The following is a 57,671-nucleotide window of genomic DNA, read 5'->3' as shown; positions in this document are numbered from 1 at the left end:
TTAAGTTCGTCCAGCAAATGTTTTTGCCGGCTAGTATTATTGCGGGGCTTCTGGCTTTACTGTTTGGGCCGAATGGTTTAGGGCTTTTGCCGTTTTCAGATCAAATTAAAGTCTATCCGGCAATCTTGATAGCAGTCATCTTTGGAACATTGCCGTTACTGTCACCACGGATTGACTGGAATGCGATTAAGACAAGAGTCGGAAGCATGTGGTCGTACTCTCAAATTGCTATGGTATTAATGTGGGGTGGAGGATTGTTATTCGCGCTCCTACTGATTAATCCATTTTGGGATGTACATGATGGTTTCGGTTTGTTACTTGCAGCTGGCTTCGTAGGAGGACACGGAACTGCGGCGGCTATTGGTGCGACGTTTGAGCAAAATGGCTGGGAAGAAGCGACTTCGTTAGCTATGACATCTGCCACTGTAGGGATTATGAGTGCCATTCTAATAGGGATTGTCTTCATTAAATGGGGTTCATCGAAGGGACATACGAAATTCCTCGCTTCGTTCAAAGATTTGCCGGACGAGCTTAGAACGGGATTAATCCCACCTGAATCGAGAACGAAGTCTGAAACGGATACGGTATCGTCAATTTCGATTGATCCATATGTTTTTCACCTATCTATCATTACGATTATCGCCATGGGCGGTTATTATTTAAGTCAATTAGGCGCGATGCTATTGCCAAGCGTTGTTATACCGGCATTTTCACTGGCATTTCTTGTTGGATTATTCGTGAAGAAGATATTGAATTCTACGAATACAGATAAATATGTCAGTAAGGATGTTGTGTCAAGAATTAGTGGAAGTGCGACGGATATTCTCGTTGCATTCGGAATTGGTTCAATCAGTATTGCAGTTGTACTTGATTACGCTGTTCCATTACTATTGCTGTTTGTGTTTGGTCTCGTGTATGCGTTCTTATTTTTCGCAGTCTTTTCGAAGAAGTTTTTCCCGGAATACTGGTTTGAAAAAGGGATATTCACATGGGGCTGGACAACAGGAACAGTCGCTATGGGTATGGCGCTTCTTAGAATCGTCGATCCAAAATCGGAAAGTAAGACGCTGGATGATTACAGCTTGGCCTATATACCAATTGCGCCGGTTGAAATTATGCTCGTGACATTTGCTCCGATGCTCGTATTAAGTTCACAAGGATTTGTTTTTGTTGCGATCACATTTGCATTCGCATTCGTTATTTATCTAATGGCGATTAAAAATAAATGGTTAAATAGAAAAGCATAATGAAACAGGGCCTCGCCGTCGAATGTGACAGCAGTGGGGCCCTGTTTTTTTTCGTGGAATGTAAGTGAAATGTTTGCGAAAAAGAACCTCATGACTTTAGCCGTGGTAGCGGTCAGTACTGTATGAATTTCGTAATGCAGTTATTCAATGGCTTAATTTGTTACTATGTCGCCCATGAAAAAAGTGGGGCTCATAAACTACTAAATTATTTCGGGATTATACCGATAATAAGATCTAATGGCACGTCTATTTATTTACTAATAGTAACCAGTGAAAAACTTGATCACACACTTGGTGCTACGTGTATAGTTGCGCTTTTGGATCGCTTTGTATTGAATGACTTCTAGCCACACTAGGCTCCCTCAGTAAATCTGTCAAGAATAGTTAGCCGAAAGCGGGCCGAAAATAGTACAGTGAAAATGAAGGTTATCAAGCCCTTCTCATCAGTATTATATGCAAATAAGTGGTTAATCAACAGATGTGATATAATGGTATTAGCTAAGCGTCATATGAATTTGATTGAAAATCATATATATAAGAGGTGTATTCGTGTTTGTTTCTTCATTAAGTAATCAGCAATCTTTCTCCATGCAAGTCCGTGATGCAAGCAGTACGTCGGATGATGCGTGGCGTAAGGTATTTGGCAAAGAGGCAGCTGCTGTAAATCCGTTGGCGGCAGTCAACCACGGTCGTAATGGCTTGATTCTCGAATCAATTCGAACGAATGATTGGTCTAATTATCATGATTTCCAAGCGAAACAACAACCTGCTTGGTACGATAAAGTAAATGGCGAATTTAAACAGAATAAGATGTATTATAGCAATCTGATTGATGTGCAAAACCGTTCTTTGAAAGAGGCAATTCAGTCTGGCGATGAAACAGAAATTGCGAAAGGCAAAGCACACTTGAATGAGTTAATTTCCGACTTCAAGAAAGCACCTGGTGAAGTGCCACATGTCATCGCATTCATTACAGACCCAGCACTTGCGGCAGAGCATGGTATTGGAAAACCATCAAATGATTGGTATAACTCACCTTATAATAATCCGCTTGTCGCATCACAAGGGAGATTTGAAGAACAGAATTGGTACGACAATCCGTATTTCATCGACAACCCTAAAGAACTGACATTTGCAATGGAATCGGTGAAGGAATTCAGACCCGAAATCGCTAAAATTGCAGCCCAAATCAATAAAGGCGCATATCAACGAAATGCCGCATCGACTTCATTCACAGCGAGGGCTACACAATCGATTGCGAAAGCGGAAATTGAAAAGACTGTAAAAGAAGTAGTGCAGAATCTAGTCAGTCCACCAACTGAACAAATGAGGCAAGCGCCATCGACAGAAACCGCACAACAGTCAGTAAAACCTGTTGTAAATGAAGCGATTGTCAAGCAAGCAGAGCAGATTATCCAGCAGTTCAGTGCATCGACGATTATTGAACAATTATTTAAACAAAAAGAGCAGTTGGAAATGAAAACAGCGCAGGACTTTTTACTCGATCAGTTAGCAAAGAATGCCGAACAGCAGAAATATCAAGAAGTGTGAGCCTTGCCGCTCACACTTTTTGTATGTTAGGATAACATATACATCAAATAAAGGAGGAGAACCTACTATGAAAAAATCATTATTGTTCGCAGCATTGTTAGGATCAGCTCTTTTACTTGGTGCTTGCGGGGATTCGGATAAGAAAGATGAACCGAAAACTGAAGAAGAGAAGAAAATTGAGGCAGTTGAAAATAACCTTAAAGAACAAGGAGCCGTCGATAAATCAGAAACGGTAAAATCAGAAGACGACTTGAAAGAAGAGTTCAGTAAAGAAGAGGGCGTTACCTCAGTTAGTATTATTGTGACAGAAGATAGCGGTGGCTTTGTTCTAACTGATTTTGATGTTGCAGAAGATATGAAAGAAGAAAAGGCGGGGGAACTTGCCGGAATGTTCGCTAAAAAATTAAAAGCAAAATATCCGGATTATCAAATCGATGTTCAAGCTCGTAAAAATGGAGAAGCATTTGCACAAAAGGCAATAGAATAACGAATCAGCCTCCTTGTAAATAGGAGGTTTTTCTATGCTGTTCTATGGTATTATAGATGGATGACTGCACAGACTAAGTATGTGAGAGGGAGGATATTTGTAAATGTTACACAAGAGAAAAATGAATGGTCCAATGAAAACTGGACTAATTATCGTCATTCTTTCGCTGTTTGGCTTTGGTATATTAAATGCCAGCGCGAATCCAATCAGTCCAAGTTTTACGGACGTACATAATGATTTTTGGGCTAAAGATGAAGTAACACAACTTGTCGATTTGAAAATTATTAACGGTTATCCGGACAAGCAGTTCAGGCCGAGTTTAGAGGTATCACGGGCGCAGGCGGCTAACTTAATAACGAACGCACTTGAGTTGCCGTTTTCATCCTACAAACCGATATTTAAAGATGTCAGCGCAAAGTCTTCCCATTTGAAAGGTGCAATGGCTACATATGAAGCCGGCATTTTCTTAGGGAAAGAAGACGGGACATTTGGCGTCGGTGACTCTTTGACGCGTGAACAGATGGCGACTGTCATCGTTCGGGCTTTCAAATTGCAGGATACAGGAGAAGAAATCACATTCAAGGATGATTCTAAAATCAGTGAATCTCATAAACTGGGCGTGAAAGTACTAGCGCAGCACGGCATCACTACGGGTAAAGAAGATGGTACATTCGATCCGAAAACAGCTGTAAACCGTGCGACATATGTCGTTTTCCTACATAGGGCGATGCTGCAAAATAAGCTAATTGAGAAATTGCCTGTAACCGTATTTACGGAGCCAAATACGTACGGTACATTTACTCCAGTCCGACATGAGCAACAATTTGTCGAAGTACCACTTTCAACTTCTAGCAAAACATATTTACGTTCAAATTATATCATGCAATTTGCGGGAGAAAAAACAGTCCAACATGCGCATGCTACAGATTTAATTTACACATACCGCATAAGTGGTTTTCCGTCCGTTACGGTGAAAATGACGAAAAGGGAACTGCCTAACGGGGATTACTTTTTATTCAACGAACTGAGGAATCCTCAGAACAAACCAATTACTATTGACGTCATCCAGACGGAAGAGGGATTATCGAAAGCAGTGCTTCATGAGTATAGCCGATTCCCGATTAAGAAAAGTGTCGATGAAACATTTGGCTTTGACTTAATGACATACCCGACTGGTATTTTCGAAAAAATACAAACAGACGGTAAAGTATCTCAGCGGATGATTGGGAAGTCATACCAGTCAACTGAACTAAACCAGAAATATCCTACAGGCGCGGAAAGCCATACGAGGGAATTACATCAGGAGAGTGAAGCTTTTAGCGGCGTTATGCTTGGAGAAACGCAACTTTCCGTATATAGATTACAGTCAAGAGGCTTCGATGTCGTCGACCAATGGCTTTTGGCTTCTAAAGAACGATTGTTTGAAGACCGAAAGCAAATGGACACTTGGATGCTTGAATCTGCAGTTAATTATAAAAAACGAAATAAATGGTACACAGCCGAGGGCCCATACAATAAGATGGCGGTAACGGTTGAACCAATGCCGAAGTCGGGCAGAGGGTATGGTCGCAATCTTCTTCTTGTGAAAGAAGACCGGGTTATGGCTCTTTATGCCGAAACTGGCGTACGGTATTATGAAAACCTTCTCTATAATTCATTTGCCAATTTGGATGTATTCAGAGGGAAATCGACGTACTGGGAAACCGAAGTAACAAGCACATATCTGAAAAGCTTGTACGGTATAACGGCTCCGTTCGTTGATACCAGGTTCAACGAACAAATTGCGTTATTTATGTATAATGGAGGCAAGGCGTTTGAACATACGGACTACAACGTCGGCCTGAAAAACTATGCCAATCTGCTTGTATCGCAAAAGGAGAAAGGGAATATCATCAAAGTAGACAACGAGTCCTACTATATTTCCGACTACTTCCCTGCGGCGCAAAAAGTGAAAACACATACGTCCATGAACCATGCTCTTGGCGGAATGAACGTTCTTTTATTGGCATATCAAGAGTTAAAGAATCCTGAATACTTAGCTACAGCAACGAGTATCCAAACAGCGATCGAAAAGGAAAAGAATAAGTGGATCCGTCCTGACGGTGACATTTGGTATAAAATTTCGCCTGAACGTGAATTTTCCGGGCGTGATTATGTGCATTTAACGTTGGAAGATTTGATCAATTCTTATGAAATGTGGTCGGCGGTCGATGAATCGAAGTTGCCTGTTTTTGAAGAAATGATTCGTTCCAAAGCGGGTTATTTGGACAAGAATGGCTTAGGGTATACGACGAAAATTAAAAAAGGCCTTGAGCGTATCAACATGTTGGATCTACTCCCGGCGGGCAGTGAACATACGGATGCTCTATGAGGTAAAGTGAATGAAATGTGAAATCCTCTGCACTGGAATTATTCAGTGCAGGGGATTTTTTTGATGGGGTTAAAGGGGGAATAGCCCTTACAGTTTTATCATTAGCCCTTACAGTTAGGCGACTTGCCATTAGAGTTCCGCCATGCCCTTACAGTTTTATCGTTAGCCCTTACAGTTCAGAGAGAAGCCCTCACAGTTAGGTGACTAGCCATTAGAGTTCCGCAAACTTCCCCGACAAACCTGATATTAACCATTAAACGCCCAATTTCATCAACAAAAAAGTCCTGCCCCCTCAAACCTGAGTGGGCAGGACTAATCATTTTTTACTCCATTATACGCTCGATAAGGTCTGAACGAATCCAGCCGTAGTCTGAAGGGGGATTGCTATCAGCAATTACCTTATACCATTTAAAACCGTCGCTACCGACTGTTTCGTCGACAATAACAACTGGATAGCCGAATGCGGCATTGGTGCCCGGGTCTTTTGGTTTGTAAGAGAATAGTTTAGCACTTAGTGCATCAGGGCTTGTCCGTACATTGACACCTACAGGACCGTCGTAAATGATGCGTCCTAGATCCGCTTGTTTGTAATCCTTCTTGCCAAGGAATGTATCGATTCGCCACATATGTCCGGCGATTTTACTCCCCCAGTTTGGATCTGAAGCGTACCTTACGTTGAACCCGACAGTTTTATTACCTGGAACTGCTCCGTATGAATATCCGCCTAGTGGGTTCGCATAATTTTTGTTCATGTATTCGTTAATAAATGCATTGATACTATTTTCAGGGCGTTCGTACATTGCACCTTTATCAGGACTTGAATCAAATACTTGAATGCCGAAAATGTTATTTTTCGTTAGTGCATTTTCGCTTATCCCGTAATCACTTTCGTGGATGGCTGTCGCAAGAATGAACAGTGCGTTGATTCGATGTGTTTCTTCAATTGCTTTTAGATAGTTACCAAGACCAATCAACTTCGATTTAGTTGGAGCATCTTTGTAACGGGCAGCCCCCATACGCTGACGATCTTTCAAAATCTCAGTGATAAAGTAATCTAGTTCCGCACCACTATATGAAGATGGTTGGCGCACGGATTGGAACTGGAAGTAAGGGTAGTGCGTAATCGTAGTAGTCGAATTCATTTCTTTAAAATGGACACCATCGAGACTAGTATAGCTTTTTCCAATTCCCATTGACGGGGAAGCAGTTCCGATTGAGTATTCAGGGAGCACTTTTTTCGAGATATTATCGTAGGTGTAATGATACAATACACCGTCTTGTCCTACTTTATAGTAGTCAGATGCCGTGACAAGTTCAGTCGGAACAAGATCAACTTCGGTGTGTTTCGCGTAGAAAGTCAATCCGCCCAGTTCAAGAATAACGTGTTCAGAGCTACTACCTATATAGTTGATTTCACGGCCTTGTTGAATATAGGTCACTATGTTGCGAAAAGAAGAATCTTTATATAGGGTAGTGGTTTTATTCGAATTATTCGAACCGAAAGCTTTACCCGCTTTTATTTTTATTACTTTACTATCCTTGATAATCGCTTGAACGGATGAAGATGCATTGTAAGCAACCAATGCATCTTCATATGTTTTATACAGCGCAGTTGTCGGACGAAGTTGTCCGCCTGAAATTGTACTTACTTTGTATACTTCAGGATCAACATTAGGAATTTCCACAGGGGGAATTCCAGGAATACTTGGCTCGCTAGGTTCCGTAGGTTCAGTTGGTTTCAACACTTCTGCTGCAGCGAACAATCTGAATAGGAATGCCGAAGCGTGTGCAATCGTTGCATTATCTTTTGGGTTGAAATAAACACCATCTTTCCGGTGATCCCCTCGAATAATGTTTAAATTAACAGCAGCCGAGACTGCGTCTATAAAGTTTGCAGAAATCTTTTTTGAGTCTTTGAAGCTTAAATTCGTTGTCTGTACAGGAAGATTCATATAACGCATCGCTTTATACATCATCCCTGCCATCTGTTGACGTGTAATCTTGTCGCTAGCTTTGAATGTGCCATCCGGATAACCCGAAAGAATACCTGCGCCAGCCGCGTTTTGGATTTCAATTGTAAGACCGGTGTTTGACTTCAAGTCTTTGAATCTGTATTTCGTGGAAACGGGTAAATCGAGAGCACGTGCGATGTACGAAGCAAATTCGCCTCTCGTAACGGCCCTATTGGGATTGTAATTCCCTTTTGCGTCTGCCCGAATGACGTCTTTCGCGATCCAGTAATTCAAGTCGCTTTCCATCTGATGACCGTTAATGTCACTCGCTTGTGCTTGTATCTGGAAGAAAGGGGAGAACATGAGCAGTGTGAGTAAAGTGAAAGTAATTAATTTTTTCACGTAAAAACCTCCTTCTATAATCTCCTTAATACTAGCAGATTTTTACCAGAATAATAAGGTCCAACTTGCATAAGAAGGATTTGTAATAAATATGAAACTAAAGAACAAGCCACAACGTCCTATAAGATGCTATAATTACGGAGGACTTTGTTCATTATTATGAGACGATCTAGTCGTAGAAAGGGAAAAAATTTCATGACAACTATAAAAGAGAATTTAAAAGATAAAGAAACAGTGTATTTCATTGCTGCATTGGCAGTCATCGGCGTAGGATTGATGCTTCCATCTTCTATTGCACTTGTTCTAACTTCCCTGTTCTTTGCGTTATTCGCATTTTTAAGGCCGCAGCAAAGCCTACTTTTCCTCGTAGTCTATGTCAGTATTCGTCCATTTCTTGTAGAAGTGAATCCGGGACTTAAGCTAATTGGGGATCTCATCACGTTCATCGCATTTGCAAAAGTAATCATTGCGGGAAGAAAAGATTGGAAGTCTTTGTTTACGTTCAAATGGTTTGAATGGGCATTTTTTGCATTCCTATTGTTCGGGGCTGCAAGTGGATTGGTTCAAGGTGTTTTACCTTCCGCGGTCATTTTCCAACTACGGACATTTATTATTATGTATTTGCTTTACTACACTGTTTCAAGAATGCTGTTACCGCAAGGATGGTTCCAACGGCTTGCATGGGTAACCGTTTGGACAAGCCTAATTGTTTCAGTCCACGGCATTATTGAAAAACTATCCATGAGGCAGTTCCTTTTGCCAGATGTATGGAAATATAAAACGTTATCGGCAACGAACTTTGTAAGAATCTATGGATTGCCAGGAAATCCAAATTCACTGGCGTTATTGCTACTGTTCGGAATTATTGCCGTCTTGTTCCTTCAATCAATCTATAAAACCGAGAAATATAAATGGTTCCTAACCATTAACCTTGTCTTGTTCCTTGGTGTATTTATCCTCACCTATTCAAGAGGGACTTGGATATCAGCATTTATTCTTGGTGCGATTTTCATTGTACTATCGAAAAACTGGCATATAATGAAACGACTTATTCTTGCAGTCATAGCCTCGATCTTACTGATTTATTACCCTGTTAATCTCGGCGTACAGTACTTCAAAGAGCTTGGTCTTAATGAACCAGACACTGGACCAGGAAGCATTGCTGAACGTTTCGGTGAGACGTTAGATCCAAAAAACTTGGCGCTTATGACTGAAAGTGGTCGTTTCTTCTATATTAATAAAGGGTTTGAAGTATTCAAAGACAATCCGGTTGCAGGGGCTGGATTCGGTTCATTCGGCGGATCTGCAACATTGTCATATGGATCGCCAATCTACAAGTTTTACGGAATCCGTTCAGACATCTACGGCGGCAAGTATTTCTACTCGGATAATCAGTACATTCAAGTAATTGCTGAAACGGGTGTTGTAGGCGTTGGCTTATTTGCAGCGTTTCTTCTAGCTATGTTTGCGATGTTCTGGAAAGAACGAAAAACAGTGTTTGGTAAATTCATGATTGCCTTCTGGTTCGCGACAGGATTCTCCGGATTCTACTATAATATTTGGGAACTTAAATTTTATACGATGTTCTATTTTATCATCTTTGGTGTATTTGCATCTTATACGAGTCAATATAAGAAGTTTAAGATTAAAGACTTATAACAGCGCACGTCTGTTAAGTAGATATTTACTTGTATGGAAACTAGGGAAAAGAGCTTGAAAACCTTCATTTTCACTAGTACATTTTCGGCCCGCTTACGGCTAACTATTCATGACAGATTTACCGGGGCCCCCAGTGTGGCTAGCAATGACTTAGTCATAGCTAGCCACACTTTTTTCGGTAATCCTGTTACGAATAGTCGCCTGCCGCGTACCTACAATGTTTTAGTGAATAATGCGGTTGCTTCGGAAGAAAAGAATAGATGATTTTTTATGAAGCGTGTAAGTGCCCGAAGATGCAATTTCGGGCACTTTTGCACGTTTTATAATGTGTTCCTTTCTTATTTTTAGCGAAGAGTATGTATTAAATCATGTGATACCTACTAGAAAGTGACACTTCTTTACTATATAAAAAGAGAAAACCCTAAAGAAAGCATCAGCCGCCAAAATTGCATCTTTGGCGGCTTTTATCCAGTTGAGAAGACAGCTATTCTTTCGTCACAAAAGGCTTTAGCACTTCGTGTATCTGTGTTGTTGGAGTGCGACGGATGAAGGACCGCCATACGATTACCGAAAAAAAGTGTGTAGGGATGCGACTATGTCGCATCCCTACACATAAAGACATCTCGGTAATTTTATAGAAGTCATTCAATCCAGAGCGATGCAAATATACTATACACGTAGCGTCTCCGATTTTCTTAGTGTCTAGCTCCAGGCGCCAGCCGCTTGGGTCATAAGTCAGCCCGGCTGCGTGGCAAAGAACGCCACTTCGCCGGTCCGTCTTATGCCTGTCGCGTCTACACGGCGCCTTCCGCTTGGGCCTACAGGATGTAGGTCATGCAGCCATTGCCACAGGACGTGGCGAACTTAGGCTGCATTCCTTGTAATTTCCTTCTTATGGATTATGGTAATATAGCGAATCCTTTGGTAAGCTGTATATTCATAGGAAGGGAGAGTGTCGTTTTATCACTAGTAAAGTAGCTTCAATTAAACGTTTCAGTAAACAATTTGCAATAACAGCGGTAGCAGCCACGCTTCTTTGGACTGTACCAGCAAGTGCCTCGGCCAATCAGAATGCGGTGAAGAGTTATCCGGTATCATCGGGTGTAACTTATTCTCAATATACGCAATCGGCAACAAAATACATAAATCATCTATCTGTCAATTTAGGAGATCCATATACGAAATTACAAGTTGGTCTTCCTGCACCGCTTGCAAAAACGCAAGCGACGACAGTACTTGCAAATCGAGATTCAAAAGATGGTAATCGTGTCGTTGGGGCAATTAATGCTTCATTTTTCGACATGAATAACGGCTTGCCGATGTATTTAATTTCCCAAGGGAACGATATTGTTAATGGTGGAGTCATCTCTAATTCGACAAGCAATTATGTAAGCCAACCGATTGCATTTGGCGTGACGAAAGATGGACTTGCTGAAATCGATCAGTTTAACTTTGGAGTTCGTATCGATTACAAAGGAACGAATCATCTATTGACGGGGATAAATCGTCAACGACAAGATGATGAAACAATCATTTTTACACCACAGAATATTGATAAATACACAAATTCTAATCAGTTTGGAATTGAGATAGTCGTAGATACAGGACAGCCAATCACCACTACTCAATACGGCCAAAAACTGACGGGGAAAGTTGTGCAAGTACGCGGTTATGGATCGAAAGAGAAAATAGAAATCCCTAAAACCGGTTTCGTTCTCTCAGTCCATGGTGCAAAAGGTCTTGAGAAATTCAAAAATATGCAAGTGGGCGAAGATGTATCCCTTGCACTCTCTATCGATGATAAATGGATGGACTCCGAGTTCATGCTAGCAAGCGGTCCGATGCTTTTGAAAGATGGCAAGCCAAACATTACAATGAATACATCTAATTGGCGGGCCAGTACTTTGACGGCGCGTACAGCAATTGCGATTAGTAAAGACAAAAAACAAGTGCATCTTGTAACAGTCGACAATCTTAAGGGCTATAGCAATGGGATGTCGCTTACACAATTCGCAAATTATTTAGCAGCACAAGGCTATGATCGGGCACTCAATTTTGATGGTGGTGGTTCAACCGCGATGGGCGTACGAAATCATGGCAGCAATACGGTCGTGTTGGCAAACCGAACGACAAATTCTGCGGAACGTAAAGTATCTGCAATTATGGAAGCAATTAGTACAGCACCTGTAAGCGATCCTGCACAACTTAGCGTCTCGCGCAATCAAGTTGGCACGATGCTTGTAGGCGCAACAACATCTCTGACAGTGAATTACTTACTGGATGCCTATTATAATCCATTAAAAGTGGACAACAGTCAGATTCAAGTAACAGCAGAAAAAGGTAGCGTTGCTGGTTCAGGACTTACGTTCAGTGCCGTGAAAGCTGGGGAAGACCGGGTTTCCGTACAATATGGAAATGCGTCGCAATCATTCCCTGTAACAGTCGTCGATGCACCGGCTAAGTTAACAATTGTACCTTCTACAACAAAAGTGAAACCAGGTGCGAGCGTGACTTACAAAGCAAATGCAACGGATGCACTAGGAAAGCCAATCATTTATTCTCCGGAACAAGTGAAGTGGAGCGTCACGGGTGATATCGGAACGATTTCATCATCTGGGGCCTTCAAAGCTGTTAATAAAGCAGGCAAGGGATCAGTAAACGTAACACTCGGATCGAAAACAACAAGCATTCCTATCGTTTTGTCCGATGATACACCTGCGTTTTCTGATATACCTTCTACTTACGCGTACTATACAGAAATAAGTTACCTGAAAGACCTTGGCTATATTCAAGGAGACTTGGATGGTAAATTCAACCCTGGAAATACATTGTCTCGTGAACATGCAGCGGTCATTTTAAGCCGGGTGTTCAACTTGGATACTTCTATTGCTAGTACACAACAGTTTAAAGACGTACCTAAGTCATACCGTTATTACAATGAAATCAATGCCATTGCAAGCGCGAATCTAGTAGGCGGTAAGGGTGACGGAACATTCGACCCTGCTGGCCAGTTGACACGTGCCCAAATGGCAGCGATCCTAGTAAAAGCGTACAAACTAGAGGGTGAGTCGTCTAAGAAATTCAAAGACGTTCCTACAAGCCACTGGGCTTATAAACAAGTTCATATTTTAGCAGAAAGCGGCATTACAACAGGGAATGAAAAAGGCAATTTCGAGCCGAATAAACCTGTTAACCGCGCGCAATTCAGCGCATTCTTATACCGCAGTATTAATAAATAAGAAAAGCGAGAGCGCCTGTTCAGCTCCGGAAAGCGCTGGAGGGCCTTAAGAGAAAGGCGCCCTTTGCCTTTAACTTAAGGACTGAAGCGACTCGAGGGGCTAGGCGCTCGAGCTAGACAGTAAGAAAAGCGCAAGATACTAGACACCCTATGTACAGGTGCTTTTGGACCGCTTTGGACTGAACGACTACTATACAATTATCGGAATTTCTTGCTGCGTAGGATGCGACAAAGTCGCACCCTACGCAGCTTTGTCGTTAATCGTATGGTGGTCGTTCGTCCGTCGCTCCCCAAAAATACAGCTACACTTAATGCTAAAGCTTTTGGGAATGAGCGAATAACCACTTACCTATTCATAAAGGAGCAGCCAAAGATGCAATTTTGGCTGCTTACTCATTCTTTATGGTTTTTGCTTTTTTTATTTTAAGGAAGTATTAATTTCTACAGGATATCACATGATGCCAAGCGTGCCCTTGGTTAAAAGTAAGTAAGGAACGCATTGTAGAAAGTGCAAGCGTGCCCGAAATTGTATCTTCGGGCACTAATAACTACTGTGGAAAGTCATCTATTCTTATTTCCCAAGCAAGTGCATTTTTCACTTGAACGTTGTAGGTACGCGACAGGCAACTAATCGCAACAGGATAACCGAAAAGAGTGTGGCAAGAAGTGACGAAGTCACTTCTTGCCACACTTGTCCCTCGGTAAAACTGTAGTGATTATTTTAGCCGAAAGCGAGCCGGAAATGTACTAGGGAAAATGTACAATTTTATGCTTTTCTTACATGTTCTTTATGTAAGAAGGCGGTTAATAAACAGACGTGTTCTATTTTCATGGAGTAGCATAGCTATGTTATAATAAAATCATCATGTAGTAGAGGAAGTCGGCTAATGAAAATAGGTATTGTAGGCAATTATGGCAACGATAATAACGGGGACGAAGCTATTTTACTCAGCATTATTAAACAAGTGACGTCAACGTTCAAGATAGGCAGTACTGATTTAACTGTATTTAGTAATAATCCTAAACAAACAGCAGAACGGTATGGCGTAACTAGTTTTCCACTGTATTATAAAAATGGAAATGCAGTAAAGACATTTTTTAAAACATACCAAAATAATAAGCGAATCGTTAAGACGTTTGATTTGCTGATTATAGGCGGCGGCGGAATCTTAATGGATTTATATAAAAGGGAAGCGCCGTTGTTTGGGTCATATGCAATGATGGCTAAAAACTCGAAGACGCCTTATGTTGTTTACGGATGCGGCGCAGGTCCGTTAAGCAGCAGTTTAGGAAAATGGTTTATCCGTTATATGGCTAAACATGCGGACAGTATTTCGGTACGCGATCCCGAATCTGTTGAACTATTGAAGTCAATCGGTGTAAAAGAACAAGTTCTGACTATCGGCGATCCAGCGTTTTCCTTGCGTCAACCTGGCCTGGAGAAATCAGCCACGCCAACAAAAATCGGTATTACGGCTGTCCCCTATTATAATGCAGGTTATTGGCCAGAAGGGAATCCTGCTATCTATAACGATTATGTAGAAGGCATGGCGAAAAACCTGGACAATCTAGCTGCGAAACACGATGTTGAACTGACATTTTTCGCGACAAAATTCCCGCAAGATGCAGATGTTACAAAAGACATCCAACAAAAAATGACACATAAAGACAAGACGACAATCATCGATGATAATCTTCTGCCAACTATGATTCTCGATGTGACAGCACAACAAGATATCATTATCGGTACGAGGCTCCATTCCTTGATTTTGGCGACATGTACTGAAACCCCCGTCATGGCAATTTCTTATCATCATAAAGTGAATGATTTCATGAAACTCGCCGACTTAGAAAAGTATGCATTTCCAATCGGGGACATCAACAAGCAACACACACTGTTCCTGGATGCATTTAATGAAATGAATGGAAATTGGCAAGGAACATTAGAAGACACAAAAAAACTTTCAATCAAATTGTACGATGAATCGATGAATGGAACAAAGCAGTTTGTAGCAGCAATAAAGAAAAAGTGAAAACAATAAAACAGCCGCAAAAGTGAACGCTACTTTTGTGGCTGTTTTCTATTTTGTGTTGTAGAGCGATCATATAACCTCGCACACCGAGCATATCCGCTGTCCGAGCGATCATTTAACCCTGCACACCGAGCATATCCGCTGTCCGAGCGATCATATAACCTCGCACACCAAGCATATCCGCTGTCCAAGCGATCACATACCTGAGCATATCCACTTGACCAGCTTCAATTCTAATCTCAAAACCCAAGCGCCTTCCTAACATCAGCCATATACGTCTGGCCAACAGGCAACTCTGTACCATCTCTTAATGTTAGAACTAGATTAGAAGTAATGTCTCTGGAAATGCGATGGATAAATGGAATATTAACAATGTAAGAGCGATGGATACGCAGAAACGTCTTTGGTAGTCGTAATTGCAATTCTTTTAGCGTATAGCTGGTACAAAATTGTTCACTTGCAACATAAAACCAAGTTTTCTTTTGCAAGCTCTCTATATAAGCAATCTCTTCAATTGCGACTGGGCTCCATTCATCCTCTTGTTTTCCAGTGAGGAAGCGAAACGGTTCATGTCGCAGTACATGATAATTCGGCGGCAAGATAACGATAAGCGCACCAGCTTCGCCTTGGAGGTCGATCGGATAACCAATTCCATAATAGGGGATTCCGAACAATGAGTTATCCATGATTTTATCAACCTTGAGTCGATGGTTAATGACTTTATCCGCAATGCTACCAGGCATGACAGGCTGCCCTTCTTTTAAGCGGATATCATGAATACCTTCCACGTAATAGATGTAGGTATCACCCACCGCAATTGCAATAGCAGCATCTTTCGGTACCCAATCTTCCAATATAGAAGCATATTGCTGTAACACTTCTCTCTCAATCTCCATATTCACCATCCTCACATCTGTATCCCCCTTTTTATCTATGAAACTCTACTGGCAAACTATTTCGTCATCTACAAACCGCTTTCATCCTAAAATAACAACCTTTTGTCGGAAAGTACAGACAGCTTTGCGTCTCCTGTTATATATTACTGTATAACAACTCCGGCTGTTATGAAACAGTACAAAAGAATTAATTTCACAACTAGCTGAACATAAAAAAACTGGAAGGTGTGACTGTAGATATGACTAGACAAGAGCAGATTGAACAATTGGAGAAAAGCTGGGCGGAGGATAGCAGATGGAAAGGAATTGAACGTCCTTACACTGCTGAAGATGTTGTGAAACTTCGTGGATCCGTTTTGATTGAACAAACACTGGCAACAAAAGGTGCGACTCGCTTATGGAGTTCATTGCATGAAGAGGATTTCATCAATGCCCTTGGCGCTCTAACAGGCAATCAGGCAGTTCAACAAGTAAAAGCTGGACTTCAAGCAATCTATCTTAGTGGGTGGCAAGTGGCGGCGGATGCAAATCTTTCGGGCCAAATGTATCCTGACCAAAGTTTGTATCCAGCAAATAGTGTTCCTTCTGTCGTCAAACGTATCAACCAAGCACTTCAACGGGCTGACCAAATCGATCACGCTGAAGGACGAACAGATGGTTTCGACTGGTTCGCACCCATTATTGCAGACGCTGAAGCAGGTTTCGGTGGACCCCTTAACGTATTCGAATTAATGAAAGGCATGATAGAGGCTGGAGCAGCAGGCGTTCACCTTGAAGATCAACTTGCATCCGAAAAGAAATGTGGACACTTGGGCGGTAAAGTATTGTTGCCGACACAAAATGCGATCCGTAACTTAGTGGCAGCAAGACTTGCGGCTGACGTTTTAGGCGTACCGACTGTTCTTATCTCACGTACAGATGCAGATGCAGCAGATATGGTCACAAGCGATATTGATCCGGTAGACGCTGAATTCCTTACGGGGGAGCGCACACCTGAAGGATTCTACCGTACAAAACCTGGTATCGACCAAGCGATTGCACGTGGATTGGCTTATGCACCTTATGCAGACCTTGTCTGGTGTGAAACATCGCATCCATCTCTTGAAGAGGCACAACAGTTTGCAGATGCAATCCATGCGGAATTCCCTGGGAAAATGCTTGCTTACAACTGCTCGCCTTCATTCAACTGGGAAGCAAACTTGGACAAAGCGACAATCGCGAAGTATCAAGTGGAACTCGGTAAAATGGGTTACAAATTCCAGTTCGTTACACTTGCAGGCTTCCATTCATTGAACCACAGCATGTTTAATCTTGCGCATGACTACAAAGACAATGGCATGGCAGCTTATTCAAAACTGCAACAGGCTGAATTTGCTAATGAAGACAAAGGGTACACAGCGACTAAACACCAACGTGAAGTTGGAACAGGTTACTTCGACGAAGTGTCACAAATCATTTCTGGCGGTACATCTTCTACAACAGCGATGAAAGGCTCAACAGAAACTGCACAATTTGTTTGATCTTTCGGTGCCAGTAACAATCGGAAAGGATGATTCATCTGACTATAAAACAAGAAACATCTTATACTATAGAAGTTTTAGGCAGGTTAACTGCTGAAAGTGAAGAGATTTTAACACCGGAAGCACTGGCATTTCTACAATCCCTTCATGTTAAATTCGACGAGAGACGGAGAGACCTTTTAGCTAGCCGTCAACAGCGTCAAAACGCTATCGACAGTGGACTAAAACTAGATTTCTTAGCCGAAACAAAACACATTCGGGATGGGGATTGGACAATTGCCCCCCTCCCGCATGACCTGCAGGATAGACGGGTAGAAATTACAGGTCCAGTCGGCCGGAAGATGGTCATCAATGCATTGAATTCAGGCGCAAAAACATTCATGGCTTGTTTTGAAGATGCGACATCACCCACATGGGCCAACATGTTGGAAGGTCAGCTTAATATGAAAGATGCCGTGCGGCGAACGATTGAGTTTGAACAGCATTCCAATGGCAAAACATACAAATTGAATGATGACACCGCGGTATTAATGATTCGACCGCGGGGGTTGCATCTGTTAGAAAAGAACGTCGTGTTTGATGGAGAGCCGATTGCGGGAAGTTTCTTTGACTTCGGACTTTATTTCTTCCATAACGCCCAGGAATTAATCACACGCGGATCTGGACCTTACTTTTATCTACCAAAGCTTGAAAGTCATCTGGAAGCAAGGTTGTGGAATGATGTATTTATCTTTGCGCAGCAGCAACTTGGCATTCCGAACGGGACCATTCGGGCGACGGTGTTAATTGAAACGATTGCGGCAGCATTTGAAATGGACGAAATTCTATATGAACTTCGGGACCATTCAGCAGGCCTTAATTGTGGCCGTTGGGATTATATATTTAGTTATATTAAACGGCTACGCAATCAACCAAACGTTATTTTGCCAGATCGTGGGCAAGTAACAATGACGTCGCCATTCATGCGGGCTTATACATTGCTTTGTATTCAAACTTGTCATAAGCGCAATGCTCCAGCAGTCGGTGGGATGGCCGCGCAAATCCCGATTAAAAATGACCCGCAAGCAAACGCGGCGGCATTTGGCAAAGTGAGTGAAGATAAACGCCGTGAAGCGACAGACGGTCATGACGGAACATGGGTAGCGCATCCAGGACTCGTCGAAGTTGCGATGGAGCAGTTCAACGAGCATATGCCGACACCGAATCAGATTGATCGGAAGCGGGAAGACGTGAAAGTCATCGCTTCAGACTTGCTCGAAGTCCCTGAAGGAACGATTACGGAACAAGGGGTGCGAATGAATTGCAGTGTAGGCGTCCAGTATATTGCTTCCTGGTTTAGAGGAAACGGCGCCGCACCTATCAATAATTTGATGGAAGATGCGGCGACAGCTGAAATTTCAAGATCACAAGTATGGCAATGGATCCGTCATCCACAAGGTAAACTAAGCGATGGGCTGGATATTACTGGGGAACTGGTTACAAAAGTATTGCAAGAGGAATTGGAATTAATCAAACAGACTGTTGGTGACACTGCATTCCGTTCAGGCCGATATACTGAAGCAGCCGAGCTGTTTTCATCCTTGATTGTGCAAGATGACTTCGTTGAGTTTTTGACACTGCCGGGTTATGAATTATTAAACTGAACTACAAATGGAGGTCAAACAATATGAGAGTGGAGGAGATTTATATGCAAACAAACAACAATAGGAAAGAAATGCCCAGAAAGATTTGTCGTGAATGTGGTTGTGAAATTATAGAGCAAGTTGAATCCCCATTGTTCGAGTGCGAGCGGTGTATGGGTTCGAACGAAGAGTGACATAGTAACGGCTCTATTCCTACAAGTGGAATAAAGCCGTTTTTATTTGCTTTGATTAACTATAAGAGGATTTTAGCGACATGTATGGAAGTAGTACTAGAGCTAGAAAGTATATTTTGAAAATAGCTAGGGGGAAATAGAATGCGAAACGAAGAAATGTTACTGATACCTGGACCGACGCCTGTTGTAGATTCCATTTATGATGCGCTGGCGAGTGAAACGAGAGGACATACTGATCCACGGTTTGTTGCGATTTACAAAAATGCTATTGAGCAGACGCGTGAAATGTTGCAAACAGACGGAGAAGTGTTTGTCGTTGCCGGATCGGGAACGATTGCAATGGAAATGGCGCTTGTTAACACGGTCGCAGCTGGTGAAAAGATATTAGTCGTCAGCCAAGGTTATTTCGGGGACAGGTTCATTAAATTAGGACAAGCTTTTGGCATAGAAGTGGATGTACTTCAATCGGCATGGGGTAAGCAAGTTACGCCTGCTGAAGTGGAAGCGAAACTTGCTGATGGGCATTATAAAGCAGTGACAATAACGCATGCCGATACTTCGACTGGCGTTGCAGCTGATCTTGATGCACTTGTACCAATCGTGAAAAAGCATGGTGCACTTGTCATTTTAGACGGTGTCTGTGCAACGGCTGCGATGGAAGAAGATATGAGTAAAACATATGGCCATCCGGATTATAAAATTGATGTCATTTTGACAGGCTCGCAAAAAGCAATTGGTGTTCCGCCGGGATTGGCTATTATTGCCTTCAATCAAACAGCATTAGCCGCAAGAAAGCAGTTGGAACGCGTTTCGGCTTATTATTGCGATATCTACAATTGGATTCCTGTCATGAACGATCCTTCAAAGTATTTTGCAACACCGCCTGTGAACTTGATTTATGCCTATGATGAAGGAATGAGACTCGTTCACGCGGAAGGCTTGTCGACAAGAATTGTTCGCCATACGGCATTCGGCAAAGCAGTACGAGCCGCGCTGTCCGAATATGGCATGATAGCAATTGCTGATGAAGACGTTGCAGCATCAACATTGAGCTGCATTCTTTATCCAGAGGGAGTTAACGACGCGGAATTCCGCGCAGCACTTGGTAAAAAAGGTGTGATTGTCGCAGGCTCACTTGCTCATTTAGCAGGCAAAGCGTTCCGCATTGGGCATATGGGGAATACAACGGAGGCAATGCTGGAAAAAGCGGTAGAATTAATTGGTGACACGTTGAATGAATTGGGACATCCAGTTAATTCGGCAAAGGCGGTTGAACGGTTTAAACAAGAAGTACAAGTGGTTGTTTAAGTAAGGAAATAATGGGGCTATCCTTTAATGGGTAGCCCTTTTTTGGTAGGAAAAAGGGGTGAGCGATTATCTAACCTCGCCAACCAATCATATAACCCCGCGACCCGATCATATAACCGTGCGACCCGATCATAAACTCCGCGACCCGATCATATAACCCGGCGACCCGATCATAAACTCCGCGAACCGATCATATAACCCGGCGACCCGATCATAAACTCCGCCAACCAATCATATCACCCCGCGACCCAATCATATCCCGGCACGTATAACCACAAAAAAAGTACCCAAAAGCCAAACATCTGGGTACCCCTCGCTTATTCAATCTCCCGTGATTTCTTAAAGACGGCTAACTCGTAAGGATCGATAGATGTAAATTCACCTATTACTTCCTGTTGCGCTGTGTTCTTTTCAAAATTATTGTTCGCCATAATTCGCCATATCGCCGATGAAGGCAAGCGCAACTGATAGGCTATTTTTGTTGGATTAACATAGATTGCAAAGTCTTCGTTATCTCCAAGTAACGTGAAGCCAAAAACAGGAGCGGGCGTCTCTACTATAAATAATCTTCTCCTAATCTCTTGTTTAGAAGTCAGGCGAAATACATCATATTTTTTCCGTAGTGCAATCAGCGTTTTAATAAATTCAACATTGTCATTTTCTACTTCTCTTTTCCGCCAATCTAATTGATTAATCCAATCACCGGAAATATAGCTATTCTCATCGCCCTGTTTCGTTCTAAACCATTCTTGACCGGCATGGATAAACGGAATCCCTTGGCTTAATAACGTGATTCCTGAAGCAAGTTGGTGCATTTTCTTACGCGTCAAATCGCTGTCTTGCTCATTACTAAGTAGAAGCCGATCCCATAGTGTATGGTTATCGTGACATTCGACAAAGTTAATTGTTTGGTTCACCTCGGACACAAATGGTGCACCTAATTCTTCTAAAGCGGTTCCAGATACGAGATTGTGTAGCCTTTCGATGAAACGTCCTTGACCATTTACATAACCAGAATCGTGTTTGTTAAATAACTGACCTTTGAGTGAATCGCGGAAGTAGTCATTGAAAAACTTGATATCCGCTAATTGATTGGCGTGCATGGAAGTAGCTTTCTTTTCGGGAGCTAATGCCGTTGGGAGGTCCCAACCTTCACCTAACAACATAATCGGCACTGATTCTTCTTTACAGCGTTCATGAATTTTGTTCATTGTCTCAATATCAATGGCCCCCATTAAATCAAACCGGAATCCATCTACATGATAGTCATTAAGCCAAACATTAATCGAATCTACTATGAATTTTCGCGCCATTGCTCGTTCTGATGCAAAATCATTACCTACCCCAGTTCCATTGCTAGGGCTTCCATCACTGTGATACCTGAAGTAATAGCCAGGAACAAGTTTTTCGAATGGTGATTCATCCATGATAAAAACATGATTATACACGACATCAAGGATTACCGCGATATCTTCCTGATGAAACGCTTGAATCATCTTTTTACATTCAATGATTCTTGCTACAGGGTCATTAGGTGTCAAGGAATAACTGCCTTCTGGTACTTGAAAGTATAATGGATCATAGCCCCAATTATAGTTATCGTTCGGATTAGTCTCATCTACGCGTGCAAAATCATTAATTGGTAAAAGTTGAACATGCGTGCAACCTAATTCTTTCATATAAGTAAGCGCTGTTGAAAAACCATTTTTAGTTGTTGTAGCCGTTTCTGTCAAACCTAAAAATTTTCCTCGATTAACGACCCCACTATCTTCTTGAATTGTTGCGTCTCTTACATGTAACTCATAGATAATTGCATCTTGTAAATTTTGGAGTTTTGGCCTGTTGCGTTTGTTAAAGTTAGGCGGGTCTGTTCTAGCGGGGTCTATAATCACGCTTTTTTCACTGTTAGCAAGCAAAGCTTTCGCATAGGGATCATTCAAATGAGTCGTTTGTCCATTGACGATAATTTCATAATGATAAGCAAAACCATGCCAGTCACCCTCGACTTTTAGTTGCCATAGTCCACTTTTTTGTCGATTTACTAAAAAATAACGATTATCTAAATACACCTTTACAGAAGTAGCCGTCGGGGCCCAAATAGAGAGTGTTGTTGCCGATTCTTCGTAGTCAGCCCCCAATTTAGTATCCAAATTGGCATAGTGCTGATCAAACCAATCCGTACGGACGATTGCTCTAGGGTAAACAGGGATCTTCGCTGTGCCCCATAAGAGCACAAGACTTTCTCCAATTGGCAGTTCTTCTAAAAGAATGATCCTAACGGTGGAATCGGCGTTTACTTTTTCAACATTTGTCGAAAAGTACTTCTCTTTCGCTGCCCAATAAATGATGGGTGGTTCTTCCGTGTGCAGCATTATTGAACTATCGTTCACGATAACGGTTAACACGTGAACATCATCGATCCAAGCCACATGAGTTTCCACAAAAGTACCCCCTTATTTTGTTTAGATTTAACATGCTGGACGTACGGGCGCCGCTGTCTTTAGTGCCATGACCCTAAATTCGCCTTCACTATTTCCATTTACAAGTGCTTAACCTTAGTATATGTTCTTCCACCAATTTAAGAAACGTACCTGAACTTTAACCGGAAATCGATATTTGTTGTTCATTGAAGTTATTGTCATCCTATTAAAAGTTTAAACAATATCTGCTGATTAACCATTTATTTGCATAAAATACTGGTGAGAAGGGCTGGATATCCTCCATTTTCACTGGACTATTTTCGGCCCGCTTACGGCTAACTATTCATGACAGATTTACTGTGGGATCCTAGTGTGGCTAGAAGCGACTCCGTCACTTCTAGCCACACTCTTTTCAGTAATACTGTTGTGAATAGTTGCCTGTCGCGTTCCTACACTATTCAAGTGAAAAATGCAGCTGTTTTGGAAGAAAAGAGTAGATGACTATCTATAGAGATTGTAAGTGCCCGAAGATACAATTTCGGGCACTCTTGCACGTTGTATAACGTGCTTCTTGCTTACTTTTAACAAAGAGTATGCATCTAATCATGTGACGCCTACTAGAAAGTGACACTTCTTTACTAAAAAAAGAAAAAACCAAAGGGAAAGCATCAGCCGCCAAAATTGCATCTTTGGCGGCTTTTTTCGAGGTGAGAAGCCAACTATTCTTTCGTCCCAAAAAGCATCTGCACTACGTGTACTTATGCATTTGGAGCAGGGCGGAAGAAGGACCACAATACGATTACCGGAAAAACTGTGTAGGGATGCGACGAAGTCGCATCCCTACACATCCAGATATCCGGGGAATGGTATAGAAGTCATTCAATCCAAAGCAATCCAAAAGCGCAACGTTACATTTAGCCCCCAGTGTGTGATCAAGTTATTTGCTGGTTTGGTCAATCAACAGACGTGGATTTATATATGGAAATGAAGCCAGCGTTAAGTCCTTCATTCGACAAAAACTAACAATAAATTTACAAAAAAAGAAATTTGTAGAACGATTTAAAATTTATTTACATACTAATCTGTTAACATAGAATGTGATATAAGCGATAGCAATAAGGTTTCTATATAGCATAGTAAACTAGAAAATCACGAACTGTGGATAAGCAGTGACATAGGGATTTCACGTCAAGACTCCAAAGCCCTTTGAACAGGTGCTTGCGCTTTTGATTTTCCAATTGTAATTGCTTAGGATATGAAAGTTGTGTCATTACAATACTCAACTATTACAAAGAAGTAAATAATAAAGGATCCACGACAAAGAAGAACTAGTCATATTCGTATACCTTCATGAATATAATCTTAATTGGCTCAAGAAAGGAGTCAGCACGATGCATTACGATATTTCAGAACAGGAACTATTTTTATTCCACCAAGGTACTAATTATCATAGTCACCAATTAGTAGGTTGCCATACGATTGAATGGGAAGGCACTCAAGGTTATCGATTTGTAGTGTGGGCACCTAACGCCAAAGAAATCCATGTAGTCGGTGACTTTAATCAATGGAAAGGCAATTTACACCCATTAAAGAGAATTACTAACGAAGGGTTATGGGTTGGTTTTTATACGGAAATTCCCGAAAACACCCCTTATAAATATGAAATTCTATCGGAGAATGGTCAGGTGCTATTGAAAGCAGATCCATATGCTCTTCAATCTGAGCTTCGCCCTGAAACGGCATCTTTAACCCCGGTACTATCCGAATATGAGTGGAGCGATACTGATTGGCAAGAAGAAAAGAAATCGTTTGATGTGTATACATCACCAGTATCGATTTATGAAGTTCATCTAGGCTCTTGGAAAAAAGACGTAGACGGTGAATTTTATTCATATCGAGAACTTGCTGATCAATTGATTCCTTATGTGAAATCGCTCGGCTATACACATATTGAATTACTCCCACTTGCAGAGCATCCATTTGATCTGTCGTGGGGTTATCAAATAACTGGGTATTTTTCTGTCACGTCGCGTTATGGACCACGTGATGAATTTAAATATTTTGTTGATCAATGCCATCAACACAACATCGGAGTCATTATGGACTGGGTTCCTGGTCACTTTTGTAAGGATGATTTTGCACTTCGTCAATTTGATGGGGAGCCATTATATGAATATGCCGATCCACGTAAAGCTGAAAAAAAGTTGTGGGGAACATTAACCTTCGACTTTGGGCGACCAGAAGTACAAAGTTTTTTAATCTCTAATGCGCTTTTTTGGCTAGAAGAATACCATATCGATGGGATTCGTGTAGATGCAGTTGCTAGTATGCTCTATCTTAATTTTGATAAATCAGAGGACAAGGATAAAGTTTACAATTCATTCGGTGGAGATGAAAATCTTGAAGCATATGCCTTTATTCGCAAATTAAATGAAGTTATTTTTTCATATGAACCCGGCGTAATGATGATGGCTGAAGATAGTTCAGATTTACCACTTGTTACGGCGCCTACACATGTAGGAGGGCTTGGTTTTAATTTCAAATGGAATATGGGCTGGATGAACGACACGCTTACATATTTGGAGGCTGATCCATTTCACCGTAAATGGCACCACAATTTACTTACGTTTTCATTTATGTATACACATACGGAAAATTTTCTACTACCGCTGTCACACGATGAGGTCGTTCATGGTAAAAAATCATTGCTTGATAAAATGCCTGGTGACCAGTGGCAACAGTTTGCAAATCTTAGATTGCTATATGGCTATATGATGGCGCACCCTGGTAAAAAGTTATTATTCATGGGAGGCGAGCTAGCCCAGTACGCTGAATGGAAGGACCAAGAACAATTGGATTGGCATCTACTGGAGTATCCACTTCATAAAGCGATGTTTAACTATGTCAAAGCGCTCAATCATTTCTATCTAGAATATCCAGAACTTTATGAATTGGACCATGATTCTGAGGGGTTTGAGTGGATTGATCCTCATAATATCAATCAAAGTGTGATTGCTTTTCGGAGACGTAGTACAAGTCCAGGGGAAGAACTAATTATTGTCTGCAATTTCACACCGGATGTTCTTTTTGACTATAAAATCGGTGTACCAAACCCCGGGACTTATCACGAAGTTTTTAATTCAGACGCTGTTCAATTCGGGGGATCTGGACAAGTAAACGATGCTAACCACTTTAGTATCCCGCAAAAATGGCACACATTATCACAGCATATAAAAATAAAGGTACCACCTTTAGCTATTACAATTTTTAAATGCAAACTAATACCGGAAATCATCGACGAGGAGGCTAATTAATGAAGAATTGTGTAGGCATGTTATTGGCTGGCGGAGAAGGAAAACGTTTAGGAGAATTAACGAAAAACTTAGCAAAACCAGCAGTGCACTTCGGTGGTAAGTATCGAATTATTGATTTCACGTTAAGTAATTGTGCAAATTCTGGGATTCATACATTGGGCGTGATGACCCAATATTCACCGCTCGAATTAAATAAGCATATTGGGAACGGAAAACCGTGGAACTTGAATCGACAAAATACGGGTGTGACAATACTTTCCCCTTATAAAGCGAAAGACGGAGGCGACTGGTATTCTGGTACGGCCGATGCGATCTATCAAAATATTCATTTTATCGATCGGCATGACCCAGAATATGTCCTTGTCATTTCGGGTGATCATATTTATCAAATGGATTACGCAGCAATGTTGGAAGATCATAAAAAAACGGGCGCTGATGTCACCATTTCCGCAATCCCGGTGAGTTGGGAAGAAGCGTCACGGTTTGGAATTTTGAATACGACCGAGAACATGCGCATCTACGAATTTGATGAAAAACCGAAAATACCAAAAAATAATTTAGCATCTATGGGCGTATATATATTTTCCTGGTCAATGTTGAGAGCCTATTTAGTGGAAGATGCTGCAAATAGTCACTCCAGTCATGATTTCGGAAAGGATATTATTCCAGCGATGGTTAATGATAATCTTCGCTTGTATGCTTATCGTTTCGAAGGGTATTGGAAGGACGTCGGTACAATTGAAAGCTACTGGGAAGCCAATATGGACTTACTTGATGAGGATTGGAGTCTCTTATTAAACAATGCAAACTGGAGAATTTTCACCAATGAAACGAACATACCCCCGGAATATATCAGTGAAACTGCAGTTGTAAAGCATTCATTGATTAATTCTGGTTGTTGGGTGTGTGGAACAGTTGACAGTTCTGTATTATTTGAAAATGTAGTAATTCACCCTGATAGCATGGTTAAACAATCAATCCTGTACCCAGGCGTAGAGGTGGGGAAGAACTCGATTTTAGAACGCGTGATTGTAATGGAAAATACAAAGATTCCTGAAGGAACAGATATTAGCATTGGACTTACTGAAGAGCCGCTCGTCATCAATCAAGATACACTGAATGAGATTTTAGCGTTAAGTTATTAGGCTAAGCAATAGAAGTACAAATTGAACTTTTCAATAAAAGAGTGTCGTGAACATAGGAACTATAGTTCTCATTTGGACTGGTACGTTTCCGGCTCGCTTTCGGCAAAATAATCACGACAGGTTTAGGGAGGAATTGAAGTACATTCCTCCTCGAGAGGCAAGTGTGGCCAGAAGTGGCTTCGTCACTTCTAGCCACACCGACCTTGATCATCCTCTTGCGATTAGTTGCCTGTCGCGTTCCTACAACGTTCAAGTAAAAATTGCAGTTGCTTGGAATAGTAGAATAGATGACCTTTCACAGAAGTTATATGTGCCCGAAGATACAATTTCGGGCACGCTTGCATTTTCTACAATGCGTTCCTAACTTACTTTTTAGCCAAGGGTACGATCGGCTTCATGTGATTCCCTATAGAAAATGACGCTACCTAAAATTAAAAATGGAAAAAACCATAAAGAAGGAGTAAACAGCCAAAATTGCATCTTTGGCGGCCTTCATCCAGATAAGAAGCCAACGATTCTTTCGTTTCAAAAAGCTTAAGCACTTTATATACATGTGCCTTTGGAAAGCGACGGACGAACGCCAACCATACGATTAACGAAAAAGCTACGTAGGGTGCGACAAAGTCGCATCCTACGTAGCAAGAAATCCCGATAACATAGTAGCCGTTCAGTCCAGAGCAATCCGAAAGCACCTGCACATAGGGTGCTTAGTGTTTTATCACAAAAGTTAGCTGCTTGGCTAAGGGGGGTATCCCCGAGCGCCGTAGCAGATTTGAAGGGAATCTTTATTTCAACTTAGTTTGACAATCCAAGGAGGGAAAATAGATGAACACAATGATGGGCCTTATTAACCTAGAACACGAGCATCATTATTTTCATGAATTAACTTATTTTCGCAGCGGTGCCACAATTCCTTTTGCAGGCCGTTATCGTTTGATAGATTTTCCGCTTTCCAATATGGGAAATTCTAATGTAGAGTCCGTTGCGATTTTTACCCGCAATAAATATAGATCCCTAATGGATCATCTTCAAACAGGTGGTAGCTGGGAGATGGATGAGCGCAATGGAGGTTTGTTTATTCTTCCACCGGACTGGAACGATCCATCCGATATTTCAAAAGGCGATCTAAGTTTTTTCCATAATAACCGTGATTATTTTGATCGTGGAAAATCTTCCTATGTGCTGGTCAGCGGAAGTCAATTTATAACAAATACGAATTATCAAGATGCGTTTAAGAGTCATCTTGCTAATAAAGCAGATATAACGCTGATTTCTACTCGTGTCGAGACGTTAAATACTGAACATGATTCTGCTTTTCGTATTGAAGCAGACGAAGAGGGCTGGGTCACTGCAATCACGAATGATAAGCAGGACAACAACCTTTTCACGGGTGTTTATATTATAAACAAAGACTTATTAATGACGTTAGTTGATCAATGTATCGCACACCACCAAGATCACTTTTTTGTCCATGGCATTAAAGAGAATCTTGCTACGTTAAAGGTACAAACTTATAACAACGAGGGGTACGGCGTGTTTATCAATTCAATCGAGAGTTATTATAGGCATAATATGAACCTATTATCCGAGGTGAATTATCAGGAACTGTTTTATAAACAACCGTTTATTAGGACAAAGGTTGGGAATCAGCCACCAACGAAATATCGTAATGAAGCGAGTGTCAAAAAATCAATCCTAGCAAATGGTTGTATTATTGCCGGTGAGGTAGAAGGTAGTGTGTTGTTTCGAGGTGTAACCGTAGAAGAAGGAGCCACGATAAAAAACTCGATTATCATGCAGCGATGTACGATTGAAGCAGGAGTCTATTTGGAGAATGTGATATTAGATAAAGACGTTCATGTGACCGCCAATCAAAAATTAATCGGGTCGAAGGATAAACCATATGTCGTTGCAAAAAGACAAGTCATGTAAAATAAGAAATCGTTGGTTGGAAAGGGTAGATTTTATATGAGAAACGTATTATTTGTAGCTTCGGAATGTACTCCTTTTATTAAAACTGGTGGATTAGCAGATGTGATTGGTTCACTTCCACAAGCATTAAAAATGAACCAACGAATCGAGGTGCGCGTGATTCTTCCACTTTATGATGAAATACCGGTAGAGTGGCGGAATCAAATGGAGTACCTTATGAGCTTCAATGTACCGCTTGGGTGGCGTAATTCGGAAGCAAGTCTTTATTCTTTAAACTATAATAATATTATTTATTACTTCGTTTCAAATGAGTATTATTTCACCCGTAAAGGGGTATACGGGTATTATGATGACGGTGAAAGGTTTTTGTTTTTTAGTCGTGCTGTTATTGAAGCCTTAACCCATCTAGACTTTAAACCGGACGTACTCCACGCACATGATTGGCAAGCGGGTATGGCTGTTGCTCTCGCTAAAATACTTCAGCCAATCGCTGATATGCAAACGGTCATGACGATTCATAATATTAAGTACCAAGGGATGATGCCGATCGACATATTTGAGGATTTCTTTGATATGTCACGGGAGCATATCGGTGGTTTTGAATGGAATGGGATGTTGAACTGCTTGAAAAGCGGTTTGTTTCATGCAGATAAAATAACAACCGTTAGTCCTAGTTATGGAGAAGAAATAAAAGACCCTTACTATGGTGAAGAACTTCACTCATTTCTCTTGGAACGGTCCGCTGATTTAAGCGGTGTGCTTAATGGTATTGATACTAAAGATTATAATCCCCAAACAGACCCGGCAATTGCAGTTAACTACCGCTCTTCGAGGGCTAAAAAGAAGGAAAATAAGATGATGATCCAAGAGAAACTAGGATTGCCGATTGCCGCTGAAAAGCCGCTCTATATTATTATAACTCGGCTTGTTGAACAAAAAGGCTTGCATCTTGTTCAACATATTTTAGATGATTTTCTCCACGAAGATGTTCAATTCATTATCTTAGGAACCGGTGATGAAGAATTTGAAACGTATTTTACGGAAGCGGCTGAAAGTCATCCGAATAAACTTGTGACCTTGTTGGCTTTTGATGAAGGATTAGCGCGCCAATTATATGCAAGTGCTGATTTCTTTGTCATGCCATCAAAGTTTGAACCTTGTGGATTAGCCCAACTCATTGCCTTACAATACAAAACGGTACCAATTGTGCGGGAGACGGGTGGACTGAAGGATACAGTTCTATCGTTTAACGAACTAACTGGTGAAGGAAATGGATTTAGTTTTACGAATTACAATGCGGATGATTTATTGGCTACCTTACGCTATTCGTTACGAATTTATCATGATCCCCTTCAGTGGCCTGTAGTGGTTAAGAATGTGAATAAAAGTCAGTTCAGCTGGCAGGATTCAGCTCGGGAGTATGCAACTATTTATGACCAATTAATGACAATAAATGTATAGGGGGCAGATTTTTGCTTGAACTAACTGTGGATGGGTTTAAAGAACGGATCATAAGTAAATTACAAACAGACCAAAGAAAAGAAGTTGCGGATGCGACCGGTAAAGATATGTATTATGTGATTGCTTCAATTGTCAATGAGGAAATCTTACCGCATTGGCAATTGACTCAAAAAAAATATATCGAGAAAAGCTGTAAACAAGTTTATTATTTATCGATGGAGTTTTTAGTTGGCAGTTTACTTCAAAGTAACCTGCTTAATTGTGGGATGCTTGAACAGTCAAATCAGGCGCTGAAGCAGTTGGGGTTCGACCCTGATACTATATACGCCCAAGAACATGATGCCGGTTTAGGGAATGGCGGGTTAGGTAGATTAGCGGCTTGTTTTCTAGATTCATTAGCTTCACTTAAATATCCTGGACATGGTTTCGGAATTAGATATCGTTACGGATTATTCGAACAACGAATTATCAATGGTAACCAGATTGAGCTTCCGGATTATTGGTTAAAGGATCAGTACGCTTGGGAAACGCGAAAAGAGGACGAAGCCATTTGCATTCATTATCACGGAAACGTACATATGTTTCAGCGGAATGATGGCAATATTGAATTTAAACATGAAAATACAGATAAGGTCATGGCGATACCTTATGATATTCCTATAGTTGGCTATAAAAATGAAGTGATCAATACACTTCGTCTTTGGAGTGCAGAATCAGTTGGTCAAGACCTAGATGACTCACATTTTTACCATGATCTAGATCATAAGCATTCGATTGAGCAAATTTCAGGGTATTTATATCCGGACGATTCGAAGTATGAAGGAAAAGAGTTGCGCTTAAAGCAACAGTATTTCCTTGTTTCTTCCAGTATACAAAATATCATTAACGACTTTAAAAAGAATCATCAAAAATCGTTAAAGTATTTACCTGAAAAAGTGGTTATTCAAGTGAATGATACGCACCCAACTTTAGCAATCCCTGAACTCATGAGAATTCTGATGGATGAAGAGCACTTCAGTTGGGACAGTGCCTGGGAAGTAACGACAAAAGTAATTGCCTACACGAATCATACGACATTGAGTGAAGCGCTTGAAACCTGGCCAAAAGGAATGATGGAACATCTACTTCCGCGTATTTATATGATTATTGATGAAATCAACGAGCGTTTCTGTAAGGGACTCTGGTTTGATCATCAAGAGCTTAGGAAGAAGATTCCGGAGCTAGCCATCATCGCTGATGAGCAAATTCACATGGCGCGGCTCGCAATTGTGGGTAGCTTCAGTGTGAATGGTGTTGCGCAAATTCATACGGATATTTTAAAGAAAAAGGAAATGAAGAACTTTTATGAACTTTTCCCAGATCGTTTTAATAATAAGACGAACGGAATCACCCATCGCCGTTGGCTGTTGCAAGCAAATCCGAAATTGTCGGAACTTATAACAGAGTCAATTGGTCCGCAGTGGATACAGCGCCCCAAACAGCTTATCAGCTTATTAAAGTATTCCAAGGATGCTTCATTTTTAGAAAAGTTTAGTCAAGTGAAGCATGAAAATAAGCAAATATTAGCTAACCTCATTCATGAACGCACGGGTATTTTAGTGGATGATCAATCAATTTTTGATGTGCAAATTAAACGGCTTCATGAATACAAACGTCAGTTGCTTAACATTTTCCACATTATTTATTTATACAATGAATTGAAAGAAAATCCCAATTTGAATATGATTCCACGCACATTTATTTTCGGAGCAAAGGCCGCACCGAGCTACCATCTAGCGAAAGAAGTAATTAAGCTTATTAATAAGGTGGCCTCGATTGTAAACCATGATGCGGGTATTCAAGGTAAGCTGAAAGTTGTATTTTTAGAAAACTACAATGTCAGCCTCGCTGAAAAAATCATACCGGCAGCTGATATTAGTGAACAGATATCAACTGCGAGTAAGGAAGCATCAGGTACTGGCAACATGAAAATGATGATGAACGGCGCTTTAACAATAGGTACGCTAGATGGTGCAAATGTTGAAATTAAAGAAGCCGTTGGCAATGAAAATATTTTCATTTTCGGTTTAACAGCGGATGAAGTATTGAATTACTATCAACATGGCGGTTATAATGCTATGGATATTTACAATACGGACGACAGGGTAAGCCGGATTCTAGATCAATTAAATCACGGTGAGTTTGGATCGCATGAAATTGAGTTCAAGGATATTTATTACAATCTTTTATCCCAAAATGATCCTTACTTTGTCTTAAAAGATTTTGAGCCTTATCTTGAAACCCAAGAGCTAGTGGAGCAGACGTACCGTGATAAACTATCCTGGCTCCATAAGAGTATTACGAATGTCGCTCATTCAGGAAAGTTCTCCAGCGACCGGACAATTCAAGATTATGCGACAGAGATCTGGAAGTTGAAAAAACAGGTTTGAAGTGAACCGGTTGTTTGCTCAAGGAAATAATGAGGGCTATTCTTCAATGGATAGTCCTATTTTTGTTGGGAAAAGAGGAGAGTGATCATATAACCCAGTTGACCGATCATATAGCCTTGCCAAGCAATCATATAAGCATGCGTACCGATCATATAGCCCCGCCAAGCGATCATATAAGCATGCGTACAGATCATATAACCTTGCCAAACAATCATATCCTACCATTGCCGTGCGTATAACTACTTGGACGGCCAGCCAACACGACTAATTAATAGAGTATTGTGAAGTCGGGTAATTATCGTTATAGTAACAACAACCCTTCCGTATAAATTAACCATGCGAATGCATGTGAAAATTGAGCGAAGGGAAGCTTTAGTTCAACAATTATAAGAAAGCAGGTAATCACAATGAAAACACTACTCCTTACAGGATTTGAGCCCTTTTTAAAATTCACTGTAAATCCGACGATGAAAATAGTAGAAGAACTACATGGCAAAGTAATTGGAAATTACAAAATTCACGGTGAAGTGTTGACGGTAGACTTCCATTCATCGGGCGAGCAACTTCTAACGCATATTGAAGCGTTACAACCGGATGCAGTGCTTTCACTGGGGCTTGCGGGAGGCCGTTATAAAATGACGCCTGAACGGATTGCGATTAATGTGAAAGATGGGGAGCCTGATAATAATGGCAATACACCAGTTGATGAACTGATTCGAGCGCAAGGTGAAGCGGGATATATGTCAACAATGCCAGTCCGCGCGATGGTGAATCGATTACTAGAAGAAGGGCTACCCGCTGAAGTTTCGAATACTGCAGGCACTTATCTATGCAACAACGTTATGTATGAAGGGCTACATTACGCAGCCACACAACGACCAACGATGAAATCCGGTTTCCTTCATATACCTGCTTCCCATGAATTGGCGATTGAGCATGGCAAAATTCCAAGTTGGTCACATGAAGATTTGAAAAAAGGCGTCGCCGTATGCATCGAAGTGCTATCTGCTGATGAATCGTAACAAGCAAATTATCCCGCGTGTAATGGTGATGAACGAACAAACAATACGTTTCGACTTTGGCCCTGAGATGAGTCAAGAGATTTTTCGCACAATCCAGCAGTTTTGTCAGGTTGTTGAAAATGACAGGAATCATTTACTTGAAGAAGTCGTACCAAGTAATAAAACGGTTACTGTTTTTTATCACAAAGAACTTGTGAATCCTCGTGCAACCATTGAAAAATTACTGACAAAGTGGGTGCACAGAACTGACAGTGAATTCTGTGTAAATAGGCGTGCTATTGAAATTCCAGTCTGTTATGACACCTTGTTTAGTGAAGATATACCGCGGATTTGCGACCATACAGGACTGACACGTGAAGAAGTAATCGCCATTCATACAGGTACAAGCTACAAGGTTTATATGATTGGTTTTTTACCAGGATTTCCGTATCTCGGGGAATTGCCGGAGGTACTCCATGTCCCACGTTTGGAAAAACCACGTTTAAGCGTGCCTCAGGGGACCGTTGGAATTGGAGGCACGCAGACAGGTATTTACCCGATTGAGTCTCCAGGAGGTTGGAATATAATTGGGCGGACACCACTCGATCTATACTGCTTGAAACGCGTTGAACCGTTTTTAATACGCGCAGGTGATCAGTTGCAATTTCGTTCCATATCCCTTGAAACCTTTAATGAGATGAAAGAAGAGTTAGCGCGTGAACCTGAAATGATTATGCAGTTTGTAAAGGAGTGACTACAATGCGAATTGATCTAAATGCAGATGTCGGTGAAAGTTTTGGTCAATTTACGATTGGGGAAGATGAAGCCCTATTCAGCTCGATTACATCCGCCAATGTTGCATGCGGATTTCATGCTGGTGACTTTACTGTTATGCAGAAAACGGTAGAACAAGCGGCTAGACAAAAGGTTTCAATCGGCGCACATCCCGGTTATCCAGATTTACAGGGATTTGGAAGAAGAGAAATGATGATGTCCCCCCGTGACATTTACAATGCAGTTGTCTATCAAATCGGTGCACTTAAACAGTTTTGCGACATACAGGGCGTACCATTGAATCATGTAAAACCGCATGGTGCTCTTTATAATACTGCTTCAATTGACCGTACTGTTGCCGATGCAATCGCGGAAGCCGTTTATGATGCTGTGCCGAATGCGTATTTATATGGACTTTGTAACAGCGAATTATTGCAGGCTGGGAATAAAATCGGCCTAAAAACGGCGGGTGAGGCATTTGCAGATCGCAGGTATACGACAGAAGGTACATTGTGCTCCAGGTTATTGCAGGGGGCTGTCCTCCATACATATGAAGATATCGAAAAACAAGTGATGGATATTGTGTTAAACAAGCAGGTGCAAACAATAACTGGAGAAATGATTTCATTACAGGCAGACACCATTTGTTTCCATGGCGATGGACAGGGTGTGGCGTCCCATGCCCATCAAATTCGTCAAGCGTTGGCATCTGTAACTGTACGTGTTAGCGCACTTGGAGCCGCGATATGATTTCGTTATTTCGGGTCGTCAAATCTGGCGTCTATGCCACGATACAAGACCAGGGGAGATTCGGTTTCCGGCGTTTCGGTATGCCAGTTGCCGGGCCTATGGATAGAGAGGCATTCCAGTTAGGACAAGACATAATTGGAAATGATGAAGGCGGAAATGCACTCGAACTTTTCTTAGGTGGCCTAACGGTAGAGGTATTAACCGATCATAGGATTGTCATTGTAGGAGCAGATTTAGGGGCGATGATTGACGGAGATAGGCCAGCACCACTTTGGAAAACATTTCAAATTTGGAAAGGGCAAACGATTTCATTTACTAAGCCGGTTAGCGGTGCGATTGCGTACATCATTCCGGAAGGCGGGTATGCAGTTAAGGAGATTTTGGGTAGCAGTTCTAGTTACCCGAGGGGATTAATTGGTGAAATAGTGAAAAAAGAGGCTATCCTTTATGCGAATTCATTACAACAAAAGCGTTTGAACCGCGGTTTGCTTGTTGATAAAATACCGAGTTATACCCAAGACATTACGATTGAATTGTTTAGAAGTCCGCATATGGACCTGTTCGAAAAATCGAGTGTGGATACATTTCTAAACGCCAGCTTTACGTATCGCGGAGGAGATCGAATGGGTTACTTTTTCAACGGCCCTCCACTTGCGTTTATAGATAGTGGAGACATTGTCAGCGAAGCGACTCAGTTTGGAACTGTGCAAGTTCCGACGAATGGTCAGCCAATTATTCTGATGGCAGATGCACAAACGACGGGAGGATACGCGACAATTGGTACGGTTGTCAAAGCTGATTTGCCGAAAGTGGCCCAATTAAAAAACGGCGGTACCGTCCGGTTTGTTTATCGAATGCATGATTCGGTGTAACTAAATAGTCATACAAAAAATCCTGTAAGAAGTGAATTCACTTCTTACAGGATTTTTTTCAATTCATGTCTTCTTTTAAGCATTTTTCACCGAAATTGACGAATCAACACAAGCAACATGATTTCGACAATAAAGGACACAATCTCGATGAACTTCCTACTTGGCATCTAAACTGCTTTCTTCACTTTTTACGCGCACGGCAATATCCGGATTATCTGTAAACACTCCATCAGCACCCATTTTCATAAGTTTTCTGATCAATTTTTCATCATTAACGGTAAAGGGATGGACATCCAATCCTTCTTTATGCATTGATTTGATGAACTTTTTCGTCACCGAATCCATGTTGACACCTACACCTGATGCATATTTTTTAAGTTGTTGCACTTTTTTCTTTGAAAGATGGGCTTCTTTGTCGAATGAATATAACTTTATAAGCGGAATGGAAGGTTCCATGGCGAATATAGCCTTCAAACTATTTTCGTTGAATGATTGAATGATCACTTTTGGTATCACATCATCACCACTTAGAAGGTTATTTTCTCGAAGCAGATGTAGCAGGTCTTTTTCAATACCCGGATACGCATTGGGTGATTTCATCTCGATATAATAGTTAACTGAGTCGCCGAAATGGAGAAGGATGTCCTCTAATTCAACAACGCGTAATTGTTTATAAATAGGAGAAGCATATCGTGGATTCCTTTCGTTAAATTCCTCACCGGGCATATAAAGTTGAAGTTCATTAAATGTCACGTCAGCAATGGCTTGTTCTGTATCTTGAAATGTTAAATAGGAATCGTGCATCGCAACAAGTTTTCTATCTCTTGTCATGTGTACATCAAGTTCGATGTAGTCTGACCCCATTTGAACAGCTAACTCATAGGCGGCTAGCGTGTGGGGAGGTGCATAGGCGGATGCCCCACGGTGGGCGATGACGAGGAAGTCATCAGGTAAAGACGCACGTTCAACAGTGGGTTTCGTAGAACCAGATGACAGTAAAAGTATTAGAAGCACCACCATTACTCTTTTCATCGCAGTCACTCCTTATTTAATCTACAAATGTAAATGTTTGTAAAGATTTCATCGACAATGAAGGGAATAGCGTCTATTTATCGAAAGGTATAGCAGAGAGTTGAACTTATCGCCTTTTAAATTAATGAAAAGTAATTGGGTTTTCTAATGGAAAGGGATTGATATTGTGAAGAAAGTGGAGCTTATTAATTTGTCAAAGTCATACGATAAACAGGTAGATGTTATCTCAAATATAAACGTAACCATTGAGCCTGGCGAGTTTTTTGTCCTTGTTGGTCCATCCGGTTGTGGGAAGAGTACGATGCTCAGGATGATTGCCGGCCTTGAGACTATTACGAGTGGCACGCTTAAAATTGGTGATCAGGTTGCCAATCACTTATCACCGGATAAGCGTGACCTTTCAATGGTATTCCAAAACTATGCGCTTTATCCACATTTGACTGTTCAGCAAAATATTACGTTTGGGCTCGACGTAAAAAAAGTCAAGAAAGCGACTCAGCGAGAAAGAGCGGCTGAAGTGGCGGAAACGTTGGGGCTCACCGCTTATTTAAAAAGAAAACCACGAGAACTGTCAGGTGGTCAGCGTCAGCGAGTTGCGCTTGCCCGTGCAATTGTCAGTGAATCGCCAATTTGCCTTATGGATGAACCGTTATCCAATTTGGATGCGAAGTTGCGGGCTCATATGCGTACGGAAATCAGACGAATCCAACGGAAGCTAGGTATTACAATGATTTATGTGACGCATGACCAAGTTGAGGCGATGACGATGGGTGACCGTATTATGATCCTTCATGAAGGGAAAATCCAACAAGTCGGTAAACCAATTGATATTTACAATAATCCGGCCAATCCATTTGTCGCCACGTTCATCGGTTCACCGCCAATGAATTTAGCATATTCCGATGTCGATAAAAAAACGTCAGAAATTGTCATCGGAGATATACTTCGTTTGCCAGTACCGTCTGAGGAAGTTATTGGTATTCCAGAGTATCAACTTATCGCAGGTATCCGCCCGGAACATTTGCGACCCGCCTTAAAAGAGTCGCCAGAAAAGGATAAGTTGTATGTTGTCGTAACGAACGTTGAAGTTTTGGGCAATGAAACCGTGTTTTCGTTTAAATTGGGTACTAATGAATGGATGGCAAAATGGAGTGGACAATGGCATATCGATATTGGGGATTCGATTCCAATCCTAATTGACTACGGTGCGTTCTGTCTCTTTGAAGCTAGAACTGGAGACTTAATCAAAAAGCCGACGGACCTTGGAAACGTCGTATTCGGCAAAGAGGTGCTGGTATGACTTCGCTTGAAAAGCCGGGAATCTGGAAAAAGACGGCGAATGGCAGAACTGCGCTTCTTTATTTATTGCCATCGATTCTCCTCTTTTCAGTGTTTGTCTTTTATCCAATGTTTAGAACAATTTACTTAAGTTTTTTCTTGACTGACCAAAATGGAGATGCGGCGATATGGGTAGGCTTTGAAAACTATAGTTATTTACTAGAGTCCACAGCATTTATCAACAGTATGAAAGCAACCGGATTATTTGTCTTATACACGGTACCCATTGGCATCGTCTTGGCGCTATTTTTCGCCTTGTTAGCGAATGAAAAACTGAAAGGGATTGGATTTTTTCGAACAGTGTATTCCTCGACAATGGGCATTTCCGTAGCCGCTTCATCCGTCATCTGGTTATTCATGTTTAATCCGAGTATGGGAATGTTTAATCGGATGCTGAGCTTGCTGAACTTGCCGCAAATCCAGTGGCTGCTAGATCCAGAATGGGCACTTATATCTGTCTCCATTTCGACGATTTGGATGAACATCGGCTTTTCGTTTCTTATTTTACTCGGAGGGTTACAAAATATTGATGAACATCTCTATGAAAGTTCCAGGATTGACGGAGCGAGATATTTCTATCGATTACGTCGAATTACACTTCCGATGTTGTCCCCAACGCTGTTTTTCATTATTACCATTTCATTGATCAATGCGTTCCAATCATTCGGACAGATTGATATTTTGACGCAAGGAGGTCCGTCGGCGTCCACGAATCTTATCGTTTACTCCATTTACCGTGAAGCCTTCATCAATTATCAGTTTGGAACGGCGAGTGCGCAGGCAGTCACTTTGTTTATCATTATTTTGGTTGTGACTATTCTTCAATTCAAACTGGGGGAAAGGAGGGTCCATTACCAATGACAACAAGCCTTCCTAAAAAGATTTGGATTTACTTCCTGCTAATTATTACGTCATTTCTTGTATTCTTTCCAGTTATGTATGCATTTTTGATTTCATTTATGACAGGGCCCGAACTTTTGCAGGGGAAGTTTCTACCGCAGTCATTTAGTTTGGATAACTATATTAAAGTGTTTGATAGGTTGCCTTTATTGAATTATTTATTGAACAGTTTCATCGTTTCTGTCAGCGTCATGCTTGGGCAACTAGCGGTGTGTAGTCTTGCTGCTTATGCGTTTGTTTTCATCCACTTTAAGGGACGCGATTTCATCTTTTTCCTGTTCATATCGACAATGATGATCCCTTGGGAAGCAACAATGATTCCAAATAAATTCACCATCCAAAAACTCGATTGGCTAAATACGTATCAAGGGTTGACGCTGCCATTTTTCGCGCTGGCATTTGGAACTTTCCTGCTGCGTCAGCATTTCAAAACGATTCCAAAAGAGTTGCACGAAGCGTCTCAAATCGCGGGGTTAAGTAAATTCGCCTTTTTCCGACGTGTGATTCTGCCTGTCTCTAAAACGAGTCTTGTCACATTAGGTGCATATGGCTTTTTGACGACTTGGAATATGTATTTATGGCCGTTGCTTATTACGACAAATAAATCCGTTCGAACCGTTCAAATTGGCTTGAAGCAATTGCAGTCGCAAGAAACAGGAACAGAATGGGGGGTGGTTATGGCAGGTGTTATCGTAGTCATTATTCCGACATTGTTATTGCTGTTTATTGGACAGAAGCAGTTGCAGAAAGGTTTATCTCAAGGAGCTTTGAAATAAGGTTCACTACTATATCAAAGGGGTGCTTAGCTTGATAAAAATATTGAAATCGTCAATTTTCTGGCTTCTTATTTTGAGTTTGGCTGTTCTGACAGCGTGTACGAACAGTGATAATGATACAAAAGAAGATGAGAAGGAAACACCAAAACCAGGTGCTAGTGAAGGAACAGTAGCAGAGGACGCGAAAGTATCCATTGAATTTTGGCATGCGATGTCTGGTACAGGGCAGGAATCACTCGATTCAATCGTTAAGGGTTTTAATGACTCACAAGATAAGTATGAGGTGGTTGCAGAGTTCCAAGGGACTTATGAAGAATCACTGACAAAACTACGTGGTGTAGGTGGTACAAAAGACGCGCCAGCCATTACACAGGTATTTGAAGTCGGTACAAAGTATATGATTGACAGCGGATATATTGAGCCGATACAGTCGTTCATCGACAAAGATAATTATGATTTAGCGCAGCTTGAAGAAAATATTTTAAATTACTATAAAGTCGACGGTGAGCTCTATTCGATGCCATTCAACTCATCGACTCCAGTTATGGTCTACAACAAAGATGCGTTCAAGGAAGCAGGGCTTGACCCTGAAAAAGCACCCGAAACGTTTTCAGAAGTAATCAATGCGGCAGCAAAACTGAAAAAGGGTGAGATGTATGGATTCTCCATGTTGACGTATGGGTGGTTTTTCGAACAGCTCGTTGCAACGCAAGGCGGATTATATGTCAATGAAGACAATGGACGTTCAGGAGACGCAACAGAAGCACTCTTTAACGGACCAGAAGGACTAAATGTTTTTGACTTTTTGGATACAATGAATAAAGCGGGTACATTCGGTAACTTCGGAACGAACTGGGATGATATCCGCGCAGCATTCGCATCCGGAAAAGTTGCCATGTATATGGATTCATCGGCGGGTGTTGCAGGTGCCATCACGACAGCCCCATTTGAAGTAGGTGTTGCCTATATCCCATATGCGGATGAAGTGAAGCGAAACGGTGTCGTTATTGGTGGTGCTTCACTTTGGATGTCTAAAGGCATCGCGGAAAAAGAGCAAGAAGCGGCATGGGCGTTCATGAAATATTTAACAACGCCAGAAGTGCAGGCACAATGGCATTTGGATACAGGCTATTTCGCCATTAACCCAAAAGCCTATGATGAAGAGAACGTAAAAGAGAAATGGGCGGAATTCCCGCAGTACAAAGTAACGGTAGATCAGTTGCAAGACACGGTGCCAGGACTTGCGACACAAGGTGCGCTAATTTCAGTCTTCCCGGAATCACGTCAGCAGATTGTCACTGCGTTGGAAGATCTATATCAAGGAAAAGACCCAAAAGAAGTACTTGATAAGGCGGCTGAAGCAACAAATCGTGCAATGGAGATTGCCAACAAAACTAAAAAATAGAACTATAGATAATAAGCCCCTTTTTAATGAAAGCAAATAGGGGCTTATTTCGTATTATTCGTAAGAGTGAGGTAATAGGTGCGGAACATTCTGAATTCCATGATATGCTAGAAAGCAAGATGGTTAGTATACTAGAGCCACTTGGTCATTCCGTGTAATCGCACGGAAATGAATACAAAATAAGGGAGATGGACAAATGTCTTTATTAAAAAAGTCGGGTATGTGGATTGTCATTTTGGCACTGTCGCTTAGTGGGTTGTCGTTTGCAACTCAAGCGAATGCAGCTACGAAAACGCAAGATGTAACCCGGGGGGAATATATCTCAGCGATTGTTAAGGCACTTGAATTTGAACTAAGTGACGGCGAGGCACTGGCGTTTACCGATGTAGATGCGCAATTGGCGCCTTACGTGGAAGCAGCACAGAAAATGGGCCTCATCAAAGGAGCTACTTCAACGACTTTCAAGCCGGATCAGAAGCTGACACGCGAGCACGCATTCCTAATTGCGTCCCGGGCCATTAAGTCAGAAGAAGTCTTCTCAACTGATTTACTTGATAAATTCAAAGACAAGAGTTCATTTAAGACAAACGAATCCGCGGAACTTTCAAGAAGTGTCGGACTTGGCCTGTTACAAGGATTTGAAGACGGCACGGCAAAACCTCAAAAGCTTGTAACAAAAGTACAAGTTACTAAAATTATTGATCGGTTGCTAAGTGCATATAACGTGGAACCGCCATCGAATTCAGTTTCGCTGCGCATTTTAGGAACATCTGATTTGCATACGAATTTTGTTAACTATGATTATTATCAGGATAAAGTATCGAATGAAGTCGGACTCGCAAAAACAGCGGTCTTAATTGAAGAGGCGCGTGCAGAAAACCCAAACAATCTCCTATTCGATAACGGGGATTTGATCCAAGGAACGCCTCTTGGGGGTTATAAAGTAACGGTAGACAAGCTTGAAAAAGGTGAACTTCATCCGGCACTGGCTGCCCTTGAGTCACTTAATTATGATGCTAGTACATTAGGCAATCATGAGTTCAACTATGGTCTGGACTATTTGGATTCGGTGTTGGAGGAAGCGCCATTCCCAGTATTGAATGCCAATGTCTATGATGCAAAAACGAAGAACAATCGCTACACACCTTACGCTATTTTCAATAAAGAAGTTGTCGATGGGGTAGGCGAGGCGCATACGTTGAAAGTTGGCGTTATTGGTGTTGTTGCACCGGGGATCGTCCGCTGGGACCGTGCACTACTTGACGGTAAAGTAACTGTAGAAGATGCAGCGAATACAGTTGAGAAATTCATCCCCGAGATGAAGGGTCAAGGCGCAGATATTATCGTGGTTTTATCACACTCAGGAATGGGAGATGAAATCCATACTGTTGATGAAGATGATGTAACGTATCAAATTTCACAACTCGATGGTGTAGATGCAATTTTGACAGGCCATAACCATGCAGTATTCCCAGGAGATTTTGGGGATCTTAAAAACATTGATATGGAACAGGGAACAGTAAACGGAACACCTGTCGTTATGCCGGGTAAATTTGGTAGCCACTTGGGCATCATTGATCTTGAACTTGAAAAATCAGGTGATCAATGGGCTGTTATCAAAGGCAAAGGGGCAGTGCGTGAAATTGATAAAAAATCAGACAAAGTTGTTCAAAAAGTAATCGATGCAGTAAAAGAAGCACATGAAGGAACAATCAAGTATGTGCGCAGTCCAGTAGGAAAAACAACGGCACCAATCAATAGTTACTTTGCTGTTGTGAAAGACGATCCTTCGATACAACTCGTAACAAATGCACAAAAATGGTTCGTTGAAGATAAGATTAAAGGCACTGAATACGAGAAACTGCCCGTTCTATCATCTGGCGCCCCATTCAAAGCGGGTGGCCGTAATGGAGCAAACTATTACACTGAAATACCAACAGGTGAAATAGCCATTAAAAACGTGGCAGACCTTTATGTATTCGACAATACAGTGTTCGCGCTTGTTATGACAGGTGCAGATGTTAAAGAATGGCTTGAAATGTCAGCAGGTCAATTTAACCAAATTGACCCGTCATCTAAAGAACAACAAAACTTAATTAACGAAGAGTTCCGTACGTATAACTTCGATGTTATCGATGGTGTCACATATGATTTTGACGTCACTCAACCTGCTAAATATGATTATGCTGGAAAAACGATTAATGACTCAGCTAATCGAGTTGTCAATTTGCAGTATGATGGAAAACCGATTGATCCAAAACAAAAATTCATCGTAGTGACGAATAATTACCGTGCAAGCGGAGATTTCCCCGGTGTACGCAGTGCGACAGATTCAATCGATTACGCCTATGAAAACCGCCAGGCAATTATGGATTACATGATTGACGTAGGTACAATCGATCCATCTGCAGACAGTAACTGGGCGTTCGTACCCTTGAATGAAAGTATCAATGTTACATTTGAAACGTCTGAGAAGGCGAAAGAATTCATCCCACAAGGAAGCGGTATTGAATACCTGTCTCCAACTGAAGAAGGTTTCGCGAAGTATTCATTGAAATAAAAATGATGTACTGAATGAAAACGCATAAAGGCGAATAAATTCCCTTTATGCGTTTTTTCATCATTAGCGAATGGTTGGTTGAGACAGATTGCTCGGGAGAACAACATCATTTTGATAGAAGAAAACGTATCGCCAAAAGTAAACAACCTACAACCCCAAATGGGCCCTCAATGCCTTTGAGACCTCCGTCAATTCCTCGTCATCCATCAGATAATACCAGACCCCATTCATCATTTGACCATTCCCGCCTTGGAAGTTAAGCTGTTCCACTTTTCCTAAAGCAGAACGGTAATTTTTTTGAACATCCGTCATTGCAACGATTGTATCCGAACGTCCAGTATCGCCTTCGCGCTCATCCACGCCTAGTAATAGGACAGAAAAGGGATCCTGTTTCTTGAAAATAACCTCCGCTTCACGCATCACTGAAATTTCGCGCTCGATTGGTTCATGCATTTCCGCTACGGTGCCTACAGCATTCATATAGAAGACGACGAGCCAAATGGTAGGGATGCCTACTATCGATGCGAGAATACTACTAATCAGTATCCATTTTTCTTGTTACTCATATGCAATCTCCTTTGTTAACGGCTTTTGTATAATTCAATATCCGCAAGTAGTGGCGTTGTATTCATCCGAAGGAAAAGTCATTGATCCTCTAAGTAGTCTGAATTGGTATAAAAGTAGTGCTATTATCCCTCAATAGCTATATAATCTAAATAGGATAAAAGATCGTGGGGGGAAATGATGAAATTTACTGTAGCGAGAAAATTATGGGCGGGTTTTTCAACAATTTTGGTATTACTTGTAATTGTCGGCGTGATAGGTTTATTGACGTCTATTCGTCTGAACTCGGATTATACCTTTTTACTAGATGACCGTGTAAAAAAAGTTGAGTTAGTAGATGAATTCATCTTAAAACATAACGAAATTCAAGATGATGTGCGAGGCTTTATGTTATTCAAGGATGATTCACTTTTGGAGACACGTACAGAACATGTAAATCGTTACAACGAATTATACGACAAATTGCACGTTATTCTAATTAAGAAAGACCATCAAATGTTATTGGAAGAACTTGAAGTGGCGCGAACAAAATATTTAAATCTGCAAAATGAAATTGTATTAAATGTCCAAGATGGAAAAGATCAAAAAGCATCAGCACTTGGGCGGGCATCTTCCAATGTTGGCTCGCTTGTCTTGGAAAATGCAAAGATTATCAAAGAGGGACAATACAAGGAATTAGAGGAAACACGCACTGAATTGAAAGGTTTAGTGGCCGTTTCGAAACTACTTATTATCGGTACGATTATTTTTGCAACGATTGCTGGTATCATAATATCCTTATTAATCAGTCGCAATATCTCGCGTCCAGTACGTGTTGTGACAGAGGGCTTGAATGAAATCGCGGCGGGGAATTTGACGATTGATTTACTAGTGGTTAGCAATAAAGATGAAATCGGAGATATGGCGGCAGCGTTCAATAAAATGGGGACAGATGTCGCGAATATGGTTCGTAAAATCAACGTTTCAGCTGCTCAATTAGCAGTTCAGTCAGAAGAATTATCTGCGAGTTCCGAAGAAAGTATGGCCTCTTCAGAAATGGTTGCCAAGACCGCTGAAAATCAGCTGATCGGCAGTGAACAGCAGCAGAGGATTATTCGACAGTCTAGTTCATCTATGGAAGAACTATCATTAGGCGTTGCTGAAATTGCGACTAATAATGAAGAGATGCTACAGGCGGCAGAAACCGTAGCGAACCTTGTTACAACAGGATCGAGTGTAGTAGGGGAAATGTCAAATCAGATGTCGACAATCCATTCAACAATCCAAGAATCTTCCAAAATTATGGAGGAAATGGCACAGCATTCGAATGAAATTCAAAAAGTTACGACGCTCATTACGACAATTGCCGAGCAAACGAATTTACTAGCACTCAATGCAGCAATCGAAGCTGCACGTGCAGGGGAATACGGTAAAGGTTTTGCGGTTGTAGCAGAGGAAGTCCGGAAATTGGCAGAACAGTCGAAGACGTCTGCTACGGAAATCGGTAAGATGGTAAGTATGATTCAAAATGCCTCGAAACGGGCCGTCACTTCCATTACGGCAGGAAATGAGCGAGTAGATAGCGGTATCGCAGCAACCGAGCAGTCACGTCTTGTTTTCGAAGAAATTCAACAAGCAGTCGGGGATGTTGCTGCTAAAGTCGAAACGGTATCTGCTGCAATTGAGGAAATCCAGGCGATGGCAGAAGACGTAAGCCATGGTGCTGACGAAATTGAACAGTTGAGTGGTGAAGCTGCTGCTGCTGCAGGCGATACAAGCGCAGCAACGGAAGAACAGCTAGCGGTCAATCAGGAAATTTCATCAAGTGCACAAACATTATCGAAACTTGCCGAAGATCTTCAAGTGGAAATGAAGCATTTCAGAGTATAATAGCAAAAAAAGCGAACAACAGTCTCCGGACACGTTGTTCGCTTTTTTTTGGATAGGAAAAGTAACCAGCAAATAACTTGATCACCTACTGGGTGCTATGTGTATAGTTCCATTTGGATCGCTTTGGATTGAATGACTACTATACCATTACCCGGATGTCTGAATGTGTAGGGATGCGACTTTGTCGCACCCCTACACACTATTACCGTTAATCGTATGGTGGTCCTTCATCCGTCGCACTCCAAATGCATTTGTACACAGAGTGCAGAAACTTTTTGGAACGAAAGAATAGAGGGGCATCTACCTGGAGAAAAGCCGCCAAAGATGCAATTTTGGCGGCTGATGCTTTCTTTATGGTTTTTTCTTTCTTAATTAAAGAAGAGTCACATTCTATAGGACTTCACATGATTAGATGCATACTCTTTGTTAAGAGTAAGCAAGAAGCACATTATCCAACGTGCAAGAGTGCCAGAAATTGCATCTTCGGGCACTTACAATCCCTATAGAAAGTCATCTATTCGTTTCATTCAAACATACCTGCATTTTTCACTTGAACATTGTAGGAACGCGACAGGCAACTATTCGTAACAGGATTACTGAAAAAAGTGTGGCTAGAAGTGACGAAGTCACTTCTAGCCGCACTAGGACCCCTCAGTAAATCTGTCATGAATAGTTAGCCGTAAGCGGGCCGGAAATAATCCAGTGAAAATAAAGGTCTTCAAGCCCTTCTCGCAAGTATTTTATGCGAATAAATGGTTAATCAACAGACGTTTTTTTACTCCTTACTTATTCAGCTTTCTTCGCTTGTTTTACATTGTAAATAAAGTTCGAAATAATTTTCGCTGCATGTTCACGTGTTGTAGATTGACCAGGCATGAATTTACCGTCAGAACCTGTAGTGATTCCAAGTTCGTGAAGCATTGAGATAGCGTTTACTGCTTCTGCATCATAGTTACCGAAATCTGCATAGGGTGCTTTCGCTGTTGCTGTGTATTTTTTGCCTGTGTAATTTTCATACGCGCGTTCTAGCATTAACGCGAATTGTGCACGTGTCACTTTTTCACTCGGCATGAACTTGCCGTTAACGCCTTTAATAAGCCCGTTTTCGTATGCTGCAACAATTTCCGCTTTTGTATCCGCAGCATAGTTTTCGATATCGCTAAATGGTGCAGTACCTTCAGCTTTCAGGTCAAGTGCGCGGACAATCCAAGAAGCAGCTTGTGCACGTGTCATTTCTTTATTAGCACCAAATGTTGCATCATTACCTTTCAAAATTCCGCGGTAATAAAGATCTGATACGAACTGATAAGCCCAGCTATCGTAGGCAACGTCACTATAAGGGACTTTTGCTAGAATGCGGCCTTCAATTCCGGAGCTGATTGTACCGATGGATTTCATATGATCTGCGAAATTCTCCCAGTCTGAGAAGCCTGGTTCACTGGCACGTCCTTCTTCATATGCTTTTTTAAGAACTTCATAGTTGTCGCCGCCTTGAGCAGTGAAGACATTAGTTGTAATTTTATACATTTTATCAGCTTCTATTTCCTTACCGCCAACCGTCATTGAGATGACACGATTGCCGATTTTAGCTTCTGGGTTGAAAATCAGTTTCATGCCAGAAACGTGAAGGAAACCACCATCTTCTTCCGGGTACTTCTCAACAGATCTTTCAAAAACAGTTTTCAATTCTGCACCGCTTAATTCCATCAATGCAAGTGTATTACCAAATGGCAGTACGGAAATTGCTTGACCGTATGTAATAGGTCCTTGTGGAATTGAAGTTCGGATGCCGCCTCCATTTTGGAATGCGATAACAGTTGAAGGGTCAATTTCTTTCGCTTTAGCGAGCATGCCGTCCGTAATGATATTCCCTAGATTCGTTTCGCCTGCACGAACACCGCCTAGATTACGGAGGCCACTAAGGAATACGCCAGCAGTCGCGCCAGTTGGTTTCTCCATTGTCGCTTTGACTTTATCAGAATACGGTTTAATAAGTTCAGCTGCGTCAGCATCGACTGCAGCATTTTCACCGCCGACTGCATGAAGGACACCACTGTAATCTTTGATGACACCTTTTTCATCAAATGTGATGTCAAGTTGCCCTAAAAACTTGTTGTACTCATTCGCCTGAACGATAATGACAGGTTCAGTATCCTTATTAACTACGAAAGGTTCGTCAAGTTTAACATGGGTGTGCCCCCCGACAATGACGTCGATACCTGGTACATTTTTAGCGAGAAGTAGGTCGTTGTCGACATTATCCGAGTCATTATATCCGATATGAGTAAGTGCGATAATTTTGTTCACACCGGCTTTTTCGAATGCAGCAACCGCTTCTTTTGCTTCCACGATATAGTTTGTGAAAGTCACTTTCTCAGGGCTTGAAATGTCTTTTGTTTCTTCTGTCGTTAGACCGAAAATCCCAACTTTCTCACCATTCACTTCTTTAATAATTCCGTTATAGATTTTACCATCTTCGGCTTTTGTCTCGACTGTTTTTGATTGAAGACCATCGAAAAGGGGGTCTGCTGAGAAATCAGTGTTTGCGCCAACGAATGGGAATTTAGCACCTTTGATGAAATCTACTAGCGCTTTGTGTCCTTCTGTTGAAGCGCCAAGGTCGAACTCATGGTTGCCGAATGTCATGGCATCGTATCCGAGATAATTCATGACTGCGAGATCAGCTTGTCCTTTAAACTCATTGAAGTAAAGCGTTCCAGAAAATACGTCGCCTGCGTCAAGGAGAACATTGTATGGCTTTTCTTTCTTGAGCTTTTTGACTAGTGCTGCACGTTCCGCTGTTGTAGCGAGATTTGCGTGCGTATCATTTGTGTGAAGAACCGTCATCGAGAAGTCACCAGTTGCCGCAACTGGTGTTTCAGCTGCCATAACGGGTGTAATTGCAACTGAACTTAATAGAAGCATAGCCGCTGCTGTACTTTTAACGTATTTAGTAGACATAGTCCACCTTCCTTTTCGTTTTTTGTGCTATTTTGTCATCAATTGACTTTTTGAATAGATAACGAAATAGTCTGCACTTCAAGTGTATCAGTAAGGTCATTAATGGACAAATTAAATTTCTCTAAATTGGTATAAAAAATACCGAAGAGAATGAATTCATTCTCTTCGGCATATACTATTACTGTGCTGAATAATATTGTACTAGACCTTGATAGATTGACTCTGCATAGATTTCCAGGTAAGCATCGCTCGTTAGCTTTTTAAAGTCATCCGCATTTGAGATGAAAGCGAGCTCGACGAGTACAGCAGCGACGTTGGTATTACGGATAACGTAAAAACGATTGTCCTTCACACCACGGTTAACCATGTTAGCCTTTTTAACAAGATTATTTTGGATGTAAGTGGCTAAGGATTTACTTTCGGCCGAGTTAGCATTCAAGGATGAATCGAAGTACGTTTCAGACCCTTTTGCTGACTTCGATGTGGCTGAATTCACGTGAATTGATACAAATGTTTCCGCAAAATTATTTTTGGCAAAATTTGTACGTTGCTCAAGTGATAGGTAAGTATCATTTGAACGTGTCATAACTACTTTTGCACCTGCTTTTTTTAGTTTTGCTTCTACTAGTTTACCAACTTTTAACGTGATGGCTTTTTCTGTTACCTTATTTGCCGCAGCACCTGGATCATGTGCGCCGTGACCTGGATCTAAGACGATTATTCGATTATTAAGTGGATTTCCGGATTGATTTAACAGTTTTAAATAAGCTTTATTAACAAACCCTGTTTTCGAATTCACCCGAACCTTTGCCCAATCACCATCTAGTGATAGCACTTCAACTTTTTGGCCAAGTGTTAATGCAGCGATAACTGAGGAGTTAGTGCTAGCACTTTGTCGCAAGTTTAGGCTTTTCACTGTTACTTTACCGATTAGGTTGCCAGTCACGGTAGGTTCCTCAGGAATAGCCGGTTCTTCAGGCGTGACAATGTCGTCATCAGGTGTTTCTGTTCCAGCTTCAACTGTGTAGCGTGCATTGATATAGCCTTCACCTTCGTCAAGAAGGATAAGTAGCCAGTCGCCTGTTTGTCCCACTACTTCAACAATATCATTATTATTAAGTCGCTGAATGACGTCTCCATCGATTGATGGAAGGGAGCGGACGTTTAACGTTTCACCGCTTGTGACTACTTTAGCAAAATAGGTTCTTGACGTTTGATCAGGTAGTTTAACGGGTAAAGCATACTTATCATTCATCGCGCGAGCTAGGAATAACGAGAATTGTGAACGAGTCAAGAAAGCGTTCGGTAGGAACTTTCCTGCATCACCTTTTGTTACTCCGGCGTAATATAGGCCATTGACACGTTCAGCGTATGAATGATTTTTCATATCTGCAAACATCATTGGTTTATCGGCAGAAATCTGTTCAGAAAGATTGAAAGCGACCGCGAGTGCATTACCCATTTCGTCACGTTTCAAGTTTTCGTTCGGTTTGAAGCTTCCACTAGAGTCTGCTTTAAAATAGCCGAGTGAAACGGCACGGCTTACATACTCATACTGTTCAGTGCCAGATTTAACGTCTTTGAACTGTAAAGATGGGGTAGGGATGTCCTGTTTTTTTGCAGCAATGACAAGCATTTTAGCAGCTTGTGCACGCGTTAGGTTATTACCTGGTTTAAATTTGGAAATCCCTTTTTCTATGTAACCTTTAATAATGTCAAGATCTGCTATGTAATTGACCTCTTCAAAATATTCCTTGTCAGGTGTTACGTCCGTGAACTGTGTTTTTGCAAAAGATTGTCCCGGGACCATGGAAACGAGTGTGAAAATCATTATCACCATTGCTGCCCACTTAATTGTTTTCATTGTGTCCTCCCTTGATTTACTAGAGTCGTAGCTTCATTTTACCAGTGATGTCTATGTATTGCTATACTGATAAATAACTATAATTGAATTTTTATATAAATAAAACCGGATGTTCCTTTTAGTGGAACACCCGGTAGTAATAAATTAGTTAGTGAGACGATCAGTGAATTTCTTGAACTGACTTGCAGTTACTTTATCACTTAGACCGAAATTACCATCGCCATAACCGGTTGTAATTTCATTGTGATAAAGAATATTAATATATTCATTTGCCCAATGATCTGTTGGAACATCTTTGAAGGAAGTTTCTGTAGATCCTTTAAGATTGAATGCTTCTACAAGTACTTTAGCAAGTTGCGCACGTGTCATTTCACCACTAGGATTAAATTTACCGTTATCACCAGAGAAGATACCTGCATCTGACACTGCAATGATGGCATCATATTGTGGATGATCTGCAGCTACATCAGAAAAGGTAGATTGAGTGCTCGTTTTTTTCAAATCCAGTTCTTGGACAAGTGTCACAGCAATTTCAGCACGAGAAGCGTATGTAACCGCCTTTTTAACTGCAGTTGGTGCATCAGCCGATGCGACGAGAGAGCCAGCCGTGAAATCATTTACTCGTCTCGCGCCGATATAACGGCTACCCCAGTAAGCAGGGTCGTTTATTGACGAAATCATGACACCCTTGCTTGAAGAAGAGTGGATGAATTTGCCGGAACCAATGTAAATTCCATCATGCGAAACTCCACTTCCGCTTGTATTGAAGAATACAAGGTCGCCTGTTTTTAAATCACTTTTTGCAACAGATGTTCCCATAGCATACTGTTGGTCAGCCGTTCTAGGGATGGAAATCCCTTGTTGTTTAAATACGTATTGCGTATATCCTGAGCAGTCGAAACCGGAAGTGGTTGTCCCTCCATATGAATAAGGTGTACCTATATATGATCGAGCTGTGTTTACGAGATTAGTTGCAGAATCTGCCGAAGCCATGGACGGGATGGACGTTGAAAATAGTATGCTTGCAAAAACTAGTAATAAAAGACGTTTCATTCGTTTCTCAAAATCCCCTTTCGCACATTTAATAGAGTGTGCTTTGTCTGTCAACATCTTAGCATAGCTAAACCTCTAATTCGATTACAGTTACATTACAATAGTATTACAACGCTTTCATTTTGCCCAAAGGTAGTCTTAAAACGCCATTTGACAGGATTCCATTCTATCAAATGGTGTTTTTGTTATGGGAAGTAAATAGTGTTAGATTGCAGTATTGCTGTCGAGAGGTCGAATGTCAGAGGATATGCTATAATTATTGAATCTAAATAAAGGGCTTACTAGTTAGGTTATTGAAAGATGGGGTTGAGAGATGAAATGAGAAAAATAGTCGTATTCAGCAATATGTATCCATCAACGCAACATCCAACATACGGTCTTTTTGTAAAAAATCAGGTTGGCCTTCTTCAGTCTGCTGGTCTTGATATCGATGTAGTTGCTATTGCGGATCCTGGAAAAGGGAAAATACAGGCATTAAAAAAATACATGACATGGTTAGTCCGTTCTTTTTCATATATGATGAAAAATCGTAAGCATTTATCCTTAACACATGCGCATTATGCGTTTCCAACAGGAGTCATTTCATTAATCGGGAAAAAAGTGTTTGGTATTCCTTATGTTGTGACTGTTCATGGTGGAGATATCGATAAGATGGCGGCGAAGAGTCAGCGCATTGCTGATACAACCAAAAAAATCTTACAACAAGCGGAATCGGTCATTGTTGTCGGCGACAAACTTCGGGAAGATGTGATAAATAACTTCGAAGTTCCGGAAACGAATGTGCATGTCATGAGTATGGGTGTCGATACATCCGTTTTTAACTATGTAGCTAAAGTAGAAGCGAGGGAAAGTCTTGCCCTTCCTATAGAAGAGAAAATATTGATCTTTGTCGGAAATGTGATTCAAGCGAAAGGCCTTCTTGAACTTGTCGAAGCATTTGATTCATTGAAAATGTCCTTCCCTGATAGTTCGTTGTATGTAATTGGTTCGCAGAAAGACGGTCAATTTGTCGAGGAGTTACGGACATTCATCCGAGAAAAGGATGTTGAAGATATTCATTTTAAAGAGCCTCTTGTTCAAGCCGATTTGTCACTTTGGATGTCGGCGGCTGATGCGCTTGTACTGCCTTCCTATCATGAAGGGTTCGGATTGGTTGCACTCGAGGCAATGTCGGCTGGAACGAAAGTTGTCGCAACGAACGTTGGAGGGCTTTCTTATTTGTTGAAAGATGGAGCAGGAATTCTTGTTGAGCCGAAAGATCCTGATTCATTGTCGAAAGGTTTATGGACTGCACTGGATGAGAATTCTACTGTCATCGATGAAGCAGTCGTGCAGGCGAAAATTGCGCAGCACTCATATGGGAAGATTTTAGAGGACTTAGTGTCGATTTATCGTTCAGCCGAGAAGGGGCAGGTTGATCAAAATGAATAAAATGATGAAAATTATCGGTGCTGTTGCGGTTATTAACATTGTTGCCAGGCTGTTCGGATTTGCAAGGGAAATGGCGATTGGCAATCAATATGGTACATCTTCAACTGCGGATGCGATTATAACTGCTTATACAATACCGAATTTCATTTACCTTGTAGTTGGAGGAGCATTGACGACGGCGTTCATATCTGTCTACCATTCGACAAGGACAGATAAAGCATTGTTCGTGCGTAAATCATTTACGACAGTTCTTGTAGCAGCGGTTGCGATAACGGCTGTATTGATGATCTTTACAGATCCACTCTTGCATTTGTTTTTCAAAGATTTGACTGCTGAAGAATTTGCGATGACGCGAACTCTTTACCTATGGATGATGCCGTCTTCGATTATCCTTGTTTTATCGACATGGATGAGCGGTGTATTGAATGTTAACGGCAAGTTTAACTTGTCCAGTCTTGCAGTCCTTCTATATAATGCGTCATTCGTCGGAATTGCTGTTGTGTTGACAAGTTATTTCGGCCCTGAATCGTATGGAATTGGTGCAATGGTTGGTGCGTTAGTAATGGGTGCATTCTTATATGTTGGGCTTCGGAAGTCAAAACTCTATTCTTTGAAGCCTTCATTCGCGATGTCTGTTGATACGAAACGTTTATGGGTGATTGCATTGCCAATCTTGTTCGGAGGCGCTTCGTTGCAATTTTATTTTGTTATTCATCGGATTGTTGCTGATGGGCTTGGAGAAGGGACAATTTCGGCGGTCAATTTTGCGTCTAAATTGACGGGTTTCCCCCAGGCAATCATGATGACTGCGGTGACGACGGTTATCTATCCTCTTCTAAGTAAAAAACAAGGGGAAGGCGATATGGAAACAATCCGTGCGCTTTATAAAAAAGGAATGCTCTATCTGGTTGCATTGCTTGTACCGGCAACTGTGATCGCTTACTTTTTTGCAGAGCCGCTTGTCCGTCTCGTTTTCGAACACGGGGAGTTCTCTGAAAAATCGGTCCTGCTAACCGTGCCGATTTTCCGCGTATTTACACTGTCGATGTTTTTCCTTGCTGCGAATACCTATATAACACGATTCTATTATGCAAAAGCCAATTCCCTAGTGCCTGTCATATTCAGTTTGATAAGTGTCTTTGGGATTAATATTGCGGTTATCTATTTGATGATTGACTCGTATGGTGCTTCAGCAATTGCATACGGTACGGTCATTAGTGCCGCGGTGAACTTCGTGATGCTCGCTATTTATGCGAGAGTGAAGTGGAAGTTATAATTTACTATAGTGATGGAGTTGCCCTGGAATATGCAGGGCAACTTTTTTTATTGGTTTTGAGGGGGCGCCCGAGAATATCTACGGTTGAACCGAACAAAACTACATGTCGACCAATCAAATCAATCTCCAATATTACTTTATATTTCCCGGAAAATAGGTTATTCTGAAAGATGTGAAGTGTTTAATAATATAACGATGACCGCAGAATGATTGGAGTGTTTTAATTGGTAGTCAAAGAGAAAATTGGGAATTGGTTCGAACATTTTCATACCTATCCAGAAGTGAGCTGGAAAGAAGTAAAGACAACTGCGAAATTGGCAGAAATTTTAACGGAAATGAATGTATCCCATCATACATTTGACGATGTGACTGGGGTAATTGCAGAAATAGGTGAAGGCGACCGAGTTATCGCGGTACGCGCCGACATCGATGCATTGTGGCAGGAAGTCGGCGGCGTCTATAAGGCGAATCATTCTTGTGGGCATGATGCGAATATATCAATGGTGTTAGGCGCGCTGAGTTATTTGCAACAAGAGGCACTGGGCAGCCGGATCCGATTTATTTTCCAACCAGCAGAAGAAAAAGGCAATGGTGCAAACTCGATGATTGAGCGAGGAGCGGTAGACGACGTTACCTATTTGTTTGGTGTGCATTTGCGCCCACAGGAAGAAATTCCATTTGGAAAAGTGACACCAGCAATTCATCACGGGGCGGCGGTGTTCCTTGAGGGGAAAATCATTGGTGACGATGCGCATGGTGCACGTCCCCAGCAAGGAAACAATGCACTCGATCCGTTATTTGCGATTGCACAGTTTGTGAAAACAATCCATTTTTCACCTTACGAAGCGTACTCAGCAAAACTGACAAAAGTGCAGGCGGGCGGAGATAGTCTCAATATTATTCCTGGAACCGCGACGTTTGCAATCGATGCCAGAGCACAATCGAATGTGGTATTGGGGGAGCTGAAGGAACGTATTTCCAAAGGGATTCAAGCAATTGGACAAATGCACGGTGTGGAAATAGAATTGGCATGGAGTGATTATACGCCTGCTGCAGAAGTATCCGAAGAAGCGACAATTATTGCCCGGGAAGCTATTTTGGCAACGGTCGGGGAAGAAGGATACGCACCCGATGTCATTACATCAGGCAGTGATGATTTCCATTTCTACACGATTCATAATCCGAAATTAAAAGCCGCTATGATTGGCATAGGGGCAGATCTTGGTCCAGGGCTCCATCATCCCGACATGACGTTTAACAAGGAAGCGCTTGATATCGGAGCGCGTGTTTTGGCGGAAACGTTGAAAAAAGCATCTTATTTGAATGAATAAATGGAAGAGACCTTCTTACACCGCTACAATTGCAGTGGAAAGAAGGTCTCTTTTATTATTGTTGCTCTAGAAGTTTTTTTATTCAGAGAAGTGAAGTGTCTACGTTTCGTAGCGTTTTATCCTATAACTATAAAATTAGAATCGAAAGGTAGAAGAACGCTTTACAATTTCACTTTGAAATTGCAAGAGTCCTCTATTTCTTCAAATCTAATTTAATTTTGTAATGACAAGAGAAGCGTTTACGTTTGTTTGTGTGCCTCCTGCCAAAGTCTGAAGGGTAACTGCTGCAGCAGAAGAATGATTTCTAAGGGTAAGAACATCACTTGCTGCTATGGTAATAATAGCCTGACCGTTGTTTTGCTGAGTGCCTGCACCTGAACCGTAGACTGTACCCGTAACCTGCGCACCATTTAAAAATAGTGCGAATTGGCTGGGTTCTACACCCGACACGGAGAAAGTAACCAGGTAGTCTCCCAGAGTAGTAAATGAAACTTGTGTAGTTCCGGTGGCATGCGTAATTCCAGCTGTCATTATTCCATTTGAATCAAAAGGAATATCAGCATCTATAGCTACCGTCTGACCAGCTAGATTGTAAATATACGCGTATTCGGATAATCCGCCGGATGCTCCAGTAGCGCCAGTAGCACCAGTAGATCCAGCAGGTCCAGCAGGTCCAGTAGATCCCGTTGCCCCGTTAGTTCCGTTAGCTCCAGTCGGTCCAGCAGGTCCAGTA

The 57,671-nt window shown here is 41.5% G+C and carries 38 protein-coding genes (1 of these 38 running past the window's edge); 28 read left to right on the top strand and 10 right to left on the bottom strand.

From position 1 onward, the window contains the following. The 4 genes from I2483_RS14425 to I2483_RS14410 form a co-directional block, all read left to right on the top strand. Positions 1-1,247, top strand: partial view of a sodium/glutamate symporter gene (locus I2483_RS14425; RefSeq protein WP_207277829.1) — the 3' portion only. It extends 85 nt beyond the left edge of the window; only the last 1,247 of its 1,332 coding nucleotides appear in the window; its start codon lies off the left edge, out of view; it ends in the stop codon at positions 1,245-1,247. Positions 1,248-1,796: 549 nt separating this feature from the next. Beyond that, the gene (locus tag I2483_RS14420) at positions 1,797-2,798 is read left to right on the top strand and encodes a hypothetical protein (RefSeq protein ID WP_207277828.1); all 1,002 of its coding nucleotides are present in this window, start codon (positions 1,797-1,799) and stop codon (positions 2,796-2,798) included. A gap of 67 nt (positions 2,799-2,865) precedes the next feature. Then, entirely contained in the window at positions 2,866-3,285 is a 420-nt protein-coding gene (locus tag I2483_RS14415) for a hypothetical protein (RefSeq protein WP_207277827.1), read from the top strand. Positions 3,286-3,388: 103 nt separating this feature from the next. Then, positions 3,389-5,656 carry an S-layer homology domain-containing protein gene (locus tag I2483_RS14410; RefSeq protein ID WP_255550459.1) on the top strand — a complete coding sequence of 756 codons (2,268 nt, stop codon included), beginning with the start codon at positions 3,389-3,391 and terminating at the stop codon, positions 5,654-5,656. A 323-nt stretch (positions 5,657-5,979) separates the two neighbouring features. On the opposite strand, the gene I2483_RS14405 is transcribed toward I2483_RS14410, so the two are convergent. Next, positions 5,980-8,010 (bottom strand): S-layer homology domain-containing protein, encoded by a 2,031-nt coding sequence (locus I2483_RS14405; protein WP_207277826.1) that lies wholly within the window; start codon positions 8,008-8,010, stop codon positions 5,980-5,982. A gap of 195 nt (positions 8,011-8,205) precedes the next feature. Here I2483_RS14405 and I2483_RS14400 point away from each other — a divergent pair, with 195 nt between their 5' ends. The 3 genes from I2483_RS14400 (at position 8,206) to I2483_RS14390 (ending at position 14,940) form a co-directional block, all read left to right on the top strand. Continuing rightward, positions 8,206-9,669 (top strand): O-antigen ligase family protein, encoded by a 1,464-nt coding sequence (locus tag I2483_RS14400; protein WP_207277825.1) that lies wholly within the window; start codon positions 8,206-8,208, stop codon positions 9,667-9,669. A 1,076-nt stretch (positions 9,670-10,745) separates the two neighbouring features. After that, positions 10,746-12,908, top strand: coding sequence for an S-layer homology domain-containing protein (locus I2483_RS14395; RefSeq protein ID WP_207277824.1), 2,163 nt, complete (start codon positions 10,746-10,748; stop codon positions 12,906-12,908). Positions 12,909-13,794: 886 nt separating this feature from the next. After that, positions 13,795-14,940 carry a polysaccharide pyruvyl transferase family protein gene (locus I2483_RS14390; protein ID WP_207277823.1) on the top strand — a complete coding sequence of 382 codons (1,146 nt, stop codon included), beginning with the start codon at positions 13,795-13,797 and terminating at the stop codon, positions 14,938-14,940. A gap of 115 nt (positions 14,941-15,055) precedes the next feature. Here the strand turns inward: I2483_RS14390 and I2483_RS19470 are convergent, their stop codons facing one another. Continuing rightward, positions 15,056-15,190 (bottom strand): hypothetical protein, encoded by a 135-nt coding sequence (locus I2483_RS19470; RefSeq protein WP_255550458.1) that lies wholly within the window; start codon positions 15,188-15,190, stop codon positions 15,056-15,058. After that, positions 15,180-15,845 carry a LytR/AlgR family response regulator transcription factor gene (locus I2483_RS14385; RefSeq protein WP_207277835.1) on the bottom strand — a complete coding sequence of 222 codons (666 nt, stop codon included), beginning with the start codon at positions 15,843-15,845 and terminating at the stop codon, positions 15,180-15,182. The genes I2483_RS19470 and I2483_RS14385 overlap by 11 nt, the downstream gene beginning before the upstream one ends. 230 nt (positions 15,846-16,075) lie before the next feature. Here I2483_RS14385 and aceA point away from each other — a divergent pair, with 230 nt between their 5' ends. From aceA to I2483_RS14370, 3 genes are all read left to right on the top strand, one after another. Further along, a complete protein-coding gene (aceA, locus tag I2483_RS14380; protein WP_207277822.1) occupies positions 16,076-17,356 on the top strand; it encodes an isocitrate lyase in 1,281 nt (426 codons plus the stop codon). A gap of 29 nt (positions 17,357-17,385) precedes the next feature. Continuing rightward, positions 17,386-18,999 (top strand): malate synthase A, encoded by a 1,614-nt coding sequence (gene aceB, locus I2483_RS14375; protein WP_207277821.1) that lies wholly within the window; start codon positions 17,386-17,388, stop codon positions 18,997-18,999. 314 nt (positions 19,000-19,313) lie between these two features. Beyond that, entirely contained in the window at positions 19,314-20,480 is a 1,167-nt protein-coding gene (locus I2483_RS14370) for a pyridoxal-phosphate-dependent aminotransferase family protein (protein ID WP_207277820.1), read from the top strand. A 317-nt stretch (positions 20,481-20,797) separates the two neighbouring features. On the opposite strand, the gene pulA is transcribed toward I2483_RS14370, so the two are convergent. After that, the gene (gene pulA, locus I2483_RS14365; protein WP_207277819.1) at positions 20,798-22,921 is read right to left on the bottom strand and encodes a type I pullulanase; all 2,124 of its coding nucleotides are present in this window, start codon (positions 22,919-22,921) and stop codon (positions 20,798-20,800) included. Between the two features lie 1,370 nt (positions 22,922-24,291). Between pulA and glgB the strand changes: the two genes are divergently transcribed. The 9 genes from glgB (at position 24,292) to I2483_RS14320 (ending at position 36,578) form a co-directional block, all read left to right on the top strand. Beyond that, entirely contained in the window at positions 24,292-26,214 is a 1,923-nt protein-coding gene (glgB, locus tag I2483_RS14360; RefSeq protein ID WP_207277818.1) for a 1,4-alpha-glucan branching protein GlgB, read from the top strand. After that, positions 26,214-27,359, top strand: a complete 1,146-nt coding sequence (locus I2483_RS14355; protein WP_207277817.1) for a glucose-1-phosphate adenylyltransferase — start codon at positions 26,214-26,216, stop codon at positions 27,357-27,359. Before glgB ends, I2483_RS14355 begins: the two co-directional genes overlap by 1 nt. Positions 27,360-28,184: 825 nt before the next feature. Beyond that, the gene (gene glgD, locus I2483_RS14350; protein ID WP_207277816.1) at positions 28,185-29,291 is read left to right on the top strand and encodes a glucose-1-phosphate adenylyltransferase subunit GlgD; all 1,107 of its coding nucleotides are present in this window, start codon (positions 28,185-28,187) and stop codon (positions 29,289-29,291) included. Between the two features lie 36 nt (positions 29,292-29,327). Further along, a complete protein-coding gene (locus I2483_RS14345) occupies positions 29,328-30,752 on the top strand; it encodes a glycogen synthase (RefSeq protein ID WP_207277815.1) in 1,425 nt (474 codons plus the stop codon). Positions 30,753-30,763: 11 nt separating this feature from the next. Beyond that, positions 30,764-33,181, top strand: coding sequence for a glycogen/starch/alpha-glucan phosphorylase (locus I2483_RS14340; RefSeq protein WP_207277814.1), 2,418 nt, complete (start codon positions 30,764-30,766; stop codon positions 33,179-33,181). Between the two features lie 407 nt (positions 33,182-33,588). Beyond that, positions 33,589-34,203, top strand: coding sequence for a pyroglutamyl-peptidase I (locus tag I2483_RS14335; RefSeq protein WP_207277813.1), 615 nt, complete (start codon positions 33,589-33,591; stop codon positions 34,201-34,203). Further along, positions 34,193-34,936, top strand: coding sequence for a 5-oxoprolinase subunit PxpB (gene pxpB / locus I2483_RS14330; RefSeq protein ID WP_207277812.1), 744 nt, complete (start codon positions 34,193-34,195; stop codon positions 34,934-34,936). Before I2483_RS14335 ends, pxpB begins: the two co-directional genes overlap by 11 nt. Positions 34,937-34,941: 5 nt before the next feature. Continuing rightward, positions 34,942-35,706 (top strand): LamB/YcsF family protein, encoded by a 765-nt coding sequence (locus I2483_RS14325; RefSeq protein ID WP_207277811.1) that lies wholly within the window; start codon positions 34,942-34,944, stop codon positions 35,704-35,706. Further along, positions 35,703-36,578: a 5-oxoprolinase subunit C family protein gene (locus I2483_RS14320; RefSeq protein ID WP_207277810.1), complete on the top strand. Its 876-nt coding sequence runs from the start codon at positions 35,703-35,705 to the stop codon at positions 36,576-36,578. Before I2483_RS14325 ends, I2483_RS14320 begins: the two co-directional genes overlap by 4 nt. A 156-nt stretch (positions 36,579-36,734) precedes the next feature. Here the strand turns inward: I2483_RS14320 and I2483_RS14315 are convergent, their stop codons facing one another. Then, the gene (locus I2483_RS14315) at positions 36,735-37,610 is read right to left on the bottom strand and encodes a glycerophosphodiester phosphodiesterase family protein (protein WP_207277809.1); all 876 of its coding nucleotides are present in this window, start codon (positions 37,608-37,610) and stop codon (positions 36,735-36,737) included. A gap of 166 nt (positions 37,611-37,776) precedes the next feature. Here I2483_RS14315 and I2483_RS14310 point away from each other — a divergent pair, with 166 nt between their 5' ends. The 5 genes from I2483_RS14310 to I2483_RS14290 all read left to right on the top strand — a co-directional run bounded on the left by I2483_RS14310 (position 37,777) and on the right by I2483_RS14290 (position 44,589). Further along, positions 37,777-38,910 carry a sn-glycerol-3-phosphate ABC transporter ATP-binding protein UgpC gene (locus I2483_RS14310; protein ID WP_207277808.1) on the top strand — a complete coding sequence of 378 codons (1,134 nt, stop codon included), beginning with the start codon at positions 37,777-37,779 and terminating at the stop codon, positions 38,908-38,910. Next, positions 38,907-39,809, top strand: coding sequence for a carbohydrate ABC transporter permease (locus tag I2483_RS14305; RefSeq protein ID WP_207277807.1), 903 nt, complete (start codon positions 38,907-38,909; stop codon positions 39,807-39,809). Before I2483_RS14310 ends, I2483_RS14305 begins: the two co-directional genes overlap by 4 nt. Continuing rightward, the gene (locus I2483_RS14300) at positions 39,806-40,624 is read left to right on the top strand and encodes a carbohydrate ABC transporter permease (RefSeq protein WP_207277806.1); all 819 of its coding nucleotides are present in this window, start codon (positions 39,806-39,808) and stop codon (positions 40,622-40,624) included. Before I2483_RS14305 ends, I2483_RS14300 begins: the two co-directional genes overlap by 4 nt. Before the next feature lie 43 nt (positions 40,625-40,667). Beyond that, positions 40,668-42,029 (top strand): ABC transporter substrate-binding protein, encoded by a 1,362-nt coding sequence (locus I2483_RS14295; RefSeq protein ID WP_481886350.1) that lies wholly within the window; start codon positions 40,668-40,670, stop codon positions 42,027-42,029. A gap of 196 nt (positions 42,030-42,225) precedes the next feature. Further along, positions 42,226-44,589: a bifunctional 2',3'-cyclic-nucleotide 2'-phosphodiesterase/3'-nucleotidase gene (locus tag I2483_RS14290; protein WP_255550456.1), complete on the top strand. Its 2,364-nt coding sequence runs from the start codon at positions 42,226-42,228 to the stop codon at positions 44,587-44,589. A 147-nt stretch (positions 44,590-44,736) separates the two neighbouring features. Here the strand turns inward: I2483_RS14290 and I2483_RS14285 are convergent, their stop codons facing one another. Continuing rightward, positions 44,737-45,069, bottom strand: a complete 333-nt coding sequence (locus tag I2483_RS14285; protein WP_218624967.1) for a hypothetical protein — start codon at positions 45,067-45,069, stop codon at positions 44,737-44,739. Between the two features lie 264 nt (positions 45,070-45,333). On the opposite strand from I2483_RS14285, the gene I2483_RS14280 reads away from it, so the two are divergent. Next, a complete protein-coding gene (locus I2483_RS14280) occupies positions 45,334-47,022 on the top strand; it encodes a methyl-accepting chemotaxis protein (protein ID WP_207277805.1) in 1,689 nt (562 codons plus the stop codon). A 786-nt stretch (positions 47,023-47,808) separates the two neighbouring features. On the opposite strand, the gene I2483_RS14275 is transcribed toward I2483_RS14280, so the two are convergent. From I2483_RS14275 to I2483_RS14265, 3 genes are all read right to left on the bottom strand, one after another. Further along, the gene (locus tag I2483_RS14275; RefSeq protein ID WP_207277804.1) at positions 47,809-49,983 is read right to left on the bottom strand and encodes a 5'-nucleotidase C-terminal domain-containing protein; all 2,175 of its coding nucleotides are present in this window, start codon (positions 49,981-49,983) and stop codon (positions 47,809-47,811) included. A 178-nt stretch (positions 49,984-50,161) separates the two neighbouring features. Further along, complete coding sequence (locus I2483_RS14270; protein WP_207277803.1) at positions 50,162-51,847, bottom strand: N-acetylmuramoyl-L-alanine amidase; 1,686 nt, start codon at positions 51,845-51,847, stop codon at positions 50,162-50,164. 144 nt (positions 51,848-51,991) lie between these two features. Then, positions 51,992-52,900, bottom strand: coding sequence for a C40 family peptidase (locus I2483_RS14265; protein ID WP_207277802.1), 909 nt, complete (start codon positions 52,898-52,900; stop codon positions 51,992-51,994). A 318-nt stretch (positions 52,901-53,218) separates the two neighbouring features. Here I2483_RS14265 and I2483_RS14260 point away from each other — a divergent pair, with 318 nt between their 5' ends. The 3 genes from I2483_RS14260 to I2483_RS14250 all read left to right on the top strand — a co-directional run bounded on the left by I2483_RS14260 (position 53,219) and on the right by I2483_RS14250 (position 56,938). Further along, positions 53,219-54,331 (top strand): glycosyltransferase, encoded by a 1,113-nt coding sequence (locus I2483_RS14260; RefSeq protein WP_207277801.1) that lies wholly within the window; start codon positions 53,219-53,221, stop codon positions 54,329-54,331. Further along, a complete protein-coding gene (murJ, locus tag I2483_RS14255; RefSeq protein ID WP_207277800.1) occupies positions 54,324-55,607 on the top strand; it encodes a murein biosynthesis integral membrane protein MurJ in 1,284 nt (427 codons plus the stop codon). The genes I2483_RS14260 and murJ overlap by 8 nt, the downstream gene beginning before the upstream one ends. A gap of 224 nt (positions 55,608-55,831) precedes the next feature. Beyond that, a complete protein-coding gene (locus I2483_RS14250) occupies positions 55,832-56,938 on the top strand; it encodes an amidohydrolase (protein ID WP_207277799.1) in 1,107 nt (368 codons plus the stop codon). 207 nt (positions 56,939-57,145) lie between these two features. Here the strand turns inward: I2483_RS14250 and I2483_RS14245 are convergent. After that, the coding region (locus I2483_RS14245; protein ID WP_275956144.1) for a collagen-like protein at positions 57,146-57,671 on the bottom strand (526 nt) is incomplete at its 5' end.

Origin of the sequence: Sporosarcina sp. E16_3, from assembly GCF_017347125.1 — a bacterium.
Lineage (GTDB): Bacteria > Bacillota > Bacilli > Bacillales_A > Planococcaceae > Sporosarcina.
Note: the sequence above shows the minus strand (reverse complement) of the source record. Positions and strands in the feature narration are given on the sequence as shown.

Coding starts and splice junctions, on each gene's coding strand:
- I2483_RS14415 (WP_207277827.1), top strand. CDS start 2,866: ATGAAAAAATCATTATTGTTCGCAGCATTGTTAGGATCAGCTCTTTTA.
- I2483_RS14410 (WP_255550459.1), top strand. CDS start 3,389: ATGTTACACAAGAGAAAAATGAATGGTCCAATGAAAACTGGACTAATT.
- I2483_RS14400 (WP_207277825.1), top strand. CDS start 8,206: ATGACAACTATAAAAGAGAATTTAAAAGATAAAGAAACAGTGTATTTC.
- I2483_RS14390 (WP_207277823.1), top strand. CDS start 13,795: ATGAAAATAGGTATTGTAGGCAATTATGGCAACGATAATAACGGGGAC.
- I2483_RS14385 (WP_207277835.1), bottom strand. CDS start 15,845: ATGGTGAATATGGAGATTGAGAGAGAAGTGTTACAGCAATATGCTTCT.
- aceA (WP_207277822.1), top strand. CDS start 16,076: ATGACTAGACAAGAGCAGATTGAACAATTGGAGAAAAGCTGGGCGGAG.
- aceB (WP_207277821.1), top strand. CDS start 17,386: ATGATTCATCTGACTATAAAACAAGAAACATCTTATACTATAGAAGTT.
- I2483_RS14370 (WP_207277820.1), top strand. CDS start 19,314: ATGCGAAACGAAGAAATGTTACTGATACCTGGACCGACGCCTGTTGTA.
- glgB (WP_207277818.1), top strand. CDS start 24,292: ATGCATTACGATATTTCAGAACAGGAACTATTTTTATTCCACCAAGGT.
- I2483_RS14355 (WP_207277817.1), top strand. CDS start 26,214: ATGAAGAATTGTGTAGGCATGTTATTGGCTGGCGGAGAAGGAAAACGT.
- glgD (WP_207277816.1), top strand. CDS start 28,185: ATGAACACAATGATGGGCCTTATTAACCTAGAACACGAGCATCATTAT.
- I2483_RS14345 (WP_207277815.1), top strand. CDS start 29,328: ATGAGAAACGTATTATTTGTAGCTTCGGAATGTACTCCTTTTATTAAA.
- I2483_RS14335 (WP_207277813.1), top strand. CDS start 33,589: ATGAAAACACTACTCCTTACAGGATTTGAGCCCTTTTTAAAATTCACT.
- pxpB (WP_207277812.1), top strand. CDS start 34,193: ATGAATCGTAACAAGCAAATTATCCCGCGTGTAATGGTGATGAACGAA.
- I2483_RS14325 (WP_207277811.1), top strand. CDS start 34,942: ATGCGAATTGATCTAAATGCAGATGTCGGTGAAAGTTTTGGTCAATTT.
- I2483_RS14320 (WP_207277810.1), top strand. CDS start 35,703: ATGATTTCGTTATTTCGGGTCGTCAAATCTGGCGTCTATGCCACGATA.
- I2483_RS14315 (WP_207277809.1), bottom strand. CDS start 37,610: ATGAAAAGAGTAATGGTGGTGCTTCTAATACTTTTACTGTCATCTGGT.
- I2483_RS14305 (WP_207277807.1), top strand. CDS start 38,907: ATGACTTCGCTTGAAAAGCCGGGAATCTGGAAAAAGACGGCGAATGGC.
- I2483_RS14300 (WP_207277806.1), top strand. CDS start 39,806: ATGACAACAAGCCTTCCTAAAAAGATTTGGATTTACTTCCTGCTAATT.
- I2483_RS14290 (WP_255550456.1), top strand. CDS start 42,226: ATGTCTTTATTAAAAAAGTCGGGTATGTGGATTGTCATTTTGGCACTG.
- I2483_RS14285 (WP_218624967.1), bottom strand. CDS start 45,069: ATGAATGCTGTAGGCACCGTAGCGGAAATGCATGAACCAATCGAGCGC.
- I2483_RS14280 (WP_207277805.1), top strand. CDS start 45,334: ATGAAATTTACTGTAGCGAGAAAATTATGGGCGGGTTTTTCAACAATT.
- I2483_RS14275 (WP_207277804.1), bottom strand. CDS start 49,983: ATGTCTACTAAATACGTTAAAAGTACAGCAGCGGCTATGCTTCTATTA.
- I2483_RS14270 (WP_207277803.1), bottom strand. CDS start 51,847: ATGAAAACAATTAAGTGGGCAGCAATGGTGATAATGATTTTCACACTC.
- I2483_RS14265 (WP_207277802.1), bottom strand. CDS start 52,900: ATGAAACGTCTTTTATTACTAGTTTTTGCAAGCATACTATTTTCAACG.
- I2483_RS14260 (WP_207277801.1), top strand. CDS start 53,219: ATGAGAAAAATAGTCGTATTCAGCAATATGTATCCATCAACGCAACAT.
- murJ (WP_207277800.1), top strand. CDS start 54,324: ATGAATAAAATGATGAAAATTATCGGTGCTGTTGCGGTTATTAACATT.